This is a genomic window from Pedobacter sp. CFBP9032 (assembly GCF_034045265.1).
Taxonomy (GTDB): domain Bacteria; phylum Bacteroidota; class Bacteroidia; order Sphingobacteriales; family Sphingobacteriaceae; genus Pedobacter.
Window position 1 is genome coordinate 634388 of record NZ_JAXCWE010000002.1, and the last position, 49618, is coordinate 684005.

The 49618-nt window shown below is 39.1% G+C and carries 38 protein-coding genes (1 of these 38 only partly in view); 22 read left to right on the forward strand and 16 right to left on the reverse strand.

Going from position 1 to position 49618, the window contains the following annotated elements; genetic code table 11:
* The 7 genes from SOM16_RS06515 to SOM16_RS06545 all read left to right on the forward strand — a co-directional run.
* A protein-coding gene (locus SOM16_RS06515; protein ID WP_320463177.1) for a DUF2141 domain-containing protein crosses the window boundary here: on the forward strand, window positions 1–236 show its 3' portion. 211 nt of this gene lie to the left of the window's left edge; only the last 236 of its 447 coding nucleotides appear in the window; its start codon lies beyond the left edge, outside the window; its stop codon occupies window positions 234–236.
* Window positions 237–268: 32 nt separating this feature from the next.
* Complete coding sequence (locus SOM16_RS06520; protein ID WP_320463178.1) at window positions 269–952, forward strand: DUF4397 domain-containing protein; 684 nt, start codon at window positions 269–271, stop codon at window positions 950–952.
* 464 nt (window positions 953–1416) lie between these two features.
* Entirely contained in the window at window positions 1417–2544 is a 1128-nt protein-coding gene (locus SOM16_RS06525; protein WP_320463179.1) for a TlpA disulfide reductase family protein, read from the forward strand.
* A gap of 455 nt (window positions 2545–2999) precedes the next feature.
* A complete protein-coding gene (locus SOM16_RS06530) occupies window positions 3000–4154 on the forward strand; it encodes a hypothetical protein (RefSeq protein WP_320463180.1) in 1155 nt (384 codons plus the stop codon).
* A 547-nt stretch (window positions 4155–4701) separates the two neighbouring features.
* Window positions 4702–5289, forward strand: coding sequence for a hypothetical protein (locus tag SOM16_RS06535; RefSeq protein WP_320463181.1), 588 nt, complete (start codon window positions 4702–4704; stop codon window positions 5287–5289).
* A gap of 143 nt (window positions 5290–5432) precedes the next feature.
* Window positions 5433–5873: a MauE/DoxX family redox-associated membrane protein gene (locus SOM16_RS06540; protein ID WP_320463182.1), complete on the forward strand. Its 441-nt coding sequence runs from the start codon at window positions 5433–5435 to the stop codon at window positions 5871–5873.
* Between the two features lie 122 nt (window positions 5874–5995).
* Window positions 5996–6298: a hypothetical protein gene (locus tag SOM16_RS06545; protein WP_320463183.1), complete on the forward strand. Its 303-nt coding sequence runs from the start codon at window positions 5996–5998 to the stop codon at window positions 6296–6298.
* A gap of 40 nt (window positions 6299–6338) precedes the next feature.
* Here the strand turns inward: SOM16_RS06545 and SOM16_RS06550 are convergent, their stop codons facing one another.
* The 3 genes from SOM16_RS06550 to SOM16_RS06560 form a co-directional block, all read right to left on the reverse strand.
* Window positions 6339–7682, reverse strand: coding sequence for a RagB/SusD family nutrient uptake outer membrane protein (locus SOM16_RS06550; RefSeq protein WP_320463184.1), 1344 nt, complete (start codon window positions 7680–7682; stop codon window positions 6339–6341).
* 10 nt (window positions 7683–7692) lie between these two features.
* Entirely contained in the window at window positions 7693–10860 is a 3168-nt protein-coding gene (locus tag SOM16_RS06555) for a SusC/RagA family TonB-linked outer membrane protein (protein ID WP_320463221.1), read from the reverse strand.
* Window positions 10861–10932: 72 nt separating this feature from the next.
* Window positions 10933–11535, reverse strand: a complete 603-nt coding sequence (locus tag SOM16_RS06560) for a TlpA family protein disulfide reductase (RefSeq protein ID WP_320463185.1) — start codon at window positions 11533–11535, stop codon at window positions 10933–10935.
* Window positions 11536–13616: 2081 nt separating this feature from the next.
* Here SOM16_RS06560 and SOM16_RS06565 point away from each other — a divergent pair.
* Together SOM16_RS06565 and SOM16_RS06570 are read left to right on the forward strand one after the other, a co-directional pair.
* Window positions 13617–14357 (forward strand): LytTR family DNA-binding domain-containing protein, encoded by a 741-nt coding sequence (locus SOM16_RS06565; RefSeq protein ID WP_320463186.1) that lies wholly within the window; start codon window positions 13617–13619, stop codon window positions 14355–14357.
* 169 nt (window positions 14358–14526) lie between these two features.
* A complete protein-coding gene (locus SOM16_RS06570) occupies window positions 14527–15720 on the forward strand; it encodes a histidine kinase (protein ID WP_320463187.1) in 1194 nt (397 codons plus the stop codon).
* A gap of 285 nt (window positions 15721–16005) precedes the next feature.
* Here the strand turns inward: SOM16_RS06570 and SOM16_RS06575 are convergent, their stop codons facing one another.
* From SOM16_RS06575 to SOM16_RS06605, 7 genes are all read right to left on the reverse strand, one after another.
* Window positions 16006–17139 carry a DEAD/DEAH box helicase gene (locus SOM16_RS06575; protein ID WP_320463188.1) on the reverse strand — a complete coding sequence of 378 codons (1134 nt, stop codon included), beginning with the start codon at window positions 17137–17139 and terminating at the stop codon, window positions 16006–16008.
* A gap of 216 nt (window positions 17140–17355) precedes the next feature.
* Window positions 17356–18528 carry a CehA/McbA family metallohydrolase gene (locus SOM16_RS06580; RefSeq protein ID WP_320463189.1) on the reverse strand — a complete coding sequence of 391 codons (1173 nt, stop codon included), beginning with the start codon at window positions 18526–18528 and terminating at the stop codon, window positions 17356–17358.
* 76 nt (window positions 18529–18604) lie between these two features.
* Window positions 18605–20008 carry an alkaline phosphatase gene (locus SOM16_RS06585; protein WP_320463190.1) on the reverse strand — a complete coding sequence of 468 codons (1404 nt, stop codon included), beginning with the start codon at window positions 20006–20008 and terminating at the stop codon, window positions 18605–18607.
* A 15-nt stretch (window positions 20009–20023) separates the two neighbouring features.
* Window positions 20024–21082, reverse strand: a complete 1059-nt coding sequence (locus tag SOM16_RS06590) for a phosphatidylinositol-specific phospholipase C1-like protein (protein WP_320463191.1) — start codon at window positions 21080–21082, stop codon at window positions 20024–20026.
* Window positions 21083–21101: 19 nt separating this feature from the next.
* Window positions 21102–22691: a RagB/SusD family nutrient uptake outer membrane protein gene (locus SOM16_RS06595; protein ID WP_320463192.1), complete on the reverse strand. Its 1590-nt coding sequence runs from the start codon at window positions 22689–22691 to the stop codon at window positions 21102–21104.
* Between the two features lie 13 nt (window positions 22692–22704).
* Window positions 22705–25692 carry a SusC/RagA family TonB-linked outer membrane protein gene (locus SOM16_RS06600; RefSeq protein ID WP_320463193.1) on the reverse strand — a complete coding sequence of 996 codons (2988 nt, stop codon included), beginning with the start codon at window positions 25690–25692 and terminating at the stop codon, window positions 22705–22707.
* 1536 nt (window positions 25693–27228) lie between these two features.
* Window positions 27229–28731 (reverse strand): PLP-dependent aminotransferase family protein, encoded by a 1503-nt coding sequence (locus SOM16_RS06605; protein WP_320463194.1) that lies wholly within the window; start codon window positions 28729–28731, stop codon window positions 27229–27231.
* A gap of 43 nt (window positions 28732–28774) precedes the next feature.
* Here SOM16_RS06605 and SOM16_RS06610 point away from each other — a divergent pair, with 43 nt between their 5' ends.
* The 5 genes from SOM16_RS06610 to SOM16_RS06630 all read left to right on the forward strand — a co-directional run bounded on the left by SOM16_RS06610 (window position 28775) and on the right by SOM16_RS06630 (window position 34386).
* Window positions 28775–30640 (forward strand): TonB-dependent receptor plug domain-containing protein, encoded by a 1866-nt coding sequence (locus SOM16_RS06610; protein ID WP_320463195.1) that lies wholly within the window; start codon window positions 28775–28777, stop codon window positions 30638–30640.
* Window positions 30641–30795: 155 nt separating this feature from the next.
* Window positions 30796–31800, forward strand: a complete 1005-nt coding sequence (locus tag SOM16_RS06615; protein WP_320463196.1) for an SDR family oxidoreductase — start codon at window positions 30796–30798, stop codon at window positions 31798–31800.
* 483 nt (window positions 31801–32283) lie between these two features.
* Window positions 32284–33090 (forward strand): phytanoyl-CoA dioxygenase family protein, encoded by an 807-nt coding sequence (locus SOM16_RS06620; protein WP_320463197.1) that lies wholly within the window; start codon window positions 32284–32286, stop codon window positions 33088–33090.
* A gap of 163 nt (window positions 33091–33253) precedes the next feature.
* The gene (locus SOM16_RS06625; RefSeq protein ID WP_320463198.1) at window positions 33254–33925 is read left to right on the forward strand and encodes a CDP-alcohol phosphatidyltransferase family protein; all 672 of its coding nucleotides are present in this window, start codon (window positions 33254–33256) and stop codon (window positions 33923–33925) included.
* A complete protein-coding gene (locus tag SOM16_RS06630; RefSeq protein ID WP_320463199.1) occupies window positions 33925–34386 on the forward strand; it encodes a GtrA family protein in 462 nt (153 codons plus the stop codon). The genes SOM16_RS06625 and SOM16_RS06630 overlap by 1 nt, the downstream gene beginning before the upstream one ends.
* Window positions 34387–34760: 374 nt before the next feature.
* On the opposite strand, the gene SOM16_RS06635 is transcribed toward SOM16_RS06630, so the two are convergent.
* The gene (locus SOM16_RS06635; RefSeq protein ID WP_320463200.1) at window positions 34761–35747 is read right to left on the reverse strand and encodes an MBL fold metallo-hydrolase; all 987 of its coding nucleotides are present in this window, start codon (window positions 35745–35747) and stop codon (window positions 34761–34763) included.
* A gap of 116 nt (window positions 35748–35863) precedes the next feature.
* On the opposite strand from SOM16_RS06635, the gene SOM16_RS06640 reads away from it, so the two are divergent.
* Window positions 35864–36217, forward strand: coding sequence for a helix-turn-helix domain-containing protein (locus SOM16_RS06640; protein WP_320463201.1), 354 nt, complete (start codon window positions 35864–35866; stop codon window positions 36215–36217).
* 965 nt (window positions 36218–37182) lie between these two features.
* Window positions 37183–37929 carry a DUF72 domain-containing protein gene (locus tag SOM16_RS06645; RefSeq protein WP_320463202.1) on the forward strand — a complete coding sequence of 249 codons (747 nt, stop codon included), beginning with the start codon at window positions 37183–37185 and terminating at the stop codon, window positions 37927–37929.
* 17 nt (window positions 37930–37946) lie between these two features.
* On the opposite strand, the gene SOM16_RS06650 is transcribed toward SOM16_RS06645, so the two are convergent.
* A complete protein-coding gene (locus tag SOM16_RS06650) occupies window positions 37947–38432 on the reverse strand; it encodes a DUF4142 domain-containing protein (RefSeq protein WP_320463203.1) in 486 nt (161 codons plus the stop codon).
* A 476-nt stretch (window positions 38433–38908) separates the two neighbouring features.
* On the opposite strand from SOM16_RS06650, the gene SOM16_RS06655 reads away from it, so the two are divergent.
* The 5 genes from SOM16_RS06655 (at window position 38909) to SOM16_RS06675 (ending at window position 42798) form a co-directional block, all read left to right on the forward strand.
* On the forward strand, window positions 38909–39499 hold the full coding sequence (locus SOM16_RS06655) for a PRC-barrel domain-containing protein (protein WP_320463204.1): 591 nt from the start codon (window positions 38909–38911) through the stop codon (window positions 39497–39499).
* 347 nt (window positions 39500–39846) lie between these two features.
* Window positions 39847–40845 (forward strand): hypothetical protein, encoded by a 999-nt coding sequence (locus SOM16_RS06660; RefSeq protein ID WP_320463205.1) that lies wholly within the window; start codon window positions 39847–39849, stop codon window positions 40843–40845.
* Between the two features lie 73 nt (window positions 40846–40918).
* Complete coding sequence (locus tag SOM16_RS06665; RefSeq protein ID WP_320463206.1) at window positions 40919–41446, forward strand: hypothetical protein; 528 nt, start codon at window positions 40919–40921, stop codon at window positions 41444–41446.
* Window positions 41447–41515: 69 nt separating this feature from the next.
* The gene (locus SOM16_RS06670; protein WP_320463207.1) at window positions 41516–41938 is read left to right on the forward strand and encodes a hypothetical protein; all 423 of its coding nucleotides are present in this window, start codon (window positions 41516–41518) and stop codon (window positions 41936–41938) included.
* A gap of 215 nt (window positions 41939–42153) precedes the next feature.
* Window positions 42154–42798, forward strand: a complete 645-nt coding sequence (locus tag SOM16_RS06675) for a hypothetical protein (RefSeq protein ID WP_320463208.1) — start codon at window positions 42154–42156, stop codon at window positions 42796–42798.
* A gap of 128 nt (window positions 42799–42926) precedes the next feature.
* On the opposite strand, the gene SOM16_RS06680 is transcribed toward SOM16_RS06675, so the two are convergent.
* From SOM16_RS06680 to SOM16_RS06695, 4 genes are all read right to left on the reverse strand, one after another.
* Window positions 42927–44021: a PepSY-associated TM helix domain-containing protein gene (locus SOM16_RS06680; RefSeq protein WP_320463209.1), complete on the reverse strand. Its 1095-nt coding sequence runs from the start codon at window positions 44019–44021 to the stop codon at window positions 42927–42929.
* Between the two features lie 13 nt (window positions 44022–44034).
* Window positions 44035–46221, reverse strand: a complete 2187-nt coding sequence (locus tag SOM16_RS06685; RefSeq protein WP_320463210.1) for a TonB-dependent siderophore receptor — start codon at window positions 46219–46221, stop codon at window positions 44035–44037.
* 226 nt (window positions 46222–46447) lie between these two features.
* Window positions 46448–46951, reverse strand: a complete 504-nt coding sequence (locus SOM16_RS06690; RefSeq protein WP_320463211.1) for a hypothetical protein — start codon at window positions 46949–46951, stop codon at window positions 46448–46450.
* Between the two features lie 318 nt (window positions 46952–47269).
* Window positions 47270–47653 carry a hypothetical protein gene (locus SOM16_RS06695; protein WP_320463212.1) on the reverse strand — a complete coding sequence of 128 codons (384 nt, stop codon included), beginning with the start codon at window positions 47651–47653 and terminating at the stop codon, window positions 47270–47272.
* A gap of 280 nt (window positions 47654–47933) precedes the next feature.
* On the opposite strand from SOM16_RS06695, the gene SOM16_RS06700 reads away from it, so the two are divergent.
* Window positions 47934–48212: a hypothetical protein gene (locus tag SOM16_RS06700; RefSeq protein WP_320463213.1), complete on the forward strand. Its 279-nt coding sequence runs from the start codon at window positions 47934–47936 to the stop codon at window positions 48210–48212.
* Window positions 48213–49618: the final 1406 nt, after the last annotated feature.

A 49618-nucleotide genomic window follows, 5' to 3' on the forward strand; every position in this document is an offset into this window, starting at 1 on the left:
TAAACGCTGGCGCAATGACGGTAAAATTCCCAATAGATGCAGGCAAATATGGACTCACACTTTTAGATGATGAAAACAGTAATGGAAAGATGGACAAAAATTTCATTGGCATGCCAAAAGAGGGATTTGGATTCTCTGATTTTTTCATGGAGACGCTAAAAAAACCAAAATTCGAGCAGTTTCAGATCGATATCAAAAAAACAAAAAAAATCGCAATCAGAATCAAATACATTTAAGCAACAACCTTTTAATACGTTAAAAATCAAAAATGAAAACATCAAACACCAAATCACGTCTGCTTTCATTAGCAATCCTGATTTTTATTTCAGCATTTTCTTCCTGCAAAAAAAATAATGTTGACGATACCGGGCAGTTTAAACTTAAAATTGTCAATGCTTCCGCCACATCAAGCCCTCAAAGTTTTACCCTCGCTGGAAGTATCCTGGTTTCGGAAGGACTGAGATATCAAGATGCCACCAATTACATTTCCAGCCCTTCAGGCACAAGACTAGTAGCAGAATTCAAAAACCCTAATGGATCTGTGTATGCCTCTGGGGAAATTTTTACCGCAAACACCATTTCACAAACTGTTTATCTCATCGGACAGGGAAGTAAGGCACGCATCAAATACTTTACAGATAACTTAAGTACGCCGAATTCAGGAAAAGTCAAAATCAAATTTATTCACTTTAGCGACAATGCTCCTTCCAATGTACGCATCAAAGACTCGTCAGGCACGGAGCTCCAGAACAATATCACCAGAAATGAGGATACCGGCTACAAGTTCGTTGACCCGGGGGTACTTTCCATACAGTTAAGTAGTACTTCTTCAGGCGAAATACTGGGAACTTCAGATGTTCGTGATTTGCAGTCCGGACGAATTTACGACATCTATTTCACAGACGATGCCGACGGGAAACTGATAGAGAATAAGGTCTTGCATGATCAGTAATTGTAAATTAAATTAATAAATCTCTTGAATACATAGCATTCATTGTAACGAACCGGCACCTTGTCATATCATCGATTGTTTTACTAGTGCTAATGCCAGGAGATCAAATACTTCAATAAGTAATTTCAATTAGAATAATCGTTTTTCATGAAATATTTTCTTTTTGCTGTGGTCTGTTTCTGGTCGGTGAATATTAGCTCAGATTTCTTGCCCTATTGCATTTATCAATCTGCTTCCCTAAAACGAACAATTGTCTAATTTATCTATCTCACAAAATCACGAATAATGTTTATCACCATCATATATTATTGATTAACATTAGGTTAAGATTTAAATATATTCCCCAAATAAGCAACATTGCAAAACATTCAGCGTTTTTTGTTGGATTCACAATTATCAAAGCTTTTTTTTTGCAACTATATAAATAAGAGTCAAAAATTTAAATCTATCTTCAAATTTACAGTATGAAAAAATTAGTTTTAACAGCATTGGCTTTGATGCCGGCACTGGTTTTTGCCCAGAATTCCATTTTTACTGTCCAGGGTAACATAGGTACCTTCGGTGCCCCGGCTAAGGTATACCTGAGATATCAAATGGATAAAAAAATCATCATTGACTCTACTGAATTAAAAAATGGCAAATTTAAATTCACAGGCGATATTGGCGCCGTACCTGAAATGGGCTATCTCATATTCAATCCAAAAAGCACTGGCTTTGATAGCGATAGTGATTACATCTCTGTTTATCTTGAACCAGGCACTATAAACGTAAGCACTACAGATCTATTAGAAAACGCGAAAGTTTACGGAACAAAAATCAACCAGGAAAATGCAAGCTATCGTGCAGCCTTAAAACCGATAAAGGAGGGTTACGAGGCAATAGAGGCAAAGGAAAAAGCAGCGGGAGCCAAAGCAAAAACCCCTGAATTTATCGGGCAGACTAAGCAGGAAAGAAAAGCGCTGGATCAGAAAGAGAAAGCCGTTAATGAACAGTTTATCAAAGAACACCCAAACTCTCCTGTTAGTTTAGAAGCTTTACAAGCTTATGCCTATAGTGCGGACTACGCTGAAATTGCGCCATTATTTGAAGCCTTAACTCCTGAAGTAAAAGCATCGTCAACAGGCATAGCTTATGCAAAAGCACTAATAACATTCAAAGCAGTAGCTATTGGTGCTGTAGCACCCGAGTTTGCCGAGCCAGATACCGCGGGCAAACTAGTTAGCCTATCGTCTTTTCGTGGTAAATACATACTGGTAGATTTCTGGGCATCATGGTGTGGTCCTTGCCGAGCAGAAAACCCTAACCTGGTAAAAGCATACAAAAATTATAAGAACAAAAACTTCAACATCATCGGCGTTTCATTAGACCGGCCTAACGGAAAAGAAAATTGGCTAAAAGCTATTCATAAAGACAACTTAACATGGACTCAGGTATCTGACCTTAAATTCTGGAACAGTGAAACTGTCAAAAAGTATGGTGTGCATCAGATCCCTCAAAACTTCCTGCTTGATCCCAGCGGTAAAATTATTGCTAAAAATCTGCGTGGCGAGGACCTGGATACCAAGCTTGCAGAGTTATTTGGAAAGATTTAGGTCATTAACATTTGAAAAACGACATCACTACTTGCATTCTATCCTCCTATTATAGATGTTGTACATTTTTCTCAATTATAAGACAAATATGAAAAAAGGTTATCCTACAAAAAAAAAGGCTTATCCCGGCAACATGCCAGTTCATTTATTCTTTTGTTTTGTAAGGCGTTGCATCTTCCCCTACGAACAGTAAACCATCAATCAAACCGGTTGACTACAGTTATTTAAAAACGATGAATTCCACAGGCATCACTCAACTCGTAAAATAGTTACGAAAATATTAGCTATCCAGGATTGGATGCTGATCAAGATAGATAACGCTTGATCAGGTTTGCTAAAAGAAAAATTCAGACCCTTGAAAATGGCTTTTACCATGCTATCTCTATGTTTCACCAAGGTTGTACCGAAATTAAACATAAAAGAAATAAGTTAAAGTCAAACTATCGAGACTGAAAATGACTTATGAACTTTTAAACTTTAGCCGGATCATCAATATAGAAATTAATGAATTATCTTCCTGGCATGATGATCCAGATCAGCTGGATTTAGAATTGAAGGCAGAGTCTAATCAAATACGAGACACCATACATCAAAGTATAGTCTTAATGGAACCTGAAAAGTGCAAATTTACGTTATTCCAATACCAACAGGCGATCTCAACAATCCTAAATGAATTGGAAAATGCAATTAAAAATGAGTGTCAACCATCTACGCAAAATGAGCCGAAAAATAAAAACCTGAAAAGCTGTAGGAAAGCTGCAGAAGATTTATTGGTTTTGCTGAAGTCTGATTTTCCCTTGTATTTTGACTATAGCATGCTATTAAATCAGGCTGCAACAGAAAGGCTAAAAACAAAACTAAAAGAGCAGATTGCCGGATGCTCAGATTTGCTAAAAGTACAAGGAGTCGATGACCAGACGATAGAAATTTTCCTACAACTTTTTGAGCAACTCCTACATCCAAAAAAAAACTTTTCTTACGAACAGGGTGCTTATCTCGAAGATTTTTTCGAACAGCTTAACGAATCGTGTATTGTTGCTAATAAACCACTCGAAACACTGGAAATTATTCAAACCATTGTTTCTTTAAATTTTAATCATCCAGCATTTTACCACCTCTGCTGCAATTATTTTACGGAAGCGATCGAGAAATGTGAAAACATTACTGAACAATACAGGATCCTCAATTTCCTGAAAAAAAATTTTAAACAAGTATTTAAGCTTTCAATATCCACCTACGACAGGAAACTACCCGTAATTGAAGAATCTGTACAAAGATTTCTGGATGCAGAACTCGAATACCTACGATCTCTTGAAGCCACTGCTGAGGATTTAAGTTCAACCGGACTGCTGGAGAGCAATTTCAAGGTAACCCTTACCATTCGCCAGCTAGCTATATTTATACACCTGCAGGTAGAAGCCAATATTATTTTGCCTCAAAGTCCAAAGGTGCTTCATCAATATGTAACGAAGCACTACAGCACCATAGAAACCGAAAAGATATCAGAAAAAAGCTTTAAGAACGCCTATTATGGAAATAAAGGGACTGATGTGGAAAAAGTAATCGACAAAATCGTGACTATGCTGGTTATTGCACAGGAAAAATATTAACCTAGCAGATAAATCAGGTCCTTCCTTTGCAGAAAATCTATAAACTCAAAATACCAACGTTCTGAATAGTCATTATTAAGGTGCAACGCATTCTGATCGACAATAAGAATATCATTTAGTGTAAAAAAACCCATCAGCTTACATCTTAGTTTAAAAGACTCGGTTAGCGGAAGCTCCATTATAGGAAGGTTTAACAAAGAGATATTAGACTCGGCAGAATAATCCATAATAAAAACGTGGGTTGACCTGATATCTGCTTTAGAGGCACCGCGAAGAGCCTAAGACACAAGATAAACAGGCACCCACGCTTTATAGCATAGGCAACCATCTATTTTTCCCTGTGTCTTTTGAAAATTTCGCGGTTTTCTAAAACAGTAAAATAGCAATTGCTAAAATATCATGTATGTAATTGATTTATTTCATGAGCCAAATATAACAGATTCCATGCTTTTATCATTTCCAAACAAAAAAATAAAAGGGTTGCTCAGGGTTGCGCTTTCAGCAACGCTAAAGACAGCACCACATTTTACCCAATGAAAAACCAATTATGGAAAAAGATCAATACCTCCGCAAACTATCAACCTATCAAAGCCTTTCTCCAGGATTGAAGGGCTATCTTAAAATTACCTTACAAGAAACCCTATTTACCGGGGCAGACAAAATTTGCATCTCAGAGACCATTCTGGGCGGATATTGTTATTTGGAAAAAGGAAGTGCAAGGATTTTCCTTTATGAAGAAGATAGCGAACAAGAGGTAACTATACTTTTTTTACCTTCCCGGCAAATGATTCCGGATCTTCAATTGGTTGCAAGTCATTTTAAAGGAATGTTATTTTTAGAATTTCTGGAAGAATCGATATTACACTGCATCCCCGAAAATCATATTCCCAATGTCCATAAACTTTTTCGCGAAGCCATTACCCTTAGCATGGCGATTAGCGCTGAAACCTGGGCTAAAACTATTTCCACACTTACAGACCTAAAACTCAATAGCGCAGATCAGCGCCTGCACCAATTACTGCAAGCCTTTCCAAATATTTTTAACGTAACTGCCGTGAAAAGTGTTGCTAGCTATCTCGGCATACATCCCTCTACACTCAGTGCAATGAGGACAAAAAGATATACGAAACAATGAAGTAAAATTAGAACGAGTATCGCTGTAAACCCCATATAGATGTATTCCCACCAGGAAAATCAAAGACTCTTTCCCACCTAGATGTGATGATGCAACATTCGAAAAGCACCAACTTCGAATAACAAAATTAAAACGCCAGAATAATGAGTGCCATCAGATCCAAATATTATGCATTACAGGTTATTTCCGCAGCATTTATCCTCTTATGGATTTATACTGCAGGAAGCAAACTCATAAACTTTGGAACCTACAGACTGGAGATGCAACACCAGGTATTTAATGCTGAAATATCAGCGATGTTAATCTACATTGTACCTGCTTTCGAACTATTGGCTGTTTTACTGTTGTTGTTTGAAAGGACGAATAAAATAGGTTTAATATTCTCTTTGCTGCTGATTGCTGCCTTTACAGGATATATTTTCCTGATTACTATTGGATATTTCCCCAAAGTTCCCTGTAGTTGTGGCGGAGTAATCCGCTCTCTGGGCTGGAAAGGGCATTTACTATTCAACCTGATTTTCTTAATCTTAGCAATTTTTGCATTAAATATCAAAATAAAGCGGGAGGCAGTCGGCAAAGAGTAAAACCACGAGGGAATGGCTAACCCAACTCAATATGAACCAGCAAGTCCGAAGGCCAAAGAAAAGGACAAATAGGCTAACTGCTTAAGCCTTATCTGATAAGCAGAAAATCAATCTACAACAACATGTTAAAAAAATTAAATTTAGGTCTTGCAGCCCTTGTATTAGGATTCGGCCTTATCATTACCCAAAGCGCTTTCACTTCATCAACCACTGGAACATTATATCACTACAAAGAAAGTAATGATCAAATTAAAGATGAAAGCTCGTGGGAACCTGTTTCAGAAGCAACATCTTTCAGTTGCAGTCAAGAAAATGTACTTCCTTGCACTATTGAAGTGGAAGGATCTCTTTCCTCTTATCTGTTAAGCAATGATACTGCAGAAAAGATAATGGCTTCTCCCGAAATCAGATCTACCAGAGATTAATAAAAATAGGTGCAGTTTATAATAGCTGCACCTATTTGTATTACGGGTTTTGTGGCATTCCCGAAGCTTCAATTACCAGTTCTGGGATAGGCAACACAAATCCAGATGAATTAGGCGAAAGGATATAACTTTTACCGTTTACTGTTCGTGTCAAACTAATCCCCGCACCTTCTTTATTTAGCCTTTTCACATCTGCCCATCTCAATCCCCTCATCAGTAGTTCCTTCCTTCTCTCGTTCAGCACCATAGTGATAACCGCTGCCTGATCAGCACTTTGCCTGTCAACAAATGTATTTTTCTTATAACGGTTCCGCAGAAGTTTGTTAAGATCTGTTAAAGCTTCTGGAAGCCTGTTTATCCTGGCCAGGCATTCAGCCCTGATCAACAGCACCTCATCCACAGCAACACCAGCAAAAAATGTAGTAAACCCTTCATAACTCCCCTTAAAACCATAAGTTCCATTTTTATTATCATTAAAAAACACCGTCTTACGCAGGTCATTGGCTTCATAGCGTGCAAAAAGCTGTGGATCAGTCTTCGCCCTTACATTGGATAGTGGCACCCCGGTAAAGAAACTATCATGAAGTACTTCTACGTTAAACTGCGGGATAGGAAGTGGAGCGGCGGCATTAAGCGTATTAAAATCCATCAGCTCATTTTTCAGTCGCAGCGACGAATCGGCATAAAGAAAAGCTTCATTGTACCTGCGCATGGTTAACAATGCCCTGGCCATCATTCCGTAGGCGGCGGCTTTAGATGGTCTCATCACATGGACGGCAACAGGTGGCAGGCACCGTACCGAAACCAGGAGATCAGAAAGTACTTTAGCATAACCTTCTTCTACCGTCGATCTAAAAGACGGTACATTAAAATCAGAGCCCGTTCTGAGCGGAACCCCAAGATCGGTCCCAGCCGAAGCTACGTCATAAGCTGGAGCCCATACAAAAAGGCTTTTGAGGATATTCTTTGCTCGATAATAATAGGCCTGACCATTTACATTATCCCATTGGGAAGCATTTGAAGGGGTTCGCGGTATTTTCTCCAGGTTTTCAATAACACTGTTGGCCCTGTAAACACCTCTGTAATTATTGGACCATTCGTTAAGCTCGGGCAAAAAGATATTGGTTCGTTGCCAGGTATACATGTTGCGTTCATTTTCCAGCCTGGAGGAAAAATCGGTATCCGTAAGATAGAAATCTGTTGCGCTAATTTCTGCTGAATTTCCATCTGCCTGGTTCAGCACCTGATAATGATCTAGCAGCGACTGCTGGTCTGCCAGGGTTTCGGCAATGGCAATCGAACGATTAGATTTTTCATCCAAAAATTTCTTGCAGGAAGCCAATGCGAAAAGCAAAGGCAGAATGATGTAATATCGTTTTTTCATAATGATATGCTTATAAATTAGTTTTAAAACCGATTGCAATATTTTTCGGGTCAGGGATAGCTGAGAAATCAGGATCTATGTGCTCTTTATTTTCCCGCCAGATAATTCCCAGATTGGAAGCCACCAGAAATACCTTCGCCTGAGACAGGAATTTTTTCCCTGTCTTTCTACCTGGAATATCAAAGCCGATGTTAATATATTGAAGGCGTACGTGGTCACCTTTGAGTACATTAACTTCCGATCCGTAATAAAACTCATCTCTGCTTAATGACACAGGATAAACCATACTCGGAACATGAGTAAAAAGTTCATCTCCTGGATTTTGCCATCTGGAGGCGAATTCTCCATTACCGTTCCGCGCTACGAAAAGTGAAGTATAACTTAAGGATGCCTTTCTGAAATAGTAACCTAATTTATAACTTACCCTGAAACTGGCACTAAACCGGCCGTAAGAAAAATTATTCCCTAATGCGCCGGAAAAAACCGGAAGTGCAGATCCATGATAGACCATGTCTTCCACGCGTAAAGTATTGCCAATTAAAGTAGCATAATTTTTGCTCACCGCACCTGCCTGCATCCCCTGCGGATCACCAGTTTTCGGATCAAGGCCTGCCCATTTATATGAAAACATACTATACAATGGATAGCCAATTAACCCCGCAACGCTAAGATTACCAGCTACCAGCCCACGCCCGCTAAAAGCACCGGAATAATTTTTCACTACCTTATCTTTATAATAATTGAAGAAAAAGTCTGTGGACCATAAAAACTTCCCTGTTGTATTTATAGCGTTGATTTCCAGGTCAAGACCATCTCCTTGTATGGAACCTGCATTTCTCACAACCGTATACCCAATTCCAGCAGTCAGATCAATCGGAGTAAGGGCTAAAAGGTCTACAGATTTTTTTCTGAACACCTCAATACTCCCTTTTACCCTGTTACCTTTGAAACCAAAATCAAGCCCGGCATTGAACATATAAATCCGCTCCCATTTCAATTCAGGGTTATTATAATTGTTAAAGATTGCATAAGGAGACTGTGTGTAGGGAGAATTAGGACTTGCAAAAATGATTGAAGTGGCAGCAGAACCTTTGGGATCAGTATTCCCACTCGCCCCGAATGTCATCCTCAGTTTTAACAGTGGGAGTATGGAAGAACTATAAAACTTTTCCCTGCTAATGTTCCAAGCAAGCCCGGAAGAAAACAGCGGGTTCCATTTATCATTAGTAGCCAGACCAAACAAATTTGAAGCATCCCTTCTTCCGCTCAGCGAAAGTGTATAACGTTCATCATAAGTATATGCTGCATTGGCAAAAAGCGAAACAAAGCGGGATACCGAACCCGAGAAACTATCTACATTGGGTATAAATGCAGTTGCCCCTGTAACGAAGGTCCGATATGGATTCACATAATCAACCACTCCGGTAGTTAAGGTAGATTCACTTACCCCATAAACACGTTTGTTTTCTTCCTCTATAGTGGTATTTCTGATTTCTGCACCTAAAAGAGCAACAATAGCATGGCGGCCATTCGTTCTATTGATATCCAACTGCCCCCGCCCGTTTTGGGCAGTAAGAAGCGAAAGTCCCCGGTCTTTAATTGACCCTAGCGGGATATTCCTTTTGAGCGTTCCACTCACATCAATAGAAGAATAAAGATTAATCAAGTTCCTCACCATGTAACTTCCCTGCAGATAGTCTGTAATATTCTCCGTATCCTGTTGCTCAAGTTGGTAGCTCGCCGTAAGCTTTAACCAATCGGTTAACTGATAACCTGCTCTAAAGGAAGCCAGAACAGCATTTAAAGTAGATCCACCATTAATGCTCTTATAATTTTCCAGCGGTACATAATTCCAGTCTAAAAGATTTCCACCACCTGCAGTTGCAAGATAAGATGGACGGTAACTCCTCATTACTGCAAGTGGATTTCCTCCTTCATCTGCCAAACGGGTGTAAAGCGGTAGATTTCCGGTTGAAGTATTAAGATCGGAGACATCTTCCCTGCCCCTCCCGGTAAATGAATGGGTTAGCATCACGCTTCCACCCAGCATCAACTTATCCATCAGCTTCAGGTTCTGCTCTGCTTTAAGGCTATACCTGTTAAATGGTACACCTAAAGTACTGATGTTCCGGTCGGTTCCCAGAGAAACCAGCCAATTTCTCTTTTCCCCACCACCATTTAAACCCAGCGCATACTGTTGCGCAGTAGCCTTTGAAAATACGTATTTGTCAAGATCCGGACGGAGGTCGTATCCCCGCAGCAAATCCATCCGCCTTGCCGCCTCTTGTGCAGAAAGCCTGCCATCTCTTGCTGCAATCCGCAATTCTACCACATCAGAGAGCGCAAACTTGTCTGCACCCGTTTCTATATTATTATAGTATCCCTTATCGAAGAGAAAATTTTCTACAGTGATCAAATCGCTGACACCAATTTTATTCTGGTAATATAGGTCAGGCTGATCAGTCACCTTAAAACTTCCGGAAAAGGAAACCCTCAATGGTGAATTAAATTTCGCCTTTTTAGAGGTGATTACGACCACCCCGTTTCCTGCCCTGGCTCCCCAAATCGAAGCCGCAGCTGCATCTTTCAGTACGGTTACACTCTCTATATCATTCGGATTAATGTTATCAATATCTCCCTCATATGGGAAATTGTCCAGCACAATCAGAGGGGCACGTATCCCCCGCAGGGTACTGATTCCTCTGATGATGATCCCATAGCCTTCACTCCCATTACTCTTTCTATCAATGCTATAGCCACTTACCATTCCCTCCAGCCTGCTGATAATATCGGTACCCACCTGTTCTGACAGCATCTTATTTGAAACTTGTGCGAAAGAACCTGTGGCCCGCTCTTTTGGCAGGCGCTGATAACCCGTACTCACCTCTACGGTTTGCAATTGCTGATCACCCATGGCAAGTGTAACCTTAAATACGCCCTTAAAAGGCACTGAAACTACTGTATCCAGCATTGCGATATTTAAACCAGAAAATCTGAGTCTATGTCTGCCAGCTTTTAAGGAGATTGAAAACTCACCTGCATCAGCAGAAACCGCCGTCTCGCCAGTGTTCGAGTGGACAGCAATCCCGGCAAGCGGCCTCCCATCTGCACTAAGCACCAATCCACTCAACCGTTCTTGCGCAGCAACGGATAAACACAAGCCCGATAAAAGGAACACTAAAATCAAAACCGAAAATAAAGAGCTAAAGACCTTACATTTTCTATAAAAGCTACCTGTCTGTCTCATCGCTTAATTATTTTTAGTCTTAAATGCCTCGATCTTCTTTTTGCGAACATTCAGCACATCCATATGCTCCAGTATTAAACCAACATTTTCTACCGTTAACAACTCGGCTGTGGTTATCGCTCTCACATCACCATCCGCAATCCATACATAATGCGGAAGTGCTTTATGCGGAAAGGCCTTTAGAAATACCGTATCGCCTGCAATTACAGATAGGCCTGTGGAGGTAAAAGTTCCCGATCCTGATTTAAACCTGGAGATCAGTGACTCCTGCGTATCTCCGGTACCAACAGAATTGACCAGTAACACCTTCACCTTTCCTGGAAATGCCTGCTCAATTTCCTCCAGTTTAGGAAACCGTTTAATACAAGAGCCACACCAGGTTGCCCAGAAATCTACAATAATCAACTTCCCCCTGTCTGAAGAAAGCACATATTCTTTCGGATTTCCACGTTCCAGCAGCGCGTGCTTAAAATCCCAGAAAGCCTTTGGCAGTTGCCCTCCCACCGGCACAGATACAACATGGTCTGGCCCCAGAACCTGGGCAGAAACAGCACCAACAGTGCCTAGCAGTGCAAATAAAACAAAGCATATATTTTTAATCATCATTGTTTGGTTAAGTGTGGTCAAACCGTATCAGAAGCTAGTAAATCCTGTTTCAAAATTATGTATCAAGAATTTCTGATTTGCGCAAAAAATGCCCTTTACAGCCATACATAAGCGCATAAAAAAAGACAATACAGTTTCAGGGTACGGTAATGACCTATAAAAAAATAGAGTAGTTAGTTGGTTGACGTAAAATGAGATGGCCTGATTACAATCATCAAAATATTCTAATCAACAGCAGACCCGATCTGCTTAGACCGGGTTTTTAGGCTTTAGTGCAAAAAGCCAATCGAAAAGATAATATTCACTTATCTTCATGTGCTTCCGATTGATAATTTAAACTATTTAAATTCACAGCCTCCTCACAGCAGGGTAGCGACGATAAACCAACAAAGCACCGATGTGCATCAGCACCACATCCAAAATTATAAATGCCGAAAACCGTCCTCGTACAGGAAGTATGCCGGGCATCTTTACAGCAGGCTGGTACCATCGGAGTCTTTTGTCTCTTCTGCAGATTCTGAGAAGCAGTTAAAACAGCAAAAGGACTGAAAAGAAAAGCCCAGCAGAGAAAGAAAAGTGGCAAATAACGGATATCGGACTTCATACTTTGGTTTACTGATTTATTAAAGGTGAATAAGAAAAAAAGCAGGGACAGCCGGTAATAAATTTTAACTGCAACCCTGCTATTTGCTGCAACATCTTTCGCGGACGATGTTCACAGCTATGGAAAATTCTGGACATAGCAATCCCCTTACGGCGAAGCCATTTATTTTTTAAATCAAAATTAAATCAGAGGTATTTTAAGAGGAAAACAGGATCGATCGATCCATCAAAAAAGCATAGGGCAGGCCATCAAGAGCGAAATTATTTTATCATTAACCATCATAATAAGCCTGCCCTATCAGAAAATCATTCGGGATTTTTAGGCTTTAAGGCATAAAGCCAATCAAACGGACAACTTAAAAGGGAATGATAAAGAAATACATGAAAAAAATTGAGCAACACAAAAAAGCCATAATAAATCCCCTTCGATTTCGTGGGGTTTAAATGATTAACATGCCTTAATTTTTGGTTTCTCATAACTATATGTTATGAGTCTTGGTGGAGTGAAGAGCACTATAGTAGGCTCTAAATACCGTCCTACCTGGCTTCTGACGGCCTTGCCAACGGATTTACAATAGAGCCTATAGATCTATAGTACGTACAAAAGTACGTAAATATCCCTATAGGCATTAATCTATTGTCTCGTTGGCTTCACTTGTCAGAATTTGGTAGCCGAGACTCTTTTATTAATACCTTTATATAACTCAAATGTAATGAATTATATTTAAAAAATCAAAAACAACAGACAGTTATTGTAATTTTATGTATTAGTAAATAGTCTATGAATACAATTAATAAGAATAAACGACTGTAGGAATGGGTCAAGGATCATTGTGATTGAATATCCCGCTATTAGGTAGCATTTACTTAGTACAACAATAGTAAAAACTTACGTCCATAATTAACAAATTGACAAGGTAAGGTTAACGTGACTGGTGAGAGACCAGCCATTAGGTTAACACTACGCCGCTACTTTCCAATACAGATCTAATACTTCTTATCAGTCATACCATCACATATAGGTATAACTGATTGAGATTGTAAATTCCACTTGTTAGTTGAGCTTACCAACCGAAAAGTTGTACCTATCAATTTAATAGTACTAACACATTGACGAGTTAAATTGAGATCAGCTTTTGAGATACCGAGCACGTAGGTAAGTACATTTTAAGCAGATTTTCTTTCCTATAAAAAAGGCCCTATTCCATAACAGGAATTACCTATAAGGCCATTCCGTAGGATCCGGTGCCAGGTGAATACGACAAATTATTTTGTTAAGCTATGCGGCGATCGTAAAATCGACATCGAAACCATCCAGTTCTACGATGGCAATTTTACAGAGAAAATTAAATCAATTCAAAACAGTCGAGAACTTCTTTTAATCGGGCGTACCTGTATCATGACACTTAGCGAATTGCTGTCAAAGATATTCCAAATAAGAATATTTTGATTAAATTGCTTTGTCTAACCCAGGTATCATGAAAAATTTAATCTCTTGCATCATCATTGATGATGACCCTACTGCAATCCGTATTTTGGAACATCATATTGCAGAGATTCCACGATTAAAGATTAACAGAACCTATACCAAGCCCGTGGAGGCCCTCTCTGACATTAGCAGAGAACCAAACAAACAACTTATTTTCATGGACATAGATATGCCGTCTATGTCTGGAATCAGGCTTGCAGACAACCTGAAGCATAAATGTCACAACATCATTTTTACTACCTCTTATCCAGAATATGCACTGGAAGCCTTCAAGGTAAGAGCCAAGCATTACCTTTTAAAACCTTTTAATATTGGTGATTTCGCAGAAGTGGTAAATGAGGTTGTGACAGAGTATTATGATGCTCAAAACGTAGTTAGTGAAACCGATAAGGCATTCTTTCTTAGAACCAATGGGGAACGTGGCAGACTTACCAAAATACTGAAAGCAGAAATCATCTATTTACAGGGCTCAAACAACCACGTTCATATTTACACCATTAATAACAACTACTCGGTGTATATGACCATCAAGGAAATGGAAGAAAGGCTAAATGAAAATAAACACTTTTATCGGGTACACAAATCATACATGATCAATACTGCTTTTGTGAAAGAAATAAATGGTCACAAGGTAGATCTTGGAAAATACGAGGTGATTATGAGTCCGCAATATAAAACAGCATTTATGGATTATGTAGGCCAACACATCCTCACTTCCAAAAGGCTTTAACACTAACTACCTTCTGGTGAGTGGGTGGTCATCGTTGTTACAACTGTCATTGTACTGGTTGTAGGGTCGGTTTTGATAGCCAGTTTAGTTCTGTTTGAGCGAAAAACAAACGCCGTTTTTCTGCTTTTTTTTAAGTCGATAATTCTTTTCATGAAAGAAACTTAGCCCTATGAAAAACCTAAAGAGACCAACTTACGCCAAGCAAGTTCTGACTGATGTAAAGCAAAATTTTAACTTAAAAAACAAAATGAAAAGTTGGCCGAAACAGTATCAATGGCACATTATTTCCTGGTTAATTTTCATTATCTACGAGTATCTCTTAGTTGCGCAGATTCTAAATATAAATGAACCGGTATTGGTGTATTGCAGTCACTATGTGATTAACATATTTCTATTTTATATCCATTCAGATTTTATACTGAATAAGTCTTTAGCCCGGCCTAGACCAAACTACTTTAAACTAACGGTATTAATTATATTTGAAATCTGCACCTTTACCTTCATATCATACCTGGTTGATCAGGTGATTCCCAGATCAAATACGCCAATCAATCTGATGAGTATGGCAATAGACTGGAAATTTGTATTCGGTGCTTTGTGGAGAAGCATATATTTTATCTTGTTTGCAACCGCCTATTACTTTGTAAAGCGCTATATTCATCAAAAACAACTAACTGCTACGCTGGAAAAAGAAGCCATCAAAAAAGAGCTGGCAGAAAAACAAATTGCAATTGAACTCTCGGATGCTAAAAACTCTTATTTAAAAGCTCAAATTAACCCACACTTTCTATTTAATACCTTAACCTATATTTATAATAGTACCCATAAATCCGAACCAAGAGCTGCCGAGGCTGTTCGGTACCTGTCAAAATTGATGAGGTATGCACTGGAATGTGAACATGGCCCTAATATCATGAATCTGGAGGCAGAAATTCTACAAGTAGAGAACTTACTCCAACTCACTAGAATCAAACAGCCAGATTTGTACATTAACTTTCATTACGATAATGGAATAGAGCAAACTAAAATGATTCCACTGGTGCTATTAACCCTAACAGAAAACATGGTTAAACATGGAAACCTAAGCAATGCAGATAAACCAGGAAGGATCGACTTAAACATTGCTCATGGACTGTTCACGATCAAAACCATCAATCTGATCAACACAGGTCTGAACGATACCGGATTTCATACTGGCCTGAACAATATTAAGCAGCGGTTGCTGCATAATTATGGCAATAGTGCTGAAATTACCTATGGAATAAAGGATGAGTATTTTCAAGTACTTATTAAAATAGAATTGCATTCAGCAAACGCAAATGGAGCAGATAAGTCCCTACTGTATTCGTCAATAACAGATTGACGCGATAACTTATCATCTTTGGTAAGACACCAAATAATAGGTTAATAATTTACCGCAGATCCAGAAGATTTACGCAGAACCAAAAGTTAAAATCCACAGTGATCATTTTAATCTGCATGACAAACGGATCTAGCGGAATTATTGTTGAGGGGGAGTATTTAAGTATAAATATTTATGCTGGTTGGTGAGCCACCAACCAGTAGGTTAACAAAGAATATATTTGACAAATTACTATCAAATCGTATCAGTTAGGCTTTTAAGAATCGACAATGCCCTGGTTATATTTTATTTCTGCAAATTGCCACTATCAATCAATTTAACTTCCCTCCCCATCTTCTTTTGTATTACCTCAAAATGATGCAATTCATCCGGGCTAACTAAAGATATGGCCTCGCCTGTACTACCTGCACGGCCCGTTCTACCAATCCTGTGAATATAATCCTTGGGCGATCTCGGTAATTCATAATTGATAACAAAAGGAAGTTCATTAATATCAATCCCCCTTCCCATTAAATCCGTAGCAACCAATATTCTAAGTTTGCCAGATTTAAAAAGATACAAAGTTTCGGTTCTGGCACCCTGGCTCTTTTTACTGTGAAGTGCTTTTGCATCAAAGTTATTTTTACGGAGTTTGTTCACAATAGCATCTGCAGTGTGAACAGAGGATGCAAATATCAGTACTTGTTTCATCTCGTGATGGTTAATCAAATACCGTAGGAAAGGACCTTTCTTTTCATCAGAAACGATATAAGCTACCTGATTAATTAGGTCAAGGGAATCTTCCTGAGTTTCAATAACCACAACCAGCGGATCGTGTAGTAAAACCTGGTGAATTAATTTAAGATCTGCATTTAAGGTAGCAGATAATAAGATATTTTGGCGCTTTACAGGGAGAAGGGAAATGATTTTATCCACCTCTTCCTTAAACCCTAAGTTTAACATTTTATCTGCTTCATCGAGCACAAGCGTCTCAATACTGCTTAGGTGAACAGCATTTGAATCTACTAAATCCAATAGCCTGCCAGGGGTAGCTATAAGTACGTTTACCCCTTGTAGTGAAGTCATTTGCGGATTAATAGAAACCCCTCCATATACCGCTGATATTTTAACAGGTGTAGAAAGCCCCCTGCTAAAAGTCTGAAAAACATTTTTCACCTGCTCAGCCAGTTCTCTCGTTGGAACCAAAATTAAGACGTTAACATGCCTGTTTTTAAGTTCAACTGCCTTTTGCAAGTTCATTAAAATGGGCAATACATAGCTGGCCGTTTTCCCAGAGCCTGTTTTTGCAATGCCTAAAACATCTTTCCTACTTAATATGGCTGGTATCGCTTTTTCTTGAATTGGTGTTGGAACAGTGAACTGCTGATTTGATAAAATTTGTAATAAATCCGGTGATAAACCCAGAGTGGTGAATGACATATTAATGATTTTCGATAAAAATAAGCAAAAATCGTTACCACAACCTCTTAACTGTTATCTTTCCAATAAAATATTGCAGTAAACCTGAATGATGTAATCCTCCAGTGTCTTTTATACGCTTGTTTGTAACTCCCCCTCTGAAAGACAATTAACTATATTTTGCGGAATTATGATTTATTTTATAACCATAAAATAAACAGCCTCACTAATTCTTACTTAAAACTTATCGTCGAAATTAAAGTAAATTGGATTTGAAATGCTAACCATCTTTTCACTTACTGCCATAGATTTTGGAACCTGCGGATAATCAGTAATCTTACCTTCTACCATTACGCGATAGTATGTTCGTCCTTTTAAATCGGGTGTATCTATGAAAGTAACCACCGGAACCTCTCCCTTAACCTGGTAGGTATTTAACTTTCTTCCATTTTTAATTACCGTAACGCTATAGGTTTCGTTGGGCAATGGATTGTTCATTAGCTGCACCTGGAATTTTACAGGTTTACCTGTAGAAATGGCATTATCACCCATCATCATCTCGAATTTGCCTGTTCCACTTGCATCCGCATAAAACTCCACACGGGGTGAAAAGGGATTTGCACTTACAGCAACTTTTCCATGGCTTAATGCATCTACAATTGCCTTCAAACTCCGCTCCTTTACAAATACCCAGGTGGTCGGGGTTCCGATATAATTGTAGGCAGCCTGATAAGTATTTTCGCTTGCTTTTTCTGCACCAGCTGGCGTTCCATGATGGGCATCGCTTCCCCCTCTACCCGTCATCATTCTACCTGAAGAGAGCATATCATCCCAGATCATGATGGCATTTGCATTTTTGGGCCAAACGGCAGAATTCCAAACTTCAATAGACTGCACCAAATCATAAGAAAAACCAAAATTATCTTTACCGCTCGGGTGGTTAGCTGATAAATGGATATTTAGAGATTTTTTAACCTTGCCGATATTTACATCACGTTGATCTCTTACATCAAAGAGCCGCTGATGATCATATGGCTTAGCAGAAAACACATTCCCGTGGCCTCTGGTAGTGGTCCACTCGGCACCGTAAAGCAGCAGTAAAGAGTCTGACTTAAATTCCGGATCTGCCCAGGTATGGTGTGCCACATCTCCATTTACATGGTTATCATGATCTGTTATGCATAAATAATCCATTTTTACCGATTTTGAAAAATTGATTATTTTCGCAACCGAGTTGTTTGAAGATTCAGTACTGTGCCTCGAATGAACATGTAAATCGCCCTTTAGCCATACGCCTGAACCATTTTCAATAACTTTAAGCGACTCATTATTCTGTGCGTAGCTATTTTGAAGGTTTAAGAGTGAAGTAAGAAAAACTGCTAATAGAAAATATTTAAAATTGTAATTCATGATCATTTTTTTCTGGAAAACGGATAAAAAAAATGCCTGTGAAAAACAGGCATTTAATAATTTTTGTGGTTAAGATTTAAACTTTGACTAAAAATGTTTCAGGCATTTCTGCTGCTTTCAGCATAAAATTATGCAGCTCATAATTTTTAACAAAGGGTTTAAGGTTTTCAGAACCCGGCCCAAACATGGTTAACTCCACATAATCTCCGGTATGGTTCATTCCCGCCCATTGCACATCGGTATATTTACCAAGAATTTTTCCATACTCATAAAAAGGAAGGTTCGATTCATTGTAAAGCTGCCCGGGAACGATATCTTTAAAATGCACCAGCAACGACTTCACGTCATCTGCCTTCATTTCAAAACCTTGATTTTCTTTGATCAGATCAATAATCTTTTGCTCACTGAAGGATTGGTTTAGCTGTGTTAGAAGCCAAGTATTGCTATGTTTAAAATTCTGCAGGGTATCAAATTTTTTATTGGCTTCATCAGCATAGAATAAACCAGGATTCGCATTGCCATGATCTGTAGTGATGATGACCAATGTTTCGCCATCTTTTTCAGCAAATTCAATTACTTTTCCAACTGCTTCATCAAAAGCCAGCTGATCAAAAATTAATCCGCTTAAATCATTAGCATGTGCCGCCCAGTCTACTTTTCCTCCTTCTACCTGTAGTGCAAAACCAGCTTTATTATTTTTCATCAACTCGATGGCCTTCACCGTCATCTCTGCTAAAGTTGGGGTATTTTTAATCAGTTCCTGATCATGTTGGCGATCCACCTCATAAGGCATTCCATCTTCGGCAAACAAACCTAAAACTGGCTTAGAAGAATCTAAGGCAAGCATTTCTGAACGATTTTCTGCAACTTTATATCCTTGGGTTAAATATTTCGGAATCAGGTTTCCGCCTGCTCTTTTATCACCAAAATATTTATGTCCGCCGCCCATCATCACATCGAATTTCAGTCCGAGGTACATTTCAGCAATAATATCCTGTCCGCCCCGGTTGTCAATATTAATACAGAAGCCAGCTGGTGTTGCATGGGTAATGGGTACCGTAGTTACACAACCAACTTTTTTACCTTGTTCTTTAAATTTTTGTAGAATGGGCTGTGGTTTTTCACCATTCATACCTACGTTAAGTGATCCGTTTTTCACCCGCATGCCTCCACCCCATGAGGAGCTTGCCGCTGCAGAGTCGGTTACCATCGAACTGGCCGAAGCGGTATCCATCAGCGCTCTTACCGCTTTGTTATCGCGATATAAGCCCAACCATTTACTGCTTTTACCAAAGGTGCGATTGGCGTATAGGTCGGCCATATTCAACGTACCGATACTCATCCCATCGCTCACCATCATGATGATATTTTTGGCTTTCTTACCGCCAATTAAAGGCTTGGCCATCACCTCTTTCAAGCCTACAAATGGTAAGCCTAAACCAGTTAATAAACCTCCTTTTAATAATGATCTTCTGTTCATATCTTCTCTTGCTTTTTAAAATAAAGGATTTCTTCTAAAGTATTTTCCTTCCGGAAAGCTGATCGCGTAGGTAGATGTGAAATGCGTACTTTTTTGATAATAATCTGTGGTGATGATTTGTGCTCCTGATTTGCAGGCGGCCTCAAAATCACTATAGTCGTTATTTCTGGCTTGTTTGGTATCATTATCCGCTCTGGTTCTAATGATATAACCCTTTCTCACCAATGTTGGAATCTGTTCATCTTTCGGATTATTTCTAATCATCAGTGCGGCTTCGGGTGTTCCGGCATCAGCATTGGCAAACATTACCCGGCCAGTTAATGAGGGGTGATTTTCAATATATGCGGCGCGCTTTCTGCCAGTAGCATCCAGTACAAAAATAAATTTGCCCTTGGCACTGCTTAACTTCGGCCAGTTCTGGTGTAACACCGCATCTTCTAAAGTTTTGTATTTCCCCTTCACCTTATCTGGAGTAATGACATGCTTTTTACCCAGATTTTCCAGAATAACGGCATCCAGCTGATCAAATATTTTACCAGTAAAAATTTCTGGCTGTGTAATACCCTGGCGTTTTATAGAATCATCTTTAGCCTCCAGGGTAATGAAGACGGGTGTGTGTTCAGGGTTAGCTTCCGACCATTTTTTAAGTTGTTGCAAAGCGGAAATAAAAGTTAATGCAGAAGACCTGAAATCAAGATCCGGCACATGTAATACCTTAAAGCCTGGTTTTGTCATCTCCCCTTGTTTGTCAAATTCTGGCTGATCTTTAACCTGTTGTAAACCACGTGGGTGGGCATATTTACCACCTTTCTGATCCGCATATACATCAATTTCCAGGTTTCGAAGTCCCATCGTGAGTTGCTCAGGCATCGAAATATGTTCATAATCTAAACTCTTAGCCGCTACCGAATCTGATTCGGCAAAGCGTTTAAAAAGACCAGGATTAATGGCTTGTTTATAACTATTATGAGAACCAATTACCTGGATTTGATTAATGGGTAAATCTTCTCTTTTAACAATTAAGGAAATTGCAGGCAAAACCATCAATAAACCAACACAGGTAATCAATTTCATATCTTTAAATTTATTGGTTTTAGTAACCAGGATTTTGTTTCAAATTAGCATTTAGCTTCAATTCATTTGCCGGAATAGGGTAAATTCTTCTCGTTAAATCTTTATTCATGGTAAGCACATCATTTGGAAGCGGGTATTCCGTTTCGAATTGACCAAAACGAATCAGATCATTTCTTCTCCATGCTTCCCAACTAAACTCCCGTGCGCGTTCATCGAGCAAGGTCGTTAATGTTACAGTTGTGGCAGCGGGTGCGCCAACACGGGTTCTAATTTTATTAACCAACACAAGCGGCAATTGTAATTCGCCATTTACGGTGGTGGCCGTTGCTCCTCTTAAAATCGCTTCTGCTTTCATTAACATTACATCAGCTAAACGCAAAACCGGCATATCGTTTCCATTTAAACGGGTAGCCTGGATAGCATTTACATCCGGCCAGTATTTTACAGAACGTACGCCTTTTGCCTGATCGGCTACCGTGTTTCCTAAATCCATTGGTTTGCCAGGCTTAAGAATTAAATCAGGTGTAATTTCGATTTGAGTAGTGGTACCAGCAACGAAAACGGGTTTTGATAAATCAGGCTTGCGGTTTGCATCAGGTGCATATTGCTTGCCAATTAACCAGAAGCTGTTGCGGATATCATTGGTTAAATTAAAACGATTGTAATATTCTGGCGTGGTACTCATGGCAATACTGAAACCTACATTTATGCCGTAAGATGCAGCTAATGCCGGATAAAATCCGAACCTCGTCATCTGGTTACCCGGAATCTGCTGATCGTAAGGAATAGCAAAAATGGTTTCATTAATTTGTGCGCCATTATTTACATCAAAAATATCGCTATACTTCGCATCAAGTGAGTAATTGCTGTTTTTCAAAATGTTATCTGCCATCGTTACCGCCTCATTGTATCTCGGTTTTCCGGTATACACTTCTGCGTTTAAGTACATTTTTTCCAATAAAGCATAAGCCATCGCCTGTGTTGGTCTGCCATAAACCAGCACGCGATTGTTATTGTCTTTTATTGGCAATTGTGCCACAACGGCTAAAAGTTCTTTTTCGATAAACTCAAATACTTTTTCACGGGTTTGATTTCCAGGTAGTGTGCTCACCGGGAAGGCATCAATAATAGGCACGTTTCCGTACAAATCCATCATGAAGTAATAATATAAAGCCCTCATAGCCCTTACTTCAGCTAAACTTGAAGTTTTAGCGGCTTCAGAAACAGCAGATTCATTGGTAAGATTGATTAAACGGTTGCAGTTATTTATACCACCGAAACCCCATTGCCAGATGTCTCGAACGTTTGGATGATCGATGGTCCAGGTGTGGTAATGAAGCTGACGATACTGACCACCATCATCAAAATTTCCATCACGGGCTGGGATGATTGCGGCATCAGTAGAAAGTTCCTGCATCCTCCAGTAAGGTACGCCATACTGGGAAGATAAATTAGAATACATGGTACCAAAAAGTGCTGCATAATCAGCATTAGTAACCGGAAAATTATCCTTTACGTATTGCGATTCTACATCGACATCGAGTTTACTGCATGATTCAAGAACCACCAGGCAAGCAAAAATATTAAATAGGACGATAAACTTTTTCATTTTTATATTTTGATTAGAATGATGCACTTACACCAAAGCTGAAGGTTTTTGTTTTAGGATAAAAGTTATTATTATCAATGCCCGGAGTTAAGCCACCAATGTTAATTTCCGGATCAATACCGCTGTAATTCGTAATCACAAAAAGATTATTAGCTGTTACATATAATCTAATGGATTTAATTGATGGGTTTTTAGGTCTGATGGTATAACCTACAGTAGCGTTATCCAGACGCAGGTAAGAACCACTTTCCAGATAACGATCGGAAATGAGGTAGGCATTGATATCATTGAACGATTCGCCTATGGTACTGCGTGGAATATTCTGCAATTTAGCATCAGCCGGGTTATTTAAAGCTGCCGCTGTCGCATTTAAAATTTTATTTCCCAATACACCACGTACCAGGAAGTTTAAATCCCAGCTTTTGTAGTTGAAACTGTTTGCCCAGCCATAAATGAGTTTGGGTTGTGCATCACCAGCAATTTTTGCATCAGTGGTTAAAGGTTGTGTGGCAATGGTTTGTCCGGAGGCATTAATATAGGTACTTACACCTGCTGCATTCTTGCCAGCGTAGTTCCATAGGTTAAAGGTACCAAGCGAATAGCCAGGCTGAATCAGCTGACTGAAATTTCCGGATTGGCCTTTACCGCCCAACTGCGCTGTTTGGATAGCGGCTATTTTATAAAAATCATCTGATAAAGTGACGATCTTATTTTTATTGGTGGCCAGATTTGGTGAGGTTGTCCATTTAAAATTATCAGTTTTAACCGCTACAGCATTTAATGAAAGCTCTATCCCCGTATTTTTTATTTTACCAACGTTTGCGGTAATGGTTGGCAAGAAAAACTGCGTGGTAGATACCTCGTAACGGTCGTAAATCAGATCAGATGTTTCTTTCACATAGAAATCTACCGAACCTGTAATTCTATCACTTAATAATCCAAAATCCAAACCAATATTGGTAGTGGCTGTACTTTCCCACTTCAGATTAGGATTTTCGTTTCTTACTGGTCCAATCGCATTGCTGATGTTCCCATTGTTTAAGAATTTGTTACTTCCTGAAAGCGTGCCATAAATGAGTAAAGAAGAAAAGGCATCGAAACCTAAACTATTGCCCGATACACCGTAACCAGCACGCAGTTTTAAATCGCTGATGACTGGAACGGCCTGCATAAATTCTTCACCTATAATTCTCCATCCGGCAGAAACAGCTGGAAACAAGCCCCAACGGTTATTTCTACCAAATGCAGAAGAACCATCATCCCGTAACGAAGCCTGAAATAAATATTTTTCATTGTAATTGTATTGTACCCGGCCATAATAAGAGATTAATCTTAGTGTAGATATGGGCGCATTGTTAAATGCAATTTGAGATAGTAAAGATGGATTAGAAAGGAACAGGTTGTTATAACCTAAGTTATCGTTCGAAAAATTTTGTGTAGTTACACCAAACCCATCGTTGGTTCTATCTTCCTGCCATGAATAACCACCAAGCAATTTTAAGCTGTGTTTTCCAAAAGTCTTATCATAATTGAAATATCCTTCCAATACCTGACTCTTATTTAAAACGTCTATTTTTTGTGCTTGTCCGTTTACGCCACGTGCTAATCCAGACTGGCTATTTAAAAAAGTACTGTAGTTATTTTGATCTCTTTGCGAAGATACACTTGCTGTAAACTTCAACCCATCAATAATATTCAATTGAGCCATCCCGTTAATCAACGTTTTGTTGTTCAGGTTATCAATATTATTGTTATCTACAATAGATAAAGGGTTACGTGTACCACTACCTGTACGGTTATAATTTTCTTTATAAGATCCATCCGTATTAAATGGACTCACGGTTGGCAAATAGAAAAGCATATTTGGCAAAGCCTGAGACTGGTAGATATCTGAACTTTTGGAATTACTGTTGGTAATGGTCAAACCTAGTTTTAACCTGTCGTTAAAAAACTTTTCATTCAGGTATGCACGCACAACTGTTCTTTTTAACGATGTATTCTTTAAGATCCCTTTGTTATCCAGGTAGTTTACGCTGGCGCCATAATCTGAAGACTGCCCCGAACCTCCATAAGAAAGGTTATGATTTTGAGAGTAGCCTGTTTTTTCCAATAATGATTGCCAGTTGGTATCAGAACCATCATCATCAATCGGATTTAAGGTCTGCTTGTTATCTGCCAGATACTGTCTTAACTCCGGTGCAGATAACATTTCGTATTTTTTCGACACGTTCTCTACCGCAGCATAACCACTATAAGATAAACGTCCCTGACCATTTTTAGATCTTTTGGTTGTTACAATGATTACCCCATTTGCTGCTCTTGAACCATAAATAGCGGTGGAAGATGCATCCTTTAAAATGTCTATATTTTCGATATCAGATGGTGCCAGTAAATCAATAGAAGCACCCGGAACGCCATCAATTACATAAAATGGCTCTTGTGCCGCACCTTCTCTTAACGTAGATGGGCCACGCAGAATGGTAGAGGGCCGGGCATTTGGATCGCCGCTTTTGGTTACATTTAGTCCGGCTACCTTTCCTTGTAAAAGCTGTGCCGGATTAACCATTACACCCTGATTAAATTCTTCTGATTTAATGGAAGTTACCGCCCCTGTTAAATCCTTTTTATTTGCAGTTCCGTAACCAATTACGACCACATCTTTCAGCGTTTGGTTATCAGGCATTAACGTAATGTTGATGCTGGTTTGGTTACCTATAATAACTTCTTTGGTTACACTTCCGAGCATAGAATACACTAGCACATCTCCACTTTTAACCTGGATTTGATATACCCCATCAGAATTGGTTGATGTTCCAACTTTGCTTCCTTTAATTCTAATGCTAGTGCCTGGAACAGGTTGATTGGTCTCATCGACTACCTTACCCGTGATGGTTTTAATGTTTTGAGCAAACACATTAAGTGAAATAAGCATCAGGAATACGGCAAGGCTTTGCCATTTTCCGATCAAAGACAAATAATTGAATTTGTAATTTTGTTTCATGAATAATTGGTTATGATTGTTTGGAATACCTCTTTCAGCCACCGCCAACGGGCGCTTTAAATGTGCCACAAAGATGAAACTACAGGGTTAGGAATTTGGTCAGCTAGCATTATCAAATTGTTAAATACCTGCTGCTGTTTTAATAAAATATTAAGTAATCTATTTATTTACTAAGAAAAAGCCCCTATCCGCCTAACGGCACCTTTCCCCGGATGGGAAAGGGCACAAGAAAAAACATTCTTCGCACCTCGCGATTGAAATAATCAATAATATTAAAACTTAGGTCCTGAATCATGTTCAGGATGACGACCGCTTTAACCCACCGTTTATGCGATACCCTAAAACCTATATTCGTATTAAGAAGCATAACAAACCTAACGAAGCACCATGCTATTTCCATCCCGCTATCTAGCATAGGAGATGATGGAAGGAGAAATAGCCCCTATCCGCCTAACGGCACCTTTCCCCGGATGGGAAAGGGCGCAAGAAAAAACATTCTTCGCACCTCGCGATTGAAATAATCAATAATATTAAAACTTAGGTCCTGAATCATGTTCAGGATGACGACCGCTTTAAACCACCGTTCATGAGATACCCTTAAAAACCTATATTCGTATTAAGAAGCATAACAAACCTAATGAAGCACCATGCTATTTCCATCCCGCTATCCGGCATAGGAGATGATGGAAGGAGAAAAAGCCCCTATCCGCCTAACGGCACCTTTCCCCGGATGGGAAAGGGCGCAAGAAAAACATTCTTCGCACCTAGCGATTGAAAAAATTAGTAATATTAAAACAGAGGTCCTGAATTAAGTTCAGGATGACGACAGCTTTAACCCACCGTTTATGCGATACCCTAAAATCTATATTCGTATTAAGAAACATAACAAATCTAATGAAGTACCATGCTATTTCCAACTCGCTATCTGGCATAGGAGATGATGGAAGGAGAAAAAGCCCCTATCCGCCTAACGGCACCTTTCCCCGGATGGGAAAGGGCGCAAGAAAAAACATTCTTCGCACCTCGCGATTGAAATAATCAATAATATTAAAACTTAGGTCCTGAATCATGTTCAGGATGACGACCGCTTTAAACCACCGTTCATGAGATACCTTAAAAACCTATATTCGTATTAAGAAACATAACAAATCTAATGAAGTACCATGCTATTTCCAACTCGCTATCTGGCATAGGAGATGATGGAAGGAGAAGCCGTTGAAATTTTTGCACTACCGTTTCAAATAGCCCAAACCCAAGGTAGCTCGAACGGCTCCTAAAAACAAATCTTCATTAAAAGCCAAATCGAGCCCTTGTGCTACCGCCATTTAAATTTCGACGAGCTAATCCGACATTAGGTCCAAGCCTTGGGTTTTTGTTACTTTTGGGCCAAGCCAAAAGTAAAAGCCCTTCGGCGGCTAGCCGAGGCAAGCCAAAGTGATGGTAAAATGGTTGGTGAGCCACCAAACCATGGGTTCTTTGGTGCAAATCGCAATACAAAATGCAAAAATGGTTGATAACACCAAACGAAGAAGCTGGTTAATAATCAATTACAGCATCAAGCGATTTTGCCAAAATTTCGACAGCCTTTTCCATCTCCTGCAAATGCAAACTCCCAAATCCTAAACGGGTTGCAGTAAAGTTTTTACTTTGATACAAAACCGTTTTCGGCAAAAACAAACCATTCTCTGCACATTTCTTCTGCATTCTGATCAGGTTGAAGCTATCCAGCCACTCAATCCAGATAGCAAGGCCTCTGGCAGGGATTTTGAAGCGGATTCTACTTTCCAACTTAGCATTCAACAGCGATGCGAAATGATCCCGGCGCTCCTTGTAAATTACTTTATTCTTTTTAGATAGCCGGTGTACTTCCCCATCCTGAATCCAATCCGTTAATACCTGTTCTTTAATCACATCTATTCCCGGTTCGAGAATACTGAGGTGTTTCTCCAATTCTTTAATAAATGCTGCTGGTGCTGCAACAAAGCCATAACCAAAACCGGCGGGTAATGATCTCACAAACGACCCTATATAAACCACCCGCTCATTTGAATCAATCGCCGCCAAGGGCAAAATCGGATTATTATCTAAATGAAAGTCGAAATCATAATCATCTTCCAGGATCACAAAACCATACTGGTTAGACAGTTCTAAAATTTCTATCCTCCTTTTAGCACTCAGCGAAATCGTACTTGGATAATGATAAATTGAGGTGAGGTAAACGATCCTGATGGTTTGCGCTTCACAAACTTTCCTTAATGCTTCTACATTAATTCCCTCTTCATCAACCGGTACCGGAACTATTTTTGCACCACTATCGGTTAACGTCATATTGGACAAATAATACCCAGGCGTACCCACCACTACGTAATCTCCTGCTGAGATTAGCAGCTTTGCAACTAAAAATAAACTCACCTCATGACTGGTGGTGGTTAATAAATTGGCTTCAGAAATCCGCAAGCCGCGGGTTAAATTTAAAAAATTGAAAAATTGCTTTTTAAAATGCTGATGAGACTGGGTTTGAATTTGTTCCCATGGTTGCCGAATTTTCTGTCGCTTGAGTTTCGAAACGTATAATCTTGCCAGAATATCGGTATGGATCAGTCGCAAATCTGGTAGTCCATCATTAAACTGCAAGGGAAGGTTACTCCACTCCAGCGGACTTTCCAGTACTGAAGAATGTTTAAATGTAAAGGCTTGAACACCTACTTCCACAGATTTTGAGGCTCCCCTTTTAGGCTGATGCTGTTTCTGATCTGATAAGATAAACGTACCCTTATTTGGCCTGATTTCTATAAAACCCTGAGATTCTAAATCCTCAAAAGCTTTAATTAACGTATTTCTATTAATTTCTAGTAGTTTACAGAGCACACGTGTACCCGGAATTTTGGTTCCTTCCGGAAGTAAACCTAACTGAATCGCTTTAATAAATTCAAAGATGACCTGTAAATAAATCGGGGTAGCATCGTTTGCCTTAATCTGAATGAAACTTTTAAAGGGAATTTGAACCGGACTATCCATTATATCGAAACTGGTATACATTACTGGTACGGCAAGATACTATTTTTGCAGAAATTTATAAGTAATGAAAAAAATTTACCTGATAATACCACTACTGTGGAGTGCGAATGTGTATGCGCAACAAAAACAAGATACCGTAATCACTTTTAAAGATGTAGAGATTAATGAGAATGGATTTAACACACCAATATCTAAACAAAACAGAAACGTTTACATTATAGACAAGGCCATGATTGCTAAATTACCCGGCCGTACCATCCAGGAGTTGCTGCAATATGCAAATGGTGTCGACCTCAGGCAAAGGGGTCCCTTTGGAAGCCAGGCAGATATTAGCATAGATGGTGGAAGTTTCGAACAAACTGTTGTGCTGTTAAACGGTATTAAAATTATCGATACGCAAACCGCTCACAACATGCTCAATCTGCCCATTCCGGTAGAGGCCATCGAGCGGATTGAAATTGTTCGCGGACCAGCAGCCCGGATTTATGGCATCAATAGTTTAACTGGCGCAATTAACATTATCACGAAGAAACCAACTAAATCTGGCTTCTTGATTGATTCTTATGCAGGCTCTAATTTCGAAAAAAATACAGAGGGCAGTGGAAAAACATTTTATGGTGCCGGTGTTCAGGCAGGTGCAGTGTTAACTAAAAAAAGTCATCAGCATTCTATATTTGGCTCACGTGATCAAAGTAATGGTTATCGATTTAATACTCAATTCGAAAATACAAAGCTCCTTTACCTGGGAAATATTCAAATTGATAGCGCGAATGAAATCATGACCTCATTTGGCTATACCAAAAATGAATTTGGTGCCAATGGATTTTATGCCGCACCTGGCGACCGGAATTCAACCGAAGCCGTTCAAACCACCCTGGCCTCTGTACAATCGAAACATTTGCTTTCTGCAAAATGGACCCTTACACCAAGATTGAGTTATCGTTATAATTTCGACGATTACCGCTATTTTGGATCTACAAATCTTAATGCAGGCATCAGTAAGCATGCTACAAATTCTTTCGCTGCAGAGGTAAATAGCACCTACAAAACCAATAAGGGCGAGTTAGGTCTGGGTGCCGAAGCGAGGAGTGATGCTATTAATTCCTCTAACATTGGCAAGCATCAACGTGAAAACATAGGAATTTATGCACAATACAGGACGTTTCTAACTGAAAAATTAAATGTGAATCTTGGTACTTATGTCAATTACAATTCTTCATATAAGTGGCAGGTCTACCCGGGTCTGGATGCAAGTTATGCCATTGTTGATGCCTTCAAGATTATTGGAAGTATAGGTACCAGTCAAAGGCTTCCTTCTTTTACCGATCTGTACCTGAACCAGCGTCCCGGTAACATTGGCAATCCTAATGTTACACCGGAAAATGCATTCCAAAGCGAAATAGGATTTAAAATTTTAAAAGGTGATTTTACCTTTAACTCCAATTTCTTCTACCGCAGAATTAGCAATTTTATTGATTACACCAGATTGGTAAGTACAGAACCATTTGAAGCCAATAACCTGGGAACAATGATTACCAAGGGCATTAATTTCCGCTCGAACTATAATCTGGCCATTAATCAGCAAACAAAAATGAACGTAAACCTGGCCTATTCTTATCTTGATTCTAAATTTGGAGATATGGAAGCCGGAATTTCTTCCAGGTACCAGCTTGCCTCGTTGAAACACCAGGTTACCAATACCATCGATATTAAATACCTGAACTTTTCATTCTTAGTGGCCACACGTTTTAACCAACGGATAGTAGGAAAATCCTATTGGGTAAATGATTTCAGAATCAGCCAGGCGATTCAAAAATTCACTATTTACTTCGATGCGCAAAATATTTTAGACGCCCGGTATGTGGAGATTGGCACTATTCCACTGCCTTCTCGCTGGGTAAGTTTAGGTGTAAAGTTTGTAAGTTTCTAATAAATTAGTCTACAAACAGTATATTTCCAGGTGTTTTCAGTGTATAACAGCTGGAAATATATTTTCATATCCTACTCATTGTTTTTTGTTTATAGAAATCTGAAACCAAAAAAAACTGAAAGGGTTTTAAAGATACACCTATAGAAAAACATCATATGGAAAATGATAAAATGAGTAGACGGAAGGCCTTGGGCGGTCTGAGTTTAGCAATGGCTGCAGTTGCAGCATCTCCTATTTTAAGCAACGCTGTTTCCCCAGCGGGAGTTAATTTTGGCCCTGCAGATTTACAGGATCCGACAACAAAATACCCACGACCACCTTTTATACATCAGAATCAACCCTGGCCGGCATTATCCAGCAAAATGGATCCGAAACCAGATCATGGAGAAACCAGCTACAAAGGCTCTGGCCGTTTAATGGGAAGAAAAGCCCTCATTACCGGTGGCGATTCGGGTATGGGGAGAGCCGCAGCAATTGCCTATGCACGCGAAGGCGCTGATGTTGCAATTAATTATCTACCGCAAGAGGAACCTGATGCACGTGAAGTGGTTGAATTGATTAAAAAAGCAGGTAGAAAAGCAGTTGCCATTCCAGGTGATATCAGGGATGAAAACTTCTGTAAAAAGTTGGTTGATGAAGCTGCAAAACAACTCGGTGGTTTAGACATTGTGATTAGCAATGCCGCCCGCCAGCAATCCAATCCATCCATTGCAGACATTACCACTGAGCAATTTGACTGGACCATTAAAACCAATATTTATGCGCCTTTTTGGATTATCAAAGCTTCTTTACCCTATTTAAAACCAGGTTCTTCCATCATCGGTACTACTTCTGTACAAGCTACTGATCCATCACCAGATTTGTTTGATTATGCACAAACCAAAGCCGCAACAACAAATTTTGTAAAATCTCTGGCAAAACAACTAGGTCCGAAAGGTATTCGCGTAAATGGCGTAGCACCTGGACCAATCTGGACACCATTACAAATGGGCGGTGGATCAACACCAGAAAAACTTAAAGGTTTTGGGAAAGATACCCCGCTGGGCCGCCCCGGTCAACCAGCCGAGCTGGCTTCCATTTATGTGCAACTTGCCGCAAATGACGCCAGTTTCTCTACCGGTCAGATCTATGGCGCAGCCGGAGGATCTGGACAGCCTTAATAAAAGATGCATTAACTTTCAGGTTCTGAGGGTTAATGCAATTCTTAATTTAACACGTCACCCCCTAAAACAGACCAGCCTACAGCTATTATAAATCAGAATAATGTAAGAAGAAATTTCCGGCACTTTATGGATTTGTTCATGCCCAACTTCGCTAAAACAGGTTTAGCGATTTAGAAAAGCATATTTAAAGTCATAAATCTTAGGCGCTATCAGGCCACGCCCGCTTTTTTGGCCGATAACTTAAAACTAAATATTTAAGATCACTAATTTATTTAGAAAAAAAAATGTTACATTGTTCTTTTTAATATTAAAAAAATGTTAAGTTTGCAATGTACACTACTAATTCTATAGATTATGTATAGTAAAACAAACCTGTTTTATTCTTCGATAGCACCAATGACATTGCAAATGCGAATGTGTTGTTGTTGCGCATAATTCTCACCAACCAATTCATCATTTCCAACTATAAAATTTTCTTCCATGGCATCATCGTATCCAACGTTTACCTTATCAGAAAAGCTCACCGAAGAGCAGATCGAATTTTTCAATATTCACGGGTTTATCCATTTCAAAAACTTTATTACCAAGCCCACTGTAGGGTCTATAATTGAGGCATCTAAAGAGGTTCAAAGAGACTGGATTAATGCAGATGTTCGTAAAATTAATGGTGTGCCAATTAAGTATGGAAAAGATATTGATGGCGAAAAAATTGTGCAGCGCTTCGCTTTTATCAATCAGCACCATAAAACATTGAGCGGATTATTGCTTGATCCAAGGTTATCTGCGCTTTTACCACTTGCCGGTGATGAATCAAGGTTGGGCATAGAGGAGAAAGATGGAATGGTTTTTAACCATTATGTAAATGGTCCTGAAAGTGGCTTTACCAAAATGGGCTGGCATACCGATGGATTGAGAGATATTTTTTATGGTGGAAAGCTGAATCCTATGTTAAATGTTGGTGTACATCTGAGTACGCAGACAGAAGCAAATGGTGGTTTAAAAATTATTCCGGGTACTCATAAACAAAGTATTTATCAAATGCTTTTTCGTAAAAAATACTTCATTGATAACCGTGCTGATAAAAATGAAATATCAATCCTGCCAGAAGCAGGTGACTTAACGGTTCATGATGGAAGACTTTGGCACCGTGTGGCGCAATCATCACTTCGTGGAGAGGAAAGCCGTAGAAGAGTAATCTACATCCCGATCATCGCCGGAAAATATGCACCTAAAAATGAAAATAGTCCAACTGTATTTTATCAGCGTTTTGCTGGAATAGTCAAGTAAAATATGCTAATAATCCTAATTTTGAGTTATCTTGCGCGATCAGGTAAACTAAAGCGTCAAATGACTTTCATCACATCTTTACGAAAAAAAATTAGTGGAAGACTAATTCGCCCTGCAACAGCATATTGATATTGACTTGCCTTAAGTATAGGCATTAATTTAAATGAAAAATAAAACAACAGAACGTGCGCAAATTTTTGCAGACAGAAAACGGACAAATATTTTAAGAGCGGGGGAGCAACAATTTATTCACTTTCTGCTCAGGCAGATACCAGGCTTTATTACGCCAAATATCATGACTGCAATAGGTATGTTTGGTTCGATGGTGGTGTGTGCGGGATTTTTGCTTAATGCCTATTTCGGCGGATCTTTTATCTTAATTGGAATTATCGGTCTTTTTATCAATTGGTTTGGCGATTCGCTGGATGGAAGACTGGCCTACTATCGGGGCATTGCCAGAAAATGGTACGGATTTGCATTGGACATTATTATGGATTGGTTAAGCATCATCCTAATTGGAATTGGTTACTATTTTTATGCTACAGAATCTACCCGAATATTAAGCTTCCTATTTGTTGTTTTGTATGGCTGGTCGATGATTATTTCTTTACTAAGATACAAAATACTGGGTGTTTATAGAATTGATGCAGGCCTGCTTGGACCAACAGAACTCAGGGTAATTATTGGAGTGATATTAATTCTTGAAGCGATCATCCCCAGATCGATAACTTATTCTGCGCTCACTACCGCACTTATTCTATTGGTGATAAACTTGAAAGATACGAACGCATTGCTGGAACTTGGCAATGACCGCGATCGCAAAGAAAGGGAATAATGAGTAAGAAAAAATCGATAGGTATTTTCCTAAAGGCACAGGTGTCGGCATTTTCAGGAGGATTAACAGATTATGGGCTAATGATCTTATTTACTGAAATTATTGGAATCCACTTTGCCATATCCATTCTCCTTTCCGGCACTTTAGGCGGAATCGTAAATTTTTGCTTAAACAGATTCTGGGCTTTTAACGATGGAAAGGAATACGCTGCATCGCCTAAAAAACAATTCCTGAAATTCTCTACCGTTGTGCTTGGAAGTATATCCTTAAAATCAGCAGGTACTTTCCTGTTGCAACGGAGCTTTAATCTGGATTACCGGTTGGGAAGATTATTGGTAGACAGTGTAGTTTCCTATGGATTTAATTATCCGATGATGAAGCTTTGGGTTTTTAAAACCTATGCAGGTGAAACAGAAAAATCTAACGGGGAGGAACAGGAGATTCTCGCTGCACATTCATAAGAAAAGATCATAGATTTTTAAAATGAACTAACCATTGCGCACTCAAAACACAAACGTTTAAATCTTCAGACGCTGCTTCCCCCCTGCCTGATCATCGTTAGTAACTATTCATTCTCAAAACAGTAACCCACCCAACAGTAAAATTTCGCTAATCCTGAAGAAGATGCAAATATGTTTTTTTTTTCAAAAGGATAAGTAAGATACACTTAAACATCTATTTTTTAGTATAAACTTTAATTCTATTTAGGTAAAAAATGTAAATATGCAACCGTAGCAGGATCTTAGATTAAAGAATGTTAACCTGCTACTGAAGCCATAATTAGAATTTATCGAATTATAAATCTACACTCATCTGCTATACCTTATAATTAAATCTAATCTGGTATCATCATTGGCTGCTGTATCCATTCAAATGCTTTTTCTTTATTTCGCATATGCCCCAATCCTGGCCATGGCAAATGGTAAGAAAATACCAACGATCTTTTTTTGGCTAATTGATCCATCACTTTGATTCTGGATGCTACAGCAAGATTGAAATCATTATCGCCATCGAAACCCCATTCCGGATGCTCCACAACCAATACTGCTGAATGAACCAAATCTGCAATGTGGTACAACTCCTCCCCTTTTGAAAATATCTTTGCGATGCAATGTCCTGGCGTATGTCCGGGTGCAAGTTGCATGGTTACGCAATCCAGAATGGTATCTCCATCTTCAAATAGATGTAACTTATCAGCTAAGGCAATAATATTTTTTCTGGCTACATCAGTCACAAACTTGATGAGCGATGGGTCTTTAATCTTGCTTTTCGAAAAGTCAGGCGCTTTAGACATCCAAAAATCGTGTTCAATCCGCGATAGATAGACTTGGGAATTAGGAAACAACAACTTCCCATTTTCATTGGTAAGTCCCCCAATATGATCAGGGTGAGCATGTGTAATGACTACATCGGTAACCTGATTAACTTGAATACCCGCCTCGGCTAAATTTTTAATCAACCAGCCTGAATCCTTTCCAAAGTTTGCGCCACACCCACTATCGATTAAAATAACTCGTTCTTCAGATTTCACTACTAAAACATTAATACTCAGTTCTACATTGTCTTTAGAAGCAAAATTTCGGTTGAGTTCCTGCTCCACCGTATTTTTGTTAATCCCTGGCGCAAAATTTGGCTGGATTGGTTTCATGAAGATATGCCCATCAGTAACGACATGAAATTCCAAATCGCCCATTTTAAACCGATGGAAGCCATTAGCCAGATTTCTTTTTGGAGCTACAGACATGGCAAGTAAGTTTTTTGTTTCTGTTAAACCAATTAAAGCCAGTCCGGTAAGATTAAGTAAAGCGGTTCTTCTATTCATTTTTTTTTCTTCAAAGCTATTATTAAGGTATATTCGTGTCAAGTATGTACTTTAAAGTACCCTACATACCTTTTATAATCTATAGCTGATTATCAGCATTTTAAAATTAGTTGCAAATGAGAAAAGATAAAAATGAGGCCTATTGTGCAGTCGATTTTGCATTTCAAAGAATTGGCGGGAAGTATCGGGGTCGTATTTTATGGTACCTTAATGAGTATTCGGTGTTGCGTTATGGCGAACTTAAACGGTTGCTTCAGGGCATTACAACTAAAATGCTTACGCAAACCTTAAGAGAACTGGAACAGGATGGAATGGTAAATCGAAAAGTTTACCTGGAAGTTCCTCCAAAGGTGGAATATTCACTAACTCCGGCTTCAGTGGAATTGATTCCATTGATAAATGAATTAAGAAAATGGGCCGATCGCCGGATTATTGAACGTCCGAAAAGCGGAGAAAAAATATCTTGCTGAAAAAATTGAGCTAAAATGAGCAACTCGTAGCAAATTGTTTATTGCTGATAAGCATTGATCTTACCATCAGCTACATCATATGTATCATTATCCAATTATCTACCTGGGTTTGAAAGTTATTTACAGCCTTTAAAGCCTGTTCTGCAACCATCACAACGGAAGGAAAGAACCAGGATTCCATTTATACTTCGTTGGATGATCCTGCAGCGCTAATCGGGTACTGGTTAAGAACATCTTTTAACAAAGCTCATTAACTCATCGTGTTGAATTGGTTAAAACACCTGTAACACTTATATCTTTTAATCGGTACCATTGTTAAAATTTTCTTAAACAGGAAACTTCTTGGAACCCGATAAGTTTCAGGGTTCTTACATTTTGGACATGCCGGTGATGTCCAAGTTTTTAGGGTGGCTTGCTCCATACTCATAGACAAAAAGAATAGACAACTATTTAATTCAAAGATACCATCATGGCAATTCGTTTCACAGAATAGCCAAATTTAGTATTTGTCGCATTTAAAACGCATTCACAGTATGAATATTGCTAATTAATCTGTTATTTACAAGCTATTTTTTAAATTATTCACTAAAAATGACTTCATACATACAAGTGATTATGGCCAGACTACAATAATATTCATTTATACTTAAATTAATTAAGTAAGTCGGATAGTTTACCTAAACTTTCATGATTAAAAACCTGTTTTCACAGTATAAAAGGTAAAAACTATGGAGCAAAGAATCAAAACACACATACCGCATCTCTTTCTACATCAATTAAATAATCGATGATTTTAGGCGGGTGCAGCCTTCGGAGGAAATATAATTAAGTCTGGTTGCAGCGTTGACTCAAAACGCTGATGCCAGTGCTACGAGCTAAAGTAGCCATACTCGCAACTGCGCTACAATAATTTATTTCTCTACAGATCCCCAAATCTGGGGAAATGTCTTTTTAGGATAAAGGAGATGAAAAAAGGAAAAGTCTATATTGGTACATCGGGCTGGAAATATGCACACTGGGAAGGAACATTTTACCCGGAATCGCTTAAAAAGAAAGACCATTTAAAATATTTCACCAGCATTTTTGAAACGGTAGAGTTAAACAACTCCTTTTACCGTCAACCCAAAATTCATAACTTCCAGAGCTGGAGAGAACAAGTACCAAAAAACTTCATTTACTCGGTTAAGGCGAACCGCTATTTTACCCATTTAAAAAAGCTCAAAGTTTCAAAGGAAGAAATCGAAATTTTTATTGAAGCAGCAAGTGGTCTGAAAGAAAAACTCGGTCCTATTTTATTTCAATTGCCACCAGGGTGGAAAATTAATATAGAACGACTGGAAAATTTTTTATCTATACTTCCGAAGGGCGAACGTTACACCCTTGAATTTAGAGATCACACCTGGTACACTCCAGAGGTTTACGCCCTTCTTGAAAAGTATAACTGCGCTTTTTGTATTTACGAGCTTGCAGGACATCAATCGCCGTTATGGAGCACCGCAGATTTTGTATATATCCGGCTGCACGGACCCGGAGAGAAATATCAGGGATCGTATTCAGACGAATCGTTAGCAGGTTATTACAGACTTTTGCACACCTGGCTTGAATATGGGAAAGATGTATACCTTTATTTTGATAATGATGAAGCAGGATATGCAGCTAAAAATGCAATTACCTTACAGCAAATGTTCGACAATGAAACTACAGATCGATAACACAAATTGCACAACCATTATTTAATTTGCTGCACTTCACTTAGATTTTCCCTGAGTAGCGGAAGTTTGCTAGCTGCCCAGGCTCTAATAGCCTCATCCGCAATCCCGGTGGATGAACTCGCTCTAACATGTAACGCCGTAAGTTCTTGGTTTGCATCTATTACAAGTGCGATTAATCTCCTTCTATGGTCAGCTCCAGACAAAGCGTTGAGTTCTGTTATTTTACGCTTATCTTCTTCATGCAAACTCATATTATTGATGTCAACAGGAGTTGATGCAGCCTTACTTATCTCCAGGATAGATTCTTCAGACTGGCGTTTTATTTTAGCTGCTAGTGTTAAGAAGTGATCATCAGACTGCCTTTCCATCTGTTGGGCAAGCGCAATTTGATATATATATCTTCGTACAACTGCTTCAGCAAAATTACTTACAGGCATATTATAGCTGCCTGGATCTTCCTTATGACAAGCGCTTAGCAGCATTACAATTACTAAGGGTATCAAATATCGTTGGCGTAAATGCGTAACCTTGTAAACCATAAATTTAGAATTCTAACTCAATCAAATAATTGCGAGGTATTAGTTAACCTTTGAGTCTAGAACTTAGCTCAAATCAAATTTGTTTAGCAAAATTTGTCAGAATGCACGCTTTAGGTCGTCGTCGAATAAAATTTGCATAGATGTACCACTTTATATTCAAGGTTTACAGATGATAAAAAAGGCTTGAAACAAGATTTACTAATCAAAGCGGTATAAAAAATTTAACAAATCCGTTTAATAGTTGATGTTAACAGATTAGAAGACAAGATTGGGTTTAAAATGAATTATAATTAGATACTTTTCAAAGTTAATGATTTAAACGCCTAAGTAAGGTTTATACACGGTTGACGTTTCTAATTTGCTCCATATCGTAAAAACCATTATTCTAAAGATGTGTTTTAGATTAGACACTTATATAATTGTCAATAAAATATTAAACTATGGAACCAAGAAATATAATTTACAGCAACCTGGAAGAACTTTCCAATAGTAGTTATGAACTTACCAAAGGCGAGGCAGACATTAGAGGCTGGAAAGTGAAAAACGAAGCCGGGGCAAATGTTGGAAAAGTACGTGATTTGCTGTTTGATCCGGAGAACAATGCGGTACGCTATACCATTATTGATTTAGATCATCTAGGCACAGACCTGGAAGAAAAAACAGTTTTAATTCCTATAGGCCTCGTACGTTTATCGGAAGATAAGGATGAATTGATATTACCGGATATCCATTTGGATCAGTTCAAAGCCTTGCCTCAATACATTATTGGCGAAGTTACCCATGAATTGGAAGATAAGATCAGACAGGTGATTGGCAGTCCGGCAGCATTGCGTATGGAAGAAACGATTGTGGAAATAGACCGCGAGAATTTCTACAAACACCATCATTTTGATAAGGGCAATCTTATTCATCGCGGAACCACTGTTTCAGAAGCCAATAGCTTTCATACAGATTCTTTGGTAGATCCAGAGCGGATAGAAGAAAGAAACACCATCCATCAACTAATTGATCATTCTGAAAAGAAAGACTAATAAAAAAAAATTCTACGCTATACAATAAATGACGGATATAAGCGTCTTTATCTTGAGAGCGTTAATTTAGATTAAACGGGAGTCGTCCATTGGATGATTCCCGTTTTTCATTTATAAAACTTTTATATTGTTGGTGAACTGTATTGTCGCTTAACCTACGGGTTGGTGCCTCACCAACCAGCCCATGCTATTGATACATAATCGAATTAAAGACATATTTTTCGGTGGTTGAGACACCCAGCCGATAGAATTTTTAAGTTGGTGCGCTGACATTCTTTAGTTAAATACAGATTTTTAAAACCAAATAAGTCAAAAGGTGTTTAGCTAAAAACAAAATCTAACGCCCCTTGTCACTGAAGTCACTATCTAAAACCCGCTGGAAAATTGAGTCAGACCGGGTAACCATTTATCCTTACGGCTTATCTTATATTTTGGCAGGAGTGCTGGCCATCATCTTCGGAGCCGGGTATCTGTTTTATGTACAATCTCTACAAAATTCAATGGAATCATCCATGCCACTACTCCTGGTACTGCTTGTGATCATTGTGCTGTTTCTAGGCTGGGCCAGAACCTCCATTGAATTTGATGTGAATAGCGGAATCATGCGCAAAAAACTAATGGGTTTCCTGCCGATCACTTCGATTTCTTTTTCCCGAATTTACGGCATCAGCCCTGTATCTAACACGATGGGTTCTTATACCTATAGGGTATTCAAAAAAGATAATCGTTATGGAAAGGGCATACTGGTATCTTGTTCATATGTAAAGAATGATGACCCCAATGCTGTAGCCTTTGTAGATGAAGTGATTATAACGATTCATCGCCAACTGGAAATTCATGATAGTCCCGAAGATTTTAGGCCACAGGTAATTGATAACTATACGTTTTTTAACGTGAAAGGTGGTTCTTATACACTCAAAAAAAACAGGATCGGAAGTGTTGTATTTGGCACACTGTTATTAGCTGTTGGTATTCATGAACTTACACCCTACGCCTGGATGGGCCACGAGACCAACATCGGGCGAATTTGTTTTCTGCTTTTTACACTTATCGGTGGACCCTCAATCATCCTTGCGGGTTTTACAAACATTACCCTGGATAAAACTTCTCGTTTGCTTACCAGAACGAACCCTATCGGCATTGGAAACAAGACCTACTCTTTTGACAACTTTAATGGTATACAAACGGTTAGAAGATCTACCAACTTTATTTATTCGGGCACAGAAGTTCAGGTTTATTTCTTAAAATCCGGAACACAAAAGGAGGAAGCGATTGCGCTTCAAAGTTTTTTCAGCACAAGGAAGGTAGAACGTTTTGTTGCCGAGTTAAATAGTATCATTATTTAATCCTGATTATCCTTTTAACAATTTCCTTAACAAACCTATTTCAAAAACTAAAATAATTTCAATCTAAATCACTATGAGAAATCTATTTACTGCCGCCCTAATATTGTTTTTTTCTGTTACACTTTCACAGAAAAGTACCGCACAAGAAGAAGCACGCATTAAAATTTTGTTAAGCGTAAATGCGAACGGGAAACCGATGACTGCTATCTTAAATAACATCTCAACATCGGTTTCGAGATACTATGATGATGCAGTTGCTGTTCCTTCCATCGGGAAAAGTAAAGATTCTACCACTACTAAAACAGACGTCACCGCTAGTGGTTACAAACCAGGCGTATTTTACCTTAATCTTGATGTAAAGAACATGCCTGATGAGATGCTCAAACTAATGGCTGGAAGGAAAAGTAGCTTTGATGGTACAGTTACGATAACAGATAGTTATGGAAAATTACCTGTTAGAACGATTAAGTTTGTTAAAGCATCCTTATTTACCTTTTCAGATCAATATTCCTCCACCTATTATGGAGAAACGATGGGCAACGTAGCCATTTCACTTACCTGTACTTCTTTATCCATTAATGGCATACCGATAGAACAGTAAGATAAACTATACGGGCTTCTTATCATCGCGCCAGCCAGCTGTTACATTAATAATCCAACACCTATTTTAATGAGATACAATTTAATTATTGCTTCTTTTTTTTTGTTTACCACATCGGTTCAATCACAAATAAAACCTGTGCGAACAGGCTTGCATTCGTTTACTATCCAGTGGATTACTTTTAATAAATCCAATCCGGGTAAAGTATATATCAAAGAAATTAGTGAAGACGAGTATAGCATTGAAGGCGAACAAAGAGATTCCAAATCAAAGGAGTACGTCACCATCAAAGGAACATTCCTGAACCAGGGCAGTATATTGAAATTTAATGGGAAGATTGTTTCAAAAATTAATTCTATAAATGGTGGACAGCCTTGTGAACTTAACGGACTTTCTATCTTTAAAGCCAGTGGCAAGCGGCAATACTGGCGGCTACAACAAATGCTAAACTGTGATGGTGAAACTACAGATTACATAGATATCTTCTTTTAACAATCTAAATTGCGGTCAAAAATTAGTTAATATCTAATTATAATGACTTTTATAAAATCTAAAATACACTATTCACTATTGATGATTACCATCAGTTCTATGTTTATTCTGGGTTGTAAGAAAAGCCAGTTGATGAACCGGCACCGGTAGGACCCTGCGAAACAAAATACGAAGTGCTGTAGGGAGAGTCGGTATCAACCAATGAAACAGCATCTGTGAGTTATGAAAATGGACAAATCAAATCTATAAACTCCAATAGTTTAAAATTAACCTATGAATATGCATCAGACCGGGTAATTATTTCTAATTCCGGTACACCAATTTACCGGATTGATATTGCGGATAAACTGGTTACCAGAATTACCGACTTAAAAGACCAGTCAGCGCAACAAATGACTTATGATGGAAACCGAAACCTGGTTAAAATAGAAGCCTATTTCAAGGGAATTTTAACCGACACCAAAATTTTTACGTATAGCAATGGTAATCTTGCTTCTCTAACGCAAACTTATCATGAAGAGCGTGCTGTGAAAAGAGTTACCACGTATAATTATGCTACAGAGGTTGCCACTAAGGTTGATACAGATGCGCGTTCTTTAATTTTTGGTTCACTTGATCTCTACATCCCATCATTTCTTACCGGATATATATCCAGAAATATTTTAACGTCAAGCTTGTACGTTTACACGTCCGGGAATTTCCGTTCTGATATCAATAAAACATATACCTATACTCGAAACGTTAATGGAACACCAAATAAGATTGTAGAAAACACCCATGCTGTAACTGTTAGTAATGGTTTGCAAACGCGGGATGAAAGTACAAAGCAAACCACTTTGATTAATTCTACCTGTAATTAAATAGATTAACTCTCAATACGTATCACCATAAATTTATTTGCTACACATACCTTAACCACCATTGATTGTGTGTTTTTTTACATTTTCCTGAAGTTAATAAATTCCCTTATTAAACGTTTTCTTAGTATTTACCTCTTTTTCCTTTTTAACCAAAGTAATGCGCCAGTGATAGAGAGAAAACCTGGAGTTAATCCAAAGATCGTGTAAATCCACTTCAGGATTATCCCTGCAAATGCACCTTCATGAAGTTTATAAGCCATATATTCCAACCGTTCTTCCAGATCCTGCTGATCAATAACGGTATAATGTTTTAATGTTCCGGTGTGGGCATCAAAAGCAATACTACTCGCCTTACCCTGAAGCAATACATTTGTTGTTTGAGGCATCTTTCCCCTAACCAAAACATCGGCATCCTTTATTGTAGGAATATTCACCGCAATGGGTTCGAAACCTGGAATACTTTTACGGGCCTGGCTAATCAGGCTATCAATGTTTACAGCTACTTCATAATTGGCCTGCTGTTTCGGGAGTATCCACATAGAAGGGATAAAATATTCCCTCAACATCCAAAAGCCAGTAAAAAAAAGCACTATATTAAAAAGTAATGCCCAAACGCCTACAATTCGATGCAGGGAAGAAAGGCCGGTTCTCCAATTCTTAAGGTTAAGACCTGCCTTAAACCGGAGCGCTTGCCAGATATGCTTTCGATAGATAATAACTCCGGTGAGCATTGACAGAAGCATCACTAAACCTATAATTGCAGTAAAAAACATGCCGGGTATCCCCAATTGCAGGCTATAATGAAAAGTATAGATCCAGCGGAGAAAAGACGGAGCCATCTCCTGATAGCCCCCTTCTCTTAGAATTTTTCCGGTATATGGATTTACAAAAACGAAATAAAGATAGTTATCAGCAAGATGTTGCTGCCGCTTATACAGCATAAACTCATAACTATCATACTTATCGCGCGGAAAATCATGCAAAACCAATTTTTTCAAATGAGGATGCGTCCGTAAAATCATCCGGTAAATTTCATCCGCTGGTATTTTTTTCCTGGCAGGAATAAGGTTATGTAGTTCAGGATTAAAGTAGCGGTCTAAATCGTGCCTAAAAACAAGCAGTGAGCCACTTACCCCATAAAGCAGAAAAAATAACCCGGCTACCAATCCTACCCAGCCATGCAATTTGAAAGATAATTTGGTTAATCGTTTTTTCCAGTCCATCACCATCTTTCCGTTAAAATTTATAGCCTATGTTTAACCTAAACTCACGAGGCGGATACGGAACATAGGCATAAGTGCCAGTGGTTGCAGCAGATGGTGTAATCCACGCACTCCCATAATTAAACCGGTTCAATATATTATTTACAATTCCATTTACAGATAGGCGGGAATTCGACCAGCCTATTCCACCATCTACCCGAAAAAGAGGTGCTAGTTTCAGGTTTTGCAATTCATAGCGACCAGCTCTTCCTACCTGTAACTGATATCCTGCTGATACAGATATACCTTTTATATCATCAATCGGCAAAAGATAGTTGAGCCAGGTGTTTTGAATGTGTTTTACCCGAAAAGGTGTAACCAACCCTATCCTGGCCACATTGGCGTCTTTAGAAATATAGCTATCGGTATAAGCATAGTTAATTACCGTGTTCAGGCCTTTAATAATTTCTCCTTTCAGATCGAACTCAATTCCTTTAGAAATTGTCTGCCCTAACTGGGTCTGGATATTGGTAGAAGGATCGCTAACCTTTACGTTATCACGGATAATCCGGTAAACCGAAATTGTGGTATTCCATTTACCACCCATCCAGTCTTTCTTTAGACCAGCCTCCAGATTTTCACCTTCGAGTGGCTTAAATGCCTCACCATTTGTGCTGTTTACACCACTTTGCGGGGTAAAAGTCTGATCAAAAAGTGCATAAACAGATAAATCTGATGTTAACGAATAACTCAACCCAAGTTTTGGGGTGAAAGCCGTATTTTTTGTTGTACCCAAACTGGTTTTGGTTGCACTTTTTTGAACGCCAGTTTCGCTAAAAGTTAATCTCGCAGCTAATGTTATACGGAGTTTATTCCCCAACATAGCAAGTTCATCCTGTATATAGGCGGCCTGGTAACTGATTGATTGCTGATCGGTGGCAATTTCGGATAAATTGCCGGTACGTACATTGGCATCAAAACCAATCCCATATACAGGATTATAGGCATCAAGCGGATAAAGGGTCTGGTTCGCAGTTGGGTCATTTGCACCAGAATAAGAAAGAAACTTCTTTCGGTTAAGATCTATACCTCCTAAAAACTGATGAGCAATCGCACCTGTCTTAAATTCGCCATTGATATAGGGTTGGATAGCCAGCACATCTGTATTTAAACGTTCGTAGGTTGCCCTTCGCATAATCAGATTGGGTTGGGTGGCATTGTACCGTGAAACAAAAAAATATGTTCCTTCTAAATGGTCTTGCGCATAGGCGGCATTTACCGTGAGGCGCCAGTTTTTATTAAAAGCATTGTGATAACTTAAAAAGCCGTTTTGCTCTACAGATTTAAATGGTGCTTTGTTCGGATCATTTATGGTAAAGTCAGTTGGCAGACTGGCAAATCCATCGGGCGCAAATACCGTAGAAAAATATTGTTGAAAGCGCTGTGTCTGGAACAGATATTCCGCTGAAATATAAGAACGATCATTAATATTGTACTTGATTACCGGATCTACCACCAGCTTATCGTTAAAATTATACTTCTGGAAAGATTTAGCCTTTTGTCCGGCAGCATTTATCCGGTATTGCCATTTACCCGTTTTATCCAGGTTGCCATCAAGATCTACTGTTCCCCGGTACAGGTTAAAACTACCGGTTGCCAGGCTAATTTGACTGGTATTGCTCCCCATTGGCTGTTTGGTGAGTACATTATATGAGCCAGCAGGATCAAAAAGACCGTTGATATAGGTTGACGGTCCTTTTATAAATTCTACCCTGTTAATAATTGCGGCGTCTTCTGCACTAGGCCCGGCATAAATCATGGACAGATCCATCCCGTTACGCATAGGAGTAATCTGTGCACCGCGCGTAAAAACCGAAGAGTTGTACATATCGGCATTGTTATTCCGAATGGCTCCACTCACATTCCGGGTAACGCTTTCATTGATATTGATGGATTGCTGATCGGCAATGATGCTTTGATCAATCTCCTGAATATTCTGTGGCAGCTGGAGTAATGGTGTATTTAGTTTTAAAGCCATTGAAGATTTGTTCAGGTTATACCTTCGGTAGTAACGGGAACTTATTTTGACCTCGTTCAGTATCCTGACTGAAGTATCATTGGATGTTTTAACTGAATCCTTTTTGACTTTTGTTTGGTCTTGTGCCGAAGCTACGGCAATAACCATCATCAAAAAAAGACCAGTTAATAATATATATTTCATTTATATTCTGTTTAAGGCGGCAGATTTAAAAATTAATAAAAGCATTATTTTGCATGCTGATGAACCGCCAAATTTCTTCTGATTGATTTTGAGCAATACTACTTTACGGGTAAAATTTCTCAGCGAAACAGGCAGCGCATTGCAGTGGCACCTACGAATTGCCGTCTACGAAAGCAAAACAATAAGTGAGATCCTGAATTACTTTTATTTATTTAGTCTGCTGCCGCTAATGTTTACTGTGATCGTGGTCCTGAATGGACCCCAATCCCTTAATATTAAATTTTTTCAGATAAGTAGCTGATGCTTTTAGCACCGTTTTATACTCCAGGTCTAATTTCTTTATCATAATCTTTTCCCCTTCGAAATATTGTATGGCTTCCGCATTACTCTTACCTTCCGTATCTGGTTCGAAGCGTTGCATCCATTCCATCATATGATTCTCAGCCTGATCAAGCTTTGCAATAAGCATAGAGATTTTCTTATGGTCGGCTGTGGTATCCGCCACTGGTTGGTGATCGGTATTTACCCTTATCTTAATCTTCGAAAGGCTATCCATTATCATTCGGTATTTTGCTGCCTGTTCTCCATCAGCCATAACATCATTATGTATATCAATTACTTCTTCACGGACGGCCTTATAATTCCGTTCGCTTTTGCAACTTAAAATAAGTCCTGCGCAAATCAGTACCAATAATAATGCGCCAAAATGTTTTTGAATAAGATTTTTCATATTCCTGGATTCTTAATTACGTAAATAGAAATGCCCCAACATAATTCATATGCCAATGACTTTGTTTTGCCAGAAGCTACTCTATAGTAGAAGGGAAATAGCAGTGTAAAAGATCATTCGCCTATTTTTCACATCTGCAACCTGGACTAAAAACAGCCAAACAAACGCATAATAGACTAGGCTAAACTGCAATTAGCAATTACAATTTAAACACGAGATGACCTGATCATTTTGAAACACAGACAAAATTCAGTAATCGCAGTTACCTATGAATACAGATTGCTATATTCATTTAGTAAGGAAAATGGAATTGGGAATTTAAGCCTGCAATAGTACAGACTTAGGTGGTTGGAAAATAGCAAAAGCGCGATGGATGGTGTTGAGTACCGGGCGCTGGGGATAAATAATTCTTAATATTGGTCGTTGAAAGGTAAAGGATAATGCTGCAGATGGCATTGCTTCCATATAATGGATCCGTTGGTTGTTGCGCTCTTGTTTTTTCTCCTTTTCTTCGGCTAGTTTTAATTTTTTCATTAAAAAACATTTGCCATTACAGTGCATCCACGGACGGTTTTTATTTTCACAAAGTTTCTCAGCAATGTACTTTTGATTTACTTCAAAACCAGCATAAATGAAAAAACGCGAAAAATTTGCCCCAATAAGCGCAAATAATAAAGATATGGCGACTAACCTGTTCAACATTCGGTTGCAAAGCTAAGCATTACAAGTTTCAAAATTTATATTAAAATATAAATAGGCAAGCGCAGCGGAAAAACAGCAGCCTAGCTATCGCCACCCTGCTCGCTTAAATAGTTTTCCCGCAGATTAAGAAGATTTACGCAGAATCGAGCGGTAAAAATCTGCGGTGATCATTAGATCTGCGGGACCAAATTTGCATTATGCCGTAGGACGGTTCAAACTCCAGCGATTGATACCCTGCTATGACCACATGCTATTGCCACCCTGCTATCCGGCCTAGGAGATGATGGAAGGAGAAGCCGTTGAAATTTTTGCACTAACGTTCAATTACCTCAAACCCAAGGTAGCGCGAACGGCTCCTCAAAAAAATCTTTATTTAAAGAAAATCGAGGCCTTGCGCTACCGCCCATTAAATTTCGACGCGCTAATCCAACATCAGATCCAAGCCTTGATTGTTTGGTTCTTTATTATCAAGAATAAAGAACAAGCCGTTCGGCGGCTAGCCGAGGCAAGCCAAGCGCAGCGGAAAAAGTTTACGGCAAATGATGACACCAGCCGATAGATGAATGCTACAAAAATATAATCTTTTACGCTTCGTATTAAAAGATTATATTTTGTCCTGACCGGACGGGCCTTTTTTCTTTTGACAGCAAAAGAAACAAAACTGCCGGCTTGCAATTTTTTTATCCAAGTCAGTAGATGGGCTAGGTCAGTGCCATTCCAAAAAATTGACCATGCCGGTCTAAGAGCAGAACGAAGAAACGGTGGTTTGGCCTTGCTGGGGTAGTGATAGCGATCGCCATTCTTGTTATAAATCTAAATCTGCATCCTAATTCTCATCGTGCTATTCCAATTTGCTATCCGGCCTAGGAGATGATGGAAGGAGAAGCCGTTGAAATTTTTGCACTAACGGTTCAAATTTCCCCACAACCCAAGTTAGCGCGAACGGCTCCTTAAAACAAATCCTTATTACAAAGCAAATCGAGCCCTTGCGCTACCGCCATCAAAATTTCGACGTGCTAATCCAATATCAGATCCAAGCCTTGATTTTTGTTTCTTTTCATCAAGGAAAAGAAAATAGCCCTTCGGCGGCCAGCCGAGGCAAGTCAAGCGCAGCGGAAAAATTTTACGGCAATTGGTGACACCAGCCGATAGATAAATACGACAAAAAAAAACTCTTTTACGCTTCGAGTTAAAAGGATATTATCGTGTCCTGGCCGGACGGGCCTTTTTTCTTTTGACAGCAAAAGAAACAAAACTGCCGGCTCGCAATTTTTTTATCCAAGTCAGTAGCTGGGCTGGGTCAGTGCCATCCCAAAAAATTGACCATGCCGGTCTAAGAGCAGAACGAAGAAACAGTGGTTTGGCCTTGCTAGCTAGTGATAGCGATCGCCATTCTTGTTATAAATCTAAGTCTGCATCCTAATTCTCGTCGTGTTATGGCCATCCTGCTCACCGGCCTAGGAGCTGATGGAAGGAGAAGCCGTTGAAATTTTTGCACTCCCGTTCAAATTCCCCACAACCCAAGGTAGCGCGAACGGCTCCTAAAATAAATCCTTATTACTAGTCGAATCGAGCCCTTGCGCTACCGCCATTTAAATTTCGACGCGCTAATCCGACATCAGATCCAAGCCTTGAGTTTATTCATCAGTTGTTTATATTTTTATAGGTATTCATGAGCTCACAGAAAAAGCTCGGGTTGGCTTCTTTTTGTCAAGAAAAAGAAGAGAGCCCTTCGGCGGCCAGCCGAGGCAAGCCAAGCGCAGTGGAAAGACAGCCAGTTCAAAAACCACCCCGCCCTGAGGGCACCACTCCAACGGAGGGTAATTGCAATCGCAGCCTAGCTATCGCCACCCTGCTCGCGTAAATAGTTTTCCCGCAGATTAAGAAGATTTACGCAGAATCGAGCGGTAAAAATCTGCGGTGATCATTTAGATCTGCGGGACCAAATTTGCATTATGCCATAGG

Coding starts and splice junctions, on each gene's coding strand:
- SOM16_RS06520 (WP_320463178.1), top strand. CDS start 269: ATGAAAACATCAAACACCAAATCACGTCTGCTTTCATTAGCAATCCTG.
- SOM16_RS06525 (WP_320463179.1), top strand. CDS start 1,417: ATGAAAAAATTAGTTTTAACAGCATTGGCTTTGATGCCGGCACTGGTT.
- SOM16_RS06530 (WP_320463180.1), top strand. CDS start 3,000: ATGACTTATGAACTTTTAAACTTTAGCCGGATCATCAATATAGAAATT.
- SOM16_RS06535 (WP_320463181.1), top strand. CDS start 4,702: ATGGAAAAAGATCAATACCTCCGCAAACTATCAACCTATCAAAGCCTT.
- SOM16_RS06540 (WP_320463182.1), top strand. CDS start 5,433: ATGAGTGCCATCAGATCCAAATATTATGCATTACAGGTTATTTCCGCA.
- SOM16_RS06545 (WP_320463183.1), top strand. CDS start 5,996: ATGTTAAAAAAATTAAATTTAGGTCTTGCAGCCCTTGTATTAGGATTC.
- SOM16_RS06550 (WP_320463184.1), bottom strand. CDS start 7,682: ATGAAAAAACGATATTACATCATTCTGCCTTTGCTTTTCGCATTGGCT.
- SOM16_RS06560 (WP_320463185.1), bottom strand. CDS start 11,535: ATGATGATTAAAAATATATGCTTTGTTTTATTTGCACTGCTAGGCACT.
- SOM16_RS06565 (WP_320463186.1), top strand. CDS start 13,617: ATGAAAAATTTAATCTCTTGCATCATCATTGATGATGACCCTACTGCA.
- SOM16_RS06570 (WP_320463187.1), top strand. CDS start 14,527: ATGAAAAACCTAAAGAGACCAACTTACGCCAAGCAAGTTCTGACTGAT.
- SOM16_RS06575 (WP_320463188.1), bottom strand. CDS start 17,139: ATGTCATTCACCACTCTGGGTTTATCACCGGATTTATTACAAATTTTA.
- SOM16_RS06580 (WP_320463189.1), bottom strand. CDS start 18,528: ATGAATTACAATTTTAAATATTTTCTATTAGCAGTTTTTCTTACTTCA.
- SOM16_RS06585 (WP_320463190.1), bottom strand. CDS start 20,008: ATGAACAGAAGATCATTATTAAAAGGAGGTTTATTAACTGGTTTAGGC.
- SOM16_RS06590 (WP_320463191.1), bottom strand. CDS start 21,082: ATGAAATTGATTACCTGTGTTGGTTTATTGATGGTTTTGCCTGCAATT.
- SOM16_RS06595 (WP_320463192.1), bottom strand. CDS start 22,691: ATGAAAAAGTTTATCGTCCTATTTAATATTTTTGCTTGCCTGGTGGTT.
- SOM16_RS06600 (WP_320463193.1), bottom strand. CDS start 25,692: ATGAAACAAAATTACAAATTCAATTATTTGTCTTTGATCGGAAAATGG.
- SOM16_RS06605 (WP_320463194.1), bottom strand. CDS start 28,731: ATGTATACCAGTTTCGATATAATGGATAGTCCGGTTCAAATTCCCTTT.
- SOM16_RS06610 (WP_320463195.1), top strand. CDS start 28,775: ATGAAAAAAATTTACCTGATAATACCACTACTGTGGAGTGCGAATGTG.
- SOM16_RS06615 (WP_320463196.1), top strand. CDS start 30,796: ATGGAAAATGATAAAATGAGTAGACGGAAGGCCTTGGGCGGTCTGAGT.
- SOM16_RS06620 (WP_320463197.1), top strand. CDS start 32,284: ATGGCATCATCGTATCCAACGTTTACCTTATCAGAAAAGCTCACCGAA.
- SOM16_RS06625 (WP_320463198.1), top strand. CDS start 33,254: ATGAAAAATAAAACAACAGAACGTGCGCAAATTTTTGCAGACAGAAAA.
- SOM16_RS06630 (WP_320463199.1), top strand. CDS start 33,925: ATGAGTAAGAAAAAATCGATAGGTATTTTCCTAAAGGCACAGGTGTCG.
- SOM16_RS06635 (WP_320463200.1), bottom strand. CDS start 35,747: ATGAATAGAAGAACCGCTTTACTTAATCTTACCGGACTGGCTTTAATT.
- SOM16_RS06640 (WP_320463201.1), top strand. CDS start 35,864: ATGAGAAAAGATAAAAATGAGGCCTATTGTGCAGTCGATTTTGCATTT.
- SOM16_RS06645 (WP_320463202.1), top strand. CDS start 37,183: ATGAAAAAAGGAAAAGTCTATATTGGTACATCGGGCTGGAAATATGCA.
- SOM16_RS06655 (WP_320463204.1), top strand. CDS start 38,909: ATGGAACCAAGAAATATAATTTACAGCAACCTGGAAGAACTTTCCAAT.
- SOM16_RS06665 (WP_320463206.1), top strand. CDS start 40,919: ATGAGAAATCTATTTACTGCCGCCCTAATATTGTTTTTTTCTGTTACA.
- SOM16_RS06670 (WP_320463207.1), top strand. CDS start 41,516: ATGAGATACAATTTAATTATTGCTTCTTTTTTTTTGTTTACCACATCG.
- SOM16_RS06680 (WP_320463209.1), bottom strand. CDS start 44,021: ATGGACTGGAAAAAACGATTAACCAAATTATCTTTCAAATTGCATGGC.
- SOM16_RS06685 (WP_320463210.1), bottom strand. CDS start 46,221: ATGAAATATATATTATTAACTGGTCTTTTTTTGATGATGGTTATTGCC.
- SOM16_RS06690 (WP_320463211.1), bottom strand. CDS start 46,951: ATGAAAAATCTTATTCAAAAACATTTTGGCGCATTATTATTGGTACTG.
- SOM16_RS06695 (WP_320463212.1), bottom strand. CDS start 47,653: ATGTTGAACAGGTTAGTCGCCATATCTTTATTATTTGCGCTTATTGGG.
- SOM16_RS06700 (WP_320463213.1), top strand. CDS start 47,934: ATGATGGAAGGAGAAGCCGTTGAAATTTTTGCACTAACGTTCAATTAC.